This window comes from Brevundimonas sp. GW821-FHT10A07 (assembly GCF_059415785.1).
Genome location: NZ_JBWKNX010000007.1, coordinates 111,250 through 165,151 on the forward strand (window position 1 = coordinate 111,250; position 53,902 = coordinate 165,151).

59 protein-coding genes, 1 tRNA gene, 1 pseudogene and 1 riboswitch (2 of these 62 running past the window's edge) are annotated in these 53,902 nt (G+C 68.1%); of the genes and pseudogenes, 40 read left to right on the forward strand and 21 right to left on the reverse strand.

Features of this window, described 5'->3' with window-relative positions:
- On the reverse strand, positions 1–65 hold the beginning of the coding sequence (gene hslU, locus AC07NC_RS07690; protein WP_292150886.1) for an ATP-dependent protease ATPase subunit HslU. 1,237 nt of this gene lie to the left of the window's left edge; only the first 65 of its 1,302 coding nucleotides appear in the window; its start codon is at positions 63–65; the stop codon falls past the left edge of the window.
- A 607-nt stretch (positions 66–672) separates the two neighbouring features.
- Positions 673–1,146 carry a hypothetical protein gene (locus AC07NC_RS07695; RefSeq protein WP_494569140.1) on the reverse strand — a complete coding sequence of 158 codons (474 nt, stop codon included), beginning with the start codon at positions 1,144–1,146 and terminating at the stop codon, positions 673–675.
- Positions 1,147–1,476: 330 nt separating this feature from the next.
- Here AC07NC_RS07695 and AC07NC_RS07700 point away from each other — a divergent pair, with 330 nt between their 5' ends.
- Entirely contained in the window at positions 1,477–1,974 is a 498-nt protein-coding gene (locus tag AC07NC_RS07700) for a hypothetical protein (protein ID WP_494569141.1), read from the forward strand.
- A gap of 100 nt (positions 1,975–2,074) precedes the next feature.
- Here the strand turns inward: AC07NC_RS07700 and AC07NC_RS07705 are convergent, their stop codons facing one another.
- Positions 2,075–2,401, reverse strand: a complete 327-nt coding sequence (locus AC07NC_RS07705; RefSeq protein ID WP_494569142.1) for a hypothetical protein — start codon at positions 2,399–2,401, stop codon at positions 2,075–2,077.
- Positions 2,402–2,548: 147 nt separating this feature from the next.
- On the opposite strand from AC07NC_RS07705, the gene AC07NC_RS07710 reads away from it, so the two are divergent.
- Complete coding sequence (locus AC07NC_RS07710; RefSeq protein ID WP_494569143.1) at positions 2,549–2,860, forward strand: hypothetical protein; 312 nt, start codon at positions 2,549–2,551, stop codon at positions 2,858–2,860.
- A 251-nt stretch (positions 2,861–3,111) separates the two neighbouring features.
- Here the strand turns inward: AC07NC_RS07710 and ppa are convergent, their stop codons facing one another.
- Positions 3,112–3,672, reverse strand: a complete 561-nt coding sequence (gene ppa, locus AC07NC_RS07715; protein WP_154726613.1) for an inorganic diphosphatase — start codon at positions 3,670–3,672, stop codon at positions 3,112–3,114.
- Between the two features lie 127 nt (positions 3,673–3,799).
- Here ppa and AC07NC_RS07720 point away from each other — a divergent pair, with 127 nt between their 5' ends.
- On the forward strand, positions 3,800–4,483 hold the full coding sequence (locus AC07NC_RS07720) for a DUF599 domain-containing protein (RefSeq protein WP_008259721.1): 684 nt from the start codon (positions 3,800–3,802) through the stop codon (positions 4,481–4,483).
- A 266-nt stretch (positions 4,484–4,749) separates the two neighbouring features.
- Here the strand turns inward: AC07NC_RS07720 and AC07NC_RS07725 are convergent, their stop codons facing one another.
- Positions 4,750–5,574 (reverse strand): N-formylglutamate amidohydrolase, encoded by an 825-nt coding sequence (locus tag AC07NC_RS07725; RefSeq protein ID WP_494569144.1) that lies wholly within the window; start codon positions 5,572–5,574, stop codon positions 4,750–4,752.
- 114 nt (positions 5,575–5,688) lie between these two features.
- Here AC07NC_RS07725 and cpdR point away from each other — a divergent pair, with 114 nt between their 5' ends.
- Together cpdR and AC07NC_RS07735 are read left to right on the forward strand one after the other, a co-directional pair.
- The gene (gene cpdR / locus AC07NC_RS07730; protein WP_035310150.1) at positions 5,689–6,045 is read left to right on the forward strand and encodes a cell cycle two-component system response regulator CpdR; all 357 of its coding nucleotides are present in this window, start codon (positions 5,689–5,691) and stop codon (positions 6,043–6,045) included.
- Positions 6,046–6,183: 138 nt separating this feature from the next.
- Positions 6,184–6,258: transfer RNA gene (locus AC07NC_RS07735), tRNA-Val, on the forward strand.
- A gap of 38 nt (positions 6,259–6,296) precedes the next feature.
- On the opposite strand, the gene AC07NC_RS07740 is transcribed toward AC07NC_RS07735, so the two are convergent.
- Complete coding sequence (locus tag AC07NC_RS07740) at positions 6,297–7,274, reverse strand: NAD-dependent epimerase/dehydratase family protein (protein WP_494569145.1); 978 nt, start codon at positions 7,272–7,274, stop codon at positions 6,297–6,299.
- Between the two features lie 91 nt (positions 7,275–7,365).
- Here AC07NC_RS07740 and AC07NC_RS07745 point away from each other — a divergent pair, with 91 nt between their 5' ends.
- A complete protein-coding gene (locus AC07NC_RS07745; protein WP_494569146.1) occupies positions 7,366–8,271 on the forward strand; it encodes a LysR family transcriptional regulator in 906 nt (301 codons plus the stop codon).
- Here the strand turns inward: AC07NC_RS07745 and AC07NC_RS07750 are convergent, their stop codons facing one another.
- Positions 8,272–9,585 carry a sensor histidine kinase gene (locus tag AC07NC_RS07750; RefSeq protein WP_494569194.1) on the reverse strand — a complete coding sequence of 438 codons (1,314 nt, stop codon included), beginning with the start codon at positions 9,583–9,585 and terminating at the stop codon, positions 8,272–8,274.
- A 5-nt stretch (positions 9,586–9,590) separates the two neighbouring features.
- Positions 9,591–10,295, reverse strand: coding sequence for a response regulator (locus AC07NC_RS07755; protein WP_494569147.1), 705 nt, complete (start codon positions 10,293–10,295; stop codon positions 9,591–9,593).
- A 149-nt stretch (positions 10,296–10,444) separates the two neighbouring features.
- Between AC07NC_RS07755 and AC07NC_RS07760 the strand changes: the two genes are divergently transcribed.
- Together AC07NC_RS07760 and AC07NC_RS07765 are read left to right on the forward strand one after the other, a co-directional pair.
- Positions 10,445–10,882, forward strand: a complete 438-nt coding sequence (locus AC07NC_RS07760) for a hypothetical protein (RefSeq protein ID WP_494569148.1) — start codon at positions 10,445–10,447, stop codon at positions 10,880–10,882.
- A gap of 107 nt (positions 10,883–10,989) precedes the next feature.
- Entirely contained in the window at positions 10,990–11,436 is a 447-nt protein-coding gene (locus AC07NC_RS07765; protein WP_494569149.1) for an EF-hand domain-containing protein, read from the forward strand.
- 5 nt (positions 11,437–11,441) lie between these two features.
- Here AC07NC_RS07765 and AC07NC_RS07770 read toward each other — a convergent pair whose 3' ends face one another.
- The gene (locus AC07NC_RS07770; protein WP_494569150.1) at positions 11,442–12,221 is read right to left on the reverse strand and encodes a DUF1365 domain-containing protein; all 780 of its coding nucleotides are present in this window, start codon (positions 12,219–12,221) and stop codon (positions 11,442–11,444) included.
- Positions 12,218–13,573, reverse strand: a complete 1,356-nt coding sequence (locus AC07NC_RS07775; protein ID WP_494569151.1) for an NAD(P)/FAD-dependent oxidoreductase — start codon at positions 13,571–13,573, stop codon at positions 12,218–12,220. The genes AC07NC_RS07770 and AC07NC_RS07775 overlap by 4 nt, the downstream gene beginning before the upstream one ends.
- 65 nt (positions 13,574–13,638) lie before the next feature.
- Here AC07NC_RS07775 and AC07NC_RS07780 point away from each other — a divergent pair, with 65 nt between their 5' ends.
- On the forward strand, positions 13,639–14,277 hold the full coding sequence (locus AC07NC_RS07780; protein ID WP_494569152.1) for a sigma-70 family RNA polymerase sigma factor: 639 nt from the start codon (positions 13,639–13,641) through the stop codon (positions 14,275–14,277).
- On the forward strand, positions 14,274–14,912 hold the full coding sequence (chrR, locus tag AC07NC_RS07785; RefSeq protein WP_494569153.1) for a cadmium/peroxide/UV radiation responsive anti-sigma factor ChrR: 639 nt from the start codon (positions 14,274–14,276) through the stop codon (positions 14,910–14,912). Before AC07NC_RS07780 ends, chrR begins: the two co-directional genes overlap by 4 nt.
- A gap of 160 nt (positions 14,913–15,072) precedes the next feature.
- On the opposite strand, the gene AC07NC_RS07790 is transcribed toward chrR, so the two are convergent.
- The gene (locus AC07NC_RS07790) at positions 15,073–15,459 is read right to left on the reverse strand and encodes a hypothetical protein (protein WP_494569154.1); all 387 of its coding nucleotides are present in this window, start codon (positions 15,457–15,459) and stop codon (positions 15,073–15,075) included.
- 243 nt (positions 15,460–15,702) lie between these two features.
- Between AC07NC_RS07790 and AC07NC_RS07795 the strand changes: the two genes are divergently transcribed.
- The 5 genes from AC07NC_RS07795 (at position 15,703) to AC07NC_RS07815 (ending at position 19,873) form a co-directional block, all read left to right on the forward strand.
- Entirely contained in the window at positions 15,703–16,029 is a 327-nt protein-coding gene (locus tag AC07NC_RS07795) for a hypothetical protein (RefSeq protein ID WP_008259736.1), read from the forward strand.
- A 2-nt stretch (positions 16,030–16,031) separates the two neighbouring features.
- Complete coding sequence (locus AC07NC_RS07800) at positions 16,032–16,712, forward strand: response regulator transcription factor (protein WP_008263586.1); 681 nt, start codon at positions 16,032–16,034, stop codon at positions 16,710–16,712.
- 10 nt (positions 16,713–16,722) lie between these two features.
- Positions 16,723–18,168, forward strand: coding sequence for a sensor histidine kinase (locus AC07NC_RS07805; protein ID WP_494569155.1), 1,446 nt, complete (start codon positions 16,723–16,725; stop codon positions 18,166–18,168).
- A gap of 57 nt (positions 18,169–18,225) precedes the next feature.
- A complete protein-coding gene (locus AC07NC_RS07810) occupies positions 18,226–19,134 on the forward strand; it encodes a DUF1206 domain-containing protein (RefSeq protein ID WP_494569156.1) in 909 nt (302 codons plus the stop codon).
- A gap of 67 nt (positions 19,135–19,201) precedes the next feature.
- On the forward strand, positions 19,202–19,873 hold the full coding sequence (locus AC07NC_RS07815) for a DsbA family oxidoreductase (RefSeq protein ID WP_494569157.1): 672 nt from the start codon (positions 19,202–19,204) through the stop codon (positions 19,871–19,873).
- Positions 19,874–20,052: 179 nt separating this feature from the next.
- Here AC07NC_RS07815 and AC07NC_RS07820 read toward each other — a convergent pair whose 3' ends face one another.
- The 6 genes and pseudogenes from AC07NC_RS07820 to thiC all read right to left on the reverse strand — a co-directional run bounded on the left by AC07NC_RS07820 (position 20,053) and on the right by thiC (position 25,615).
- Positions 20,053–20,919, reverse strand: coding sequence for a hypothetical protein (locus AC07NC_RS07820; RefSeq protein WP_494569158.1), 867 nt, complete (start codon positions 20,917–20,919; stop codon positions 20,053–20,055).
- Between the two features lie 399 nt (positions 20,920–21,318).
- Positions 21,319–21,498, reverse strand: a complete 180-nt coding sequence (locus tag AC07NC_RS07825) for a hypothetical protein (protein ID WP_494569159.1) — start codon at positions 21,496–21,498, stop codon at positions 21,319–21,321.
- Between the two features lie 175 nt (positions 21,499–21,673).
- The gene (locus AC07NC_RS07830; protein ID WP_494569160.1) at positions 21,674–21,967 is read right to left on the reverse strand and encodes a hypothetical protein; all 294 of its coding nucleotides are present in this window, start codon (positions 21,965–21,967) and stop codon (positions 21,674–21,676) included.
- A gap of 128 nt (positions 21,968–22,095) precedes the next feature.
- Positions 22,096–22,617, reverse strand: a complete 522-nt coding sequence (locus tag AC07NC_RS07835; RefSeq protein ID WP_494569161.1) for a hypothetical protein — start codon at positions 22,615–22,617, stop codon at positions 22,096–22,098.
- Positions 22,610–23,485: pseudogene (locus AC07NC_RS07840) on the reverse strand (DUF4747 family protein). The gene AC07NC_RS07835 and the pseudogene AC07NC_RS07840 overlap by 8 nt, the downstream one beginning before the upstream one ends.
- A gap of 114 nt (positions 23,486–23,599) precedes the next feature.
- Positions 23,600–25,615: a phosphomethylpyrimidine synthase ThiC gene (gene thiC, locus AC07NC_RS07845; RefSeq protein WP_494569162.1), complete on the reverse strand. Its 2,016-nt coding sequence runs from the start codon at positions 25,613–25,615 to the stop codon at positions 23,600–23,602.
- Positions 25,616–25,672: 57 nt separating this feature from the next.
- Positions 25,673–25,782, reverse strand: a riboswitch (TPP riboswitch).
- 128 nt (positions 25,783–25,910) lie between these two features.
- On the opposite strand from thiC, the gene AC07NC_RS07850 reads away from it, so the two are divergent.
- From AC07NC_RS07850 to AC07NC_RS07860, 3 genes are all read left to right on the forward strand, one after another.
- Positions 25,911–26,846 carry a nucleoside hydrolase gene (locus AC07NC_RS07850; RefSeq protein ID WP_494569163.1) on the forward strand — a complete coding sequence of 312 codons (936 nt, stop codon included), beginning with the start codon at positions 25,911–25,913 and terminating at the stop codon, positions 26,844–26,846.
- The gene (locus AC07NC_RS07855; protein WP_494569164.1) at positions 26,843–27,694 is read left to right on the forward strand and encodes a ribokinase; all 852 of its coding nucleotides are present in this window, start codon (positions 26,843–26,845) and stop codon (positions 27,692–27,694) included. The genes AC07NC_RS07850 and AC07NC_RS07855 overlap by 4 nt, the downstream gene beginning before the upstream one ends.
- A 135-nt stretch (positions 27,695–27,829) precedes the next feature.
- Positions 27,830–31,183 carry an autotransporter domain-containing protein gene (locus AC07NC_RS07860; RefSeq protein WP_494569165.1) on the forward strand — a complete coding sequence of 1,118 codons (3,354 nt, stop codon included), beginning with the start codon at positions 27,830–27,832 and terminating at the stop codon, positions 31,181–31,183.
- 134 nt (positions 31,184–31,317) lie between these two features.
- Here AC07NC_RS07860 and AC07NC_RS07865 read toward each other — a convergent pair whose 3' ends face one another.
- Positions 31,318–32,460, reverse strand: coding sequence for a zinc-dependent alcohol dehydrogenase family protein (locus AC07NC_RS07865; protein ID WP_494569166.1), 1,143 nt, complete (start codon positions 32,458–32,460; stop codon positions 31,318–31,320).
- Between the two features lie 158 nt (positions 32,461–32,618).
- On the opposite strand from AC07NC_RS07865, the gene AC07NC_RS07870 reads away from it, so the two are divergent.
- From AC07NC_RS07870 to AC07NC_RS07885, 4 genes are all read left to right on the forward strand, one after another.
- The gene (locus AC07NC_RS07870) at positions 32,619–33,053 is read left to right on the forward strand and encodes an acyl-CoA thioesterase (RefSeq protein ID WP_494569167.1); all 435 of its coding nucleotides are present in this window, start codon (positions 32,619–32,621) and stop codon (positions 33,051–33,053) included.
- 434 nt (positions 33,054–33,487) lie between these two features.
- Positions 33,488–34,144: a HEPN domain-containing protein gene (locus AC07NC_RS07875; RefSeq protein WP_494569168.1), complete on the forward strand. Its 657-nt coding sequence runs from the start codon at positions 33,488–33,490 to the stop codon at positions 34,142–34,144.
- A 129-nt stretch (positions 34,145–34,273) separates the two neighbouring features.
- Positions 34,274–36,007, forward strand: coding sequence for a cellulase family glycosylhydrolase (locus AC07NC_RS07880; protein WP_494569169.1), 1,734 nt, complete (start codon positions 34,274–34,276; stop codon positions 36,005–36,007).
- A 100-nt stretch (positions 36,008–36,107) separates the two neighbouring features.
- Positions 36,108–37,115, forward strand: a complete 1,008-nt coding sequence (locus AC07NC_RS07885) for a sulfite exporter TauE/SafE family protein (RefSeq protein ID WP_494569170.1) — start codon at positions 36,108–36,110, stop codon at positions 37,113–37,115.
- Between the two features lie 68 nt (positions 37,116–37,183).
- On the opposite strand, the gene AC07NC_RS07890 is transcribed toward AC07NC_RS07885, so the two are convergent.
- Positions 37,184–37,381, reverse strand: coding sequence for a hypothetical protein (locus AC07NC_RS07890; protein WP_008260485.1), 198 nt, complete (start codon positions 37,379–37,381; stop codon positions 37,184–37,186).
- 148 nt (positions 37,382–37,529) lie between these two features.
- Here AC07NC_RS07890 and AC07NC_RS07895 point away from each other — a divergent pair, with 148 nt between their 5' ends.
- The 13 genes from AC07NC_RS07895 to tolA all read left to right on the forward strand — a co-directional run bounded on the left by AC07NC_RS07895 (position 37,530) and on the right by tolA (position 48,115).
- Positions 37,530–38,303, forward strand: a complete 774-nt coding sequence (locus AC07NC_RS07895) for a YebC/PmpR family DNA-binding transcriptional regulator (protein ID WP_008262780.1) — start codon at positions 37,530–37,532, stop codon at positions 38,301–38,303.
- A 154-nt stretch (positions 38,304–38,457) separates the two neighbouring features.
- The gene (locus AC07NC_RS07900; protein WP_372705358.1) at positions 38,458–39,801 is read left to right on the forward strand and encodes a hypothetical protein; all 1,344 of its coding nucleotides are present in this window, start codon (positions 38,458–38,460) and stop codon (positions 39,799–39,801) included.
- A 40-nt stretch (positions 39,802–39,841) separates the two neighbouring features.
- Positions 39,842–40,537, forward strand: a complete 696-nt coding sequence (locus tag AC07NC_RS07905; RefSeq protein WP_008259017.1) for an MgtC/SapB family protein — start codon at positions 39,842–39,844, stop codon at positions 40,535–40,537.
- Positions 40,538–40,583: 46 nt separating this feature from the next.
- Positions 40,584–41,102, forward strand: coding sequence for a crossover junction endodeoxyribonuclease RuvC (ruvC, locus tag AC07NC_RS07910; protein ID WP_008259243.1), 519 nt, complete (start codon positions 40,584–40,586; stop codon positions 41,100–41,102).
- The gene (ruvA, locus tag AC07NC_RS07915) at positions 41,099–41,716 is read left to right on the forward strand and encodes a Holliday junction branch migration protein RuvA (RefSeq protein WP_494569171.1); all 618 of its coding nucleotides are present in this window, start codon (positions 41,099–41,101) and stop codon (positions 41,714–41,716) included. The genes ruvC and ruvA overlap by 4 nt, the downstream gene beginning before the upstream one ends.
- Before the next feature lie 214 nt (positions 41,717–41,930).
- Positions 41,931–42,962, forward strand: a complete 1,032-nt coding sequence (gene ruvB, locus AC07NC_RS07920) for a Holliday junction branch migration DNA helicase RuvB (RefSeq protein WP_426025502.1) — start codon at positions 41,931–41,933, stop codon at positions 42,960–42,962.
- A gap of 212 nt (positions 42,963–43,174) precedes the next feature.
- On the forward strand, positions 43,175–44,641 hold the full coding sequence (locus tag AC07NC_RS07925) for an alpha/beta hydrolase (protein WP_494569172.1): 1,467 nt from the start codon (positions 43,175–43,177) through the stop codon (positions 44,639–44,641).
- Entirely contained in the window at positions 44,638–45,009 is a 372-nt protein-coding gene (locus AC07NC_RS07930) for a hypothetical protein (protein WP_494569173.1), read from the forward strand. Before AC07NC_RS07925 ends, AC07NC_RS07930 begins: the two co-directional genes overlap by 4 nt.
- Before the next feature lie 9 nt (positions 45,010–45,018).
- The gene (ybgC, locus tag AC07NC_RS07935; protein ID WP_494569174.1) at positions 45,019–45,477 is read left to right on the forward strand and encodes a tol-pal system-associated acyl-CoA thioesterase; all 459 of its coding nucleotides are present in this window, start codon (positions 45,019–45,021) and stop codon (positions 45,475–45,477) included.
- 27 nt (positions 45,478–45,504) lie between these two features.
- Entirely contained in the window at positions 45,505–45,930 is a 426-nt protein-coding gene (locus AC07NC_RS07940; protein WP_008262994.1) for a hypothetical protein, read from the forward strand.
- A 141-nt stretch (positions 45,931–46,071) separates the two neighbouring features.
- Complete coding sequence (gene tolQ / locus AC07NC_RS07945) at positions 46,072–46,824, forward strand: protein TolQ (RefSeq protein ID WP_008259719.1); 753 nt, start codon at positions 46,072–46,074, stop codon at positions 46,822–46,824.
- 3 nt (positions 46,825–46,827) lie between these two features.
- On the forward strand, positions 46,828–47,280 hold the full coding sequence (tolR, locus tag AC07NC_RS07950; RefSeq protein WP_008260741.1) for a protein TolR: 453 nt from the start codon (positions 46,828–46,830) through the stop codon (positions 47,278–47,280).
- A gap of 4 nt (positions 47,281–47,284) precedes the next feature.
- Positions 47,285–48,115, forward strand: coding sequence for a cell envelope integrity protein TolA (gene tolA, locus AC07NC_RS07955; RefSeq protein ID WP_494569175.1), 831 nt, complete (start codon positions 47,285–47,287; stop codon positions 48,113–48,115).
- Positions 48,116–48,118: 3 nt separating this feature from the next.
- Here the strand turns inward: tolA and AC07NC_RS07960 are convergent, their stop codons facing one another.
- Positions 48,119–48,556 (reverse strand): TA system VapC family ribonuclease toxin, encoded by a 438-nt coding sequence (locus AC07NC_RS07960; RefSeq protein ID WP_492072549.1) that lies wholly within the window; start codon positions 48,554–48,556, stop codon positions 48,119–48,121.
- Positions 48,553–48,780, reverse strand: coding sequence for a CopG family transcriptional regulator (locus AC07NC_RS07965; RefSeq protein WP_154726421.1), 228 nt, complete (start codon positions 48,778–48,780; stop codon positions 48,553–48,555). Before AC07NC_RS07965 ends, AC07NC_RS07960 begins: the two co-directional genes overlap by 4 nt.
- Before the next feature lie 142 nt (positions 48,781–48,922).
- Here AC07NC_RS07965 and tolB point away from each other — a divergent pair, with 142 nt between their 5' ends.
- The 5 genes from tolB to tilS all read left to right on the forward strand — a co-directional run.
- A complete protein-coding gene (tolB, locus tag AC07NC_RS07970; RefSeq protein ID WP_008264114.1) occupies positions 48,923–50,296 on the forward strand; it encodes a Tol-Pal system beta propeller repeat protein TolB in 1,374 nt (457 codons plus the stop codon).
- 116 nt (positions 50,297–50,412) lie between these two features.
- Positions 50,413–50,967 carry a peptidoglycan-associated lipoprotein Pal gene (gene pal, locus AC07NC_RS07975; protein WP_494569176.1) on the forward strand — a complete coding sequence of 185 codons (555 nt, stop codon included), beginning with the start codon at positions 50,413–50,415 and terminating at the stop codon, positions 50,965–50,967.
- Between the two features lie 109 nt (positions 50,968–51,076).
- A complete protein-coding gene (locus AC07NC_RS07980; protein ID WP_494569177.1) occupies positions 51,077–52,213 on the forward strand; it encodes a DUF3667 domain-containing protein in 1,137 nt (378 codons plus the stop codon).
- A gap of 43 nt (positions 52,214–52,256) precedes the next feature.
- On the forward strand, positions 52,257–53,105 hold the full coding sequence (locus AC07NC_RS07985; RefSeq protein ID WP_008260269.1) for a tetratricopeptide repeat protein: 849 nt from the start codon (positions 52,257–52,259) through the stop codon (positions 53,103–53,105).
- Positions 53,096–53,902 carry the 5' portion of a tRNA lysidine(34) synthetase TilS gene (tilS, locus tag AC07NC_RS07990; protein WP_494569178.1) on the forward strand. The gene runs 543 nt beyond the window's last position, so only the first 807 of its 1,350 coding nucleotides appear in the window; it begins with the start codon at positions 53,096–53,098; the stop codon falls past the right edge of the window. Before AC07NC_RS07985 ends, tilS begins: the two co-directional genes overlap by 10 nt.

The following is a 53,902-nucleotide window of genomic DNA, read 5'->3' on the forward strand; positions in this document are numbered from 1 at the left end:
TCGTCCTGGCCGACGATATAGCGATCCAGTTCGGAGACGATTTCGCGGGGGGAGAGGTCAGTCATGGGATGCAGATAGGGGGTCGGGAAGCCGAGCGGGAGGGGGCGGGGCCGACGGGGCGTTCCGGCGCGAGACCAGATTTCATCCCCCTTCGTCGATTGTCCCGGAGGCGGCGGAGGATTTCAGACTGTGCGGCGAAAAAACAGCGTCTGAATAGTATGAATTGTCTGAAATCGGGGCGGGGGAAATCGCACTACGCCCGCGAAAACCGTGCAGCGTGTACGATGGTGCAATGAACGGGCCTCCCTTTCGCTACCGACAGCCGGGAGTATAGACCCGCGGGAACGGCCGGGTGGTTGGGGGCTGAACTTTCAGTCAGGCGGTTGTTTTGCCGACAGCATATTTTCGGAATTAGGATGGCTGGCGTCTTCGCCGACGTGCGAGCACGGCGGAGGTCCGAAACGCCTCGTGCGCCTCTAGCCCCTGCGATTGGCTGGTGTCATTAAGGCAAAGGTCCGCATTGGGCAGACGTCGGCCAAAGGCGTCATGCCCGGAAGCCGACATCGGCGCCGAGAGCGGAATATCGTCTTTCAGACAGGTCGGGCGTGACCGGTCCCGGCGCTTGCCGGGCCTTTTCCGCCGGATGCCGATCCGCTTCCCGCCGAATGGTGATTATCCCGCCGTCCGCGTGCAGCGGCGCTGATGAGCGATGCCCTTGAGAAAGCCGCGGCGGACCAGGCCTGCACGGATCGCCGCCTGAACCTCCCGGTCATGGGCCGCAGCGCCCGACAGACGACGCACCCAGCTCCTTAGCGGGATGAAATCCGTGGCGGTGTCGCGAACCATGTCGAGGGCGGCATTGGCGGCCTGGTCGCCCGTGCCGGTCGCCGGCGTCGGCTGATCGACATCCGGGCCGAGGGCCTCGTCCAAGGCGTCGATCTGGGCGACGACGGCCGAGCAACGCTGAAGGCCCGCCGTCGCATAGGGGGTGCGGCGCGCGGTGATCAGAACCTCTGGCACCTCCTGTCGCCGCAGGTTGAGATCGTCCAGTGGAGCCGTCGCCGCCTGGCCCACGCCCTCGCCAAAAGTCTTTCCGCCCTGGGACGCTTGATCCCGGTTCAGCTCGACGCCCGATAGGCCAGGCATGGAGGCGCAGGCCCCAAGGCCGGACAGGCCCAAGGCCAGTATTGGCAGGACGACGAGGGGACAGGCGATTTTCAAAGGACCATTCCAAGCGTGACTATAGAAGACACAGCGTTCTGATTGCAGGACAGTTCCGGCGGCCGCCTTGATCAGGCGCAAACCAGGCCTGTCGAATGGCCGTGGGGGGGGGGGCGGTTCCCGATGTCTGCCTCGGGTCGGACCACGACATCGACACCAGCCCGGAAAACGGACGTCGGGCCCACAGCCCAAAAGCGGACGCACCGAACTGCCGCTAGGGGTGGGAAGCGGACCCCGGATATGCTCTGTAAAGTCATGGCCGACTGGACCGAAATCTATCGCTCGCTAATGGGCCAGACGATTGCCGGTATCGTATGGATGCCAATCACATCCGACACCCCACAACTCGCCGAAGAACTACAACCGGCAGCTTTCTCGTTCTCCGGGGCAGCGCATGTGCGCTTTGAAAGCCAAGCGTTTGTCAGGTTGTCATGGCAGCAGAGGGGTGACCGGTTTGTCCTCGCGACGGAAGATGCGGCAAGATGGGTTCCGCACGCGCTGGACCGGCTTCAGGCGCAGGGTGACCTCTGGTTCGCACTGATAGGTTCTGTCCTGACAGCGGTGGAACTGTTTACCGTTCCCGACGACCCCGACCGCCAAGTCGTCGCTGCGAAGCATACGACCTCAACCGGCTCGTTCTGGATCGGCGTAGGCGGCGCGGACTTCGTCGGTGACCACGACGACCTTTGGGTTGGCGTCGATTGCGATCCGCCGAACCGCGCTGATCTCGTCAGCTTGGGCGTGGTGTCATGAACGTCTGACACGGGTCGATTTCGGCCCTGGCTTCCGCTGCGGGATGCGGACGCTGCCGCCATGCACGACACCAGACGGTGCGATCATCGGCGAGGGGTGGTTAGCGGACCTTGGGATCGGCTTCCGCAGTGATCCACTCGCCAAGCCTATCAACATAGAACTGTCCGCGCGGCTCGACCGAACGAAGGATCGTGTCCATCATTCCTGCCTCGCGTCCCGGCGGGCTGTCGGTGTTCAAAACGGCGAGGATGAAGCCTGACAGGCGATGCATGAACTCGCTCGACGCATAGAGGCTTTTCGTGTCGTTTGGATCATCAAGGTGGGCTGACCTGACATGGATCGTTTCCATGTGGATCAGCCGCGCCAGAACCCTCGCCCGACTGTCAGCCGGTAGGGCAGCGAAAGACGTGTAAAGGTCGGCAGTCATATGGCGACGCTAACCCGTCAGCCGATAGTCCGCTACGGGTCGATTGCGGTCATGGTCTTCTACGCCGAAAGCGGACGTTGGCCTCCAAGCCAGAAAGCGGTCGCGGTCGATGTCAGCTAGGGGTGGGAAGCGGACGTCGGCTAGACTATGCTGCGGCTCATGAAAATGCTCGGCCAGTGGCGGGACGTCGAGGGTAACGAGGCGATCGCTCTTCAGGCAGAACTGAAGCGGGAGCTGTCTCCGGACCATGAACTTTATGGGCTGGACCTCGTGCCGTGGCAGATCGCGCGGCCCGACAAGGACGTTGCGTTCACTTTATCGGACGGCAGAGTCGCGCTCGTGCACCTTACTTTTAATTGCGAGACCGGCCCAAAGTGGCCGTTCTTCAAGATATTTGCGTCGAAGGCCGAGGCCCTGCCACGTCTTGTCCTTCTCGCCGAGGGCGGAGCCTACGAATAGCAAGGCCGCTTCCCTAAAAGTCCGCAATGGGTCGGTTTGCGAAATCGACGGCAGGCCGGAAAGCAGACTTTGGCGCGCGCCCGTCTCCTTCGGGCGGGAGGAGATCGCCCATGGGCCTGGCCTAAGCGAGCGCGAGGGCAGGGGTTCTGGGCGTCGCAGAGGCGCCGGTCTTGCGGTCGCGCCCCCTCCGTCACGGCGCGGAAGACGCGCCGCGCCACCTCCCCCGGAGGGGGAGGAGACGAGAGCCTGGATCAGGCGGCCTTGCCGGCCTTCTTGGCGGCCAGCTTGTCCTGGTGGGCCTGCATGCCCTTGGCGATCATTTCGGCGGCCTCGCCGGCGTCGCCCCAGCCCTTGACCGTGACCGACTTGCCCTTCTCCAGATCCTTGTAGTGGGTGAAGAAGTGTTCGATCTGCTCGATCAGGATGGCCGGCAGCTGACGATAGCTGGCGACGTCGGTGTAATAGGGGTTCAGCTTGTCGACCGGCACGGCCAGGATCTTCTCGTCGCCGCCGGCCTCGTCCACCATCATCAGCACGCCGATGGGGCGCGAGCGGATGACGCAGCCGGGCACGACCGGCGTCGGGTTCAGCACGATCACGTCGCAGGGGTCGCCGTCGTCCGACAGGGTGTGCGGGATGAAGCCGTAGTTGCCGGGATAGTACATGGCGGTGTGCAGGAAGCGATCGACGAACAGGGCGCCGGATTCCTTGTCCATCTCGTATTTCACCGGCAGCCCGCCCTGCGGGATTTCGATGACGACGTTGACGTCCCAGGGAGCGTTCGGGCCGACCGGAATAGCGTCGAGGTTCATGGCGGGGTCTTTGCTGCGTCTGCGAAATTCTGTGAGGCGCGCGTGATAGGACGCGCGCGCGGCCTCGGCAAGCGCGACTTGAGTCGGCGGACTTGCGCCACAGCGGCGACTGGGCTCAATTCGCGCGATGACCTGGGTTGATTGGGCCGCGCTGGCGCTCTTCTTCATCTGCTGGCTCGGCTATGCGCCGATCCTGAAGTTCATCGGCCGCCACGGCGGTTCGCTGAACGACGACATGAGCCATGTCCGCCGGGTCTGGATGGCGTCGATGACCCACCGCGAGATCCGCCTGGTCGACAGTCAACTGATGGGCCATTCGATCAACTCGGCCTCCTTCTTCGCCTCGACCAATCTGCTGCTGATCGCGGCGGTGGGGGGCATCCTGTTCGGGGGCGAGAGCAAGCTGGAAGGCTTCGCCGCCGTCGGAGCGGACAATGTGCCGACCAGGATCCTGGAGGCCAAGCTGGCCCTGGTGCTGATCTGCTTGGCGCGCGGCTTCCTGGATTTCATCTGGGCCCTGCGCCAGATGAACTACACCCTGGCCCTGATCGGCTCGGCGCCAGAGATCAACAAGGAGATCGACCGCAAGGCGTTCGGCGAGGCGGCGGCCGAACTGCTGAATCCCGCGCTCAGTTCGTTCAGCCAGGGGGTCCGGGGCTATTATTTCGCCCTGGCGGCGGCGGCCTGGCTGTTCGGCCCTCTGTGGCTGGCCCTGGGCGTGGCCTCGTCCTTCGGCCTGCTGATCTATCGCCAGGAGGCGTCGCCCGCCGCCCGCGCCATCCGAAATGCGCGGCGCCTGCTGGGTGAATGACGGTTATTTTGCAGGTGCGACAGGGGACGTCCTCTCCTGCCCCAGTGCGTCGAATTGGGGCGAAAGCGCCGTAATTGCGTAACATGCCGTGACCCGAAAACCGCGCGCAGCGCTTGACCGATTGTGCATCGCAACCTAGATTGACCTTCGACGCCTCCGGGCGTCTTGCCCTTCCTGGGCGTTTCCTCCCTATAGACTTTTATGCCGCGCCTCCGGGCGCGGCTTTTTTTTCGTCCCGCGCCGATCCGGGGTCAGGGGGGCCGGGGTCAGGCCGCCCCGTCGTCCGCGCACAGGGCGGCGATGACGCGGTTCAGCGCCTTGCGGGTCGCGGCGTGGGCCGCGTTGGGCGTCTGGGTCGCCTCGTCCAGATACAGTTTGCGGCTCAGTTCGATCTGGATCGCCTCATAGCCGTCCGCCGGCCGGCCCCAGACCTGGGTGGACCAGCCGCCGGCGTAGGGATGGTTCAGCGCCACCCGCCAGCCCAGCCCCTCGAACAGGTCGCGCAGTCGCCGGGTCAGTCGCGCCTGGCACGACGACCCGTGCCGGTCCCCCAGCACCACCTCCGCCCCTACCGCCCGCGTCGGCATCGAATGCCAGTCGATCAGCACGGCCCGGCCCCGTCGCGCCCGCGTGCGTTCCATCAGTTCGGCCAGGGCCGCATGATAGGGGGCGTGGGCGGTCCGGATGCGCGCCTGGGCCTCCGCCAGCGACAGACGTCGGTCGTACAGGGCCAGGCCGTCGCCCGACAGCCGGGGGATGACGCCATATCCGGCCCGGGTCTTGGCCCCGACCGGCCCGTCCGCATCGACGATCAGGTCCGGATCCAGTTCGCCGGGGTCGCGGTTCAGGTCCAGATAGGCCCGGCCGAACCGCCCCTCGATCAGGGGCGCGCCATGGGCCGGCCCTTCACGCACGAGGGCGCCGACCAGGGCGTCCTCGGCGCTTTTCAGGCTGGCGCGGGCCAGTCCGGCGACGGCCCCCATGTCGTCGGGATAGGTCTCGCCCGAGTGAGGCGAGGCGAAGACCAGGGCCGTTTCCGGGGCCGCGGCGGGCGGCAGGCTGATCGCGAAACTGGCCCCGTCCGTGGTCATGATCCCCGCATAACGGGTTTCGCTGTGGAAGGAAGACGTTCGACCGGTGAATTTCATCGCCGGTTTACGCTTGTCGGCCTAGGTTGCGTCCCTGATTAAACGGGCATTTCTCGAATGGCGCGCATCCTTTTGGCCGAAGACGACAGTTCGCTTCGCGGTTTCCTCACCCGGGCGCTCGAACGGGCGGGACATCATGTCGTCGACTGCGAGAACGGCGACGACGCCATCGACGCCCTGGAACACGGCCCCTACGATCTGCTGCTGACCGACATCGTCATGCCCGGCGCCGACGGGATCGAGGTGGCCCGCGTCGCCGCCGCCCGTCAGCCGGGCCTGCGCATCATGTTCATCACCGGCTTCGCCGCCGTCGCCCTGACCGCCGCCCAGGCCTCGCCCCAGGCCAAGGTCCTGTCCAAGCCGGTCCATCTGCGCGATCTGGTCAGCGAAGTCGAACGGATGGTCGCGGCCTGACGCTGGACCTGAGCGACGCGTTTAACGTCGTTCTCCCAAAAATCGTAATCTGGCCGTGAAATCGGCTTGATGCCGCCAGGCCGGGCCGCTATACGACCGCTCTTCCCGCCCCGGGGCGATTTCCCGGGGCCCTACGGCGGATGCGTAGCTCAGCGGGAGAGCACCTCGTTGACATCGAGGGGGTCACAGGTTCAATCCCTGTCGCGTCCACCATTCTCCCTTCTACAGTCAGTCTTCTTCGCCCGTCGCCTCTACGGGCGCCTGTCCGCACGGGCCGGCTCCAGGCTGCCGATACCCGCCAGGGTGGCCCGCACGGCCTCGTCGAGCGGGGTGCGCGGTTCGGGGCCGATCAGGGCCTCCAGCCGGGCGTTGGTCAGGCGGACCGGGCGTTTCCACAGATAGGCCATCTCCATCAGTTCGCGCATCAGCGGCACGAAGGGCGCGGCCAGACGCATCACCAGCCAGGGCATGGGCTTGATCGGCAGTTTGGGCTCGCCCAGGACGCGGCGGATGGCGCCGGTCATCCGGGTTCCGTCGGCGTCCCACTGGCCCTCCATGTGGAAGCGGGCGAAAGCCTCCAGGTCGTTGCGTTCGACCAGGCGGACCATCACCTCCGCCACGTCCGGCAGATAGGCCCACTGGTGCCCGACGCCCGGCTGGCCCGGATAGGTGATCGCGGTCGGCCGTTCGCCGGCCTTGACCAGACCCTGGCTGAACCAGTTGTTGGCCGCTTCAGGCCCGAAGAAGTCGCCGGCGCGGACGATCAGCACCTTGGCCCGGCCGCGATCGGCGGCCGCCTTCAGGCGACGTTCCATCTCGAACCGGATGCGGCCCTTGCGGGTCCTGGCGTTCTGGGGCGCATCCTCGGCTATGTCGGGGAAGGCGTCAGGGCCGTAGTTATAGACCGTGCCGGGCAGCAGGATGCGCGCGCCGTTCCGTTCGGCCGCCGCGATGGTGTTGTCCAGCATCGGCAGGACCAGGGTGTTCCAGTTGCGATAGCCGGGCGGATTGACCGCATGGACGATCAGGGACACGCCCTCGGCCGCCGCCGCGACGTCCGCCGCCGACATGGCGTCGCCCCTGATCCAGGCGATCCGCGCGTCGCCGCGCACGCCCTCGGGTCGGCGATGCAGGGCGCGCACCGACCATCCCGCCTTCAGCAGCCGCGCGGCCACCGCCCCGCCCGCGCCGCCCGTGGCGCCCAGAACCAGGGCTGATTTCGTCGTCATGTCGCGCTCCATCCGTTTGATGAAGCCTGTATCGACCGAACGCCGGATCAACGGAATTGTCGAAATATCTGCACCTGCTATACGAAAATCAATGAACAGTGAGCCGAGCTGGGATCTGTATCGCACCTTCCACGCCGTGCTGCGCGAGGGGTCGCTGTCCGGCGCGGCGCGGCGTCTGGACATGAGCCAGCCCAGCATCGCCCGCCATATCGACGCCCTGGAGACGGCCCTGGGCGCCAAGCTGTTCCTGCGCACGCCCCGGGGCCTGTCCCCCACGGACGCAGCGCTGGAGCTGAAGCCCCTGGCCGAGCGGCTGGCCGCGACCTCGGCCGCCCTGCGCCGCACCGCCGAGGGTGGGGGCGGAGGCGGCGCCCTCTCCGGCACGGTGCGGATCAGCGCCAGCGAGGTGGTGGCGGTCGAACATCTGCCGCCCATACTGGCCCGGATGCGTCAGGCCCATCCGGGACTGGCGCTGGAGCTGTCGCCGTCCAACGCCCTGGACGACCTGTTGCAGCGCAAGGCCGATGTGGCCGTTCGCATGGTCCGGCCCGAGCAGCAGGCCCTGGTTTCGCGCCATGTCGGCGCCCTGGTCATCGGCCTGCACGCCCATCGCGACTATCTGGCGCGACGCGGGACGCCCCGGACCCTGGCCGATCTGAAGGATCACGACCTGATCGGCTATGATGTCGAAACCCCCGCGATCCGGGCTGCGGTCCAGCAGTATCCGGCCCTGAGCCGCGACGCCTTCGCCCTGAGGGTGGACAGCGACGTGGCCCAGCTGGCGGCCATCCGAGCCGGGTTCGGCATCGGCATCTGCCAGACCGTCGTCGCGGCGCGCCAGCCGGATCTGGTCCGCGTCCTGCCCGACGCCTTTCATATGGCGCTGGAGACCTGGATCGTCATGCACGAGGATCTGCGCGGAAACGCCCGCTGCCGCGCCGTTTTCGACGCCCTGGTCGAAGGCCTGTCGGGGATCGTCGGATCCTCGGCGCGGTAGTCAGTCGGTCCTGAACAGAATCACGGCGGTCAGGCCGCCGCCGGGCGTGGTCTCCAGGCGGACGCTCGCGCCCATCTGCTGAGCCAGGGAACGGGCGATCGCCAGGCCCAGACCGGAACCGCCGGTTTCGCGGCTGCGCGACGCCTCGCCTCGCGCAAAGGGTTCGAAGGCCTGGGCCTCGAACGCCGGCGACAGGCCGGGACCGTGATCGACGACCGTCAGCCGCCAGCGGTCGTCGTCGCGTTCGAAGCCGACCTCGGCCGAACCGGCGTAGGTCACGGCGTTCTCGATCAGGTTCTCGAGAATCCGGCGCAGGCCGCCCGAGTCGGCCTGGACCCGTCCCGCCTCCAGCCGTCCCAGGGTCACCGCCTGGCCCAGGGCGGCGCGTTCCCGCACCAGTTCCGTCATCAGTTCGGCGACATCGACGGGGGCAAGGACAGCGGGTCTTTCCTCGCCGCGCGCGACCAGCAGCACATCCTCGATCAAGGTGGCCATCAGGGCCACGTCCCGGTCCGCCCGCGCCCGCTGGTCCGGGTCTTCGATCAGGGCGACCCGCAGCCGAAGCCGGGTCATCAGGGTCTTCAGGTCGTGCGCCGCAGCGGCCAGCATCCGCATGCGTTCGCCTACCAGGGCCTTGATGCGGGCGCGCATGCGGTTGAAGGCCGAGGCCACGCGGCGCGCCTCGGCATGGCCGGTCTCGTCCATCGGCGGGGCGGCGAGATCGCGGGCGAAACGGTCGGAAGCGTCGGCGATGGCCTGGAGGTCGCGGGTCGCCCGATGCACCATCCGCCACACGAGAAAGGCGGCCGTCAGCCCGACCAGCAGGCTGAACACCAGGGCGGCCATGGCCATGCTGCGGCGACGTTGCCACAGGCCCGGAGCGACCACCAGCCTCTGGCCGTCCGCCAGCGCGACCGACGCCGCATAGACGGCGGTCTGTCGTCGTTGGGCTTGAGGGCGGAAGCGGCGGCGTTCCTCGGGAACCAGCAGGCGGACGTCGCGCCCCGCCAGCGCCGCGCCATAGCTGCGCAACAGCGCGGGCAGGGGGCCGCCGTGCACGCGATAGCCGGCCGGAACCCCGTCGGCGATAAAGAAGCGGGTGTCGTCGCCGTTCAGGGCCACCAGCAGGTCGTCCCGCTCTTGCGACGGCGTGCGGTCCAGGGCGGCGGCTGCGGCGGCGATCCGCACCGGCACAGGCAGGCGCCATTCGTCCTGATCGCCGCGCTGGAACCTCAGCAGGCCCAGGACGCTGACCGCCTGCAGCGCCACCACGACCAGGACCAGCGTCAGCGTCAGGCGGTTGGCGAGGCCCATGCGTCTCACGATTGGACCTCGACGTCTGCGGTGAACAGATAGCCGGCGTTGCGCACCGTGCGGATCAGCCGGGGTTCGCGGGGATGGTCGCCCAGCTTGCGGCGCAGGCGCGAGACCTGGATGTCGATGGAGCGGTCGAAGACGTCGGCCTGGCGGCCCTTCAGCACGTCCATGATGTCGTCGCGAGACAGGACCTGCTGCGGACGCCTGACGAAGGCGGCCAGCAGGTCGAACTCCCCGCCGGTCAGCTCCACCGCCTGGTCATCCGCATCGGTCAGGGCGCGGGAGGCGAGGTCCAGGCGCCAGCCGCCAAAGGCGAGACGGCGGGCCGGCGGCCGGGGTTCGGCCTGGTCGCGGCGACGCAGCAGGGCCTTGATGCGGGCGACCAGCTCGCGCGGCACGAACGGCTTGGCGACATAGTCGTCGGCCCCGACCTCCAGCCCCACGATCCGGTCCATGGGTTCGCCTCGCGCCGAGGCGATCAGCACCGGGACGGCGCCCTGGATCCGACGGCAGACCGACAGGCCGTCCTCGCCCGGCATCATCAGGTCCAGCACCACCAGGTCCGGCCGTTGGACCGCCCAGGCCCGCCAAAAGGCCGCGGCGTCGGGGAAAGCCGTGCAGTCCAGCCCCTCGCGCGCCAGCAGGGCGCAGACCAGGTCGCGGATTTCGGGGTCGTCCTCGACCAGATGGATCAAAGCCGTCGTCATGGGCCAAGCTTTGGCGCAACCGCCTCCGCCCCGCCAGTAGCGGATACACGCTGTTACGCACGGGCGCCGGGGTGACACACCCCGGACGGGCCGATCTGTCAGTCTGCAGTCGTTCGGAACAGGCCGGACCTCGCACAAGGAGCCTGCCCATGAGCTCCCGTCGTCCCTTCGCAGCCGCCGCCTCGACGGGCCTGCTGGTGTCGCCGGCCTCGTCGCTGCGGCCGACAGCGCCATGCGCGGCGTGGATATCTACCGCAGCCCCGGCTCGGCCTCGGTCTTCCGCTATGGATCGGTGGACGGCCAGGGCTGGTCCAGCGCCCGCGCCAGGACCACGGTGGACACCGGGAACGGCTACGCCACGACGGTCGTCCGCACCGGTCCGGCCGGGAACGCTCCAGACCCGCGCCGCCTCGATCGTCCACGGCGATGACAGCTACAGCCGGTCGTCCAGCCTTCAGACCTCGAACGGCTACGGCTATGAACGCCAGATCGACGCCTATCGCGACGACGACGGCGTCACCGTGAACCGCACCGTCACCGCGAACAACGGCGCCACGCGCAGTTCGACAGTCACCCGCCCCTACTGACCCCCTTTCCCGGTTCGGGCGGAGCGCCTCACCCCCGGCTCCGCCCGTCGCCCCGGCCGCATCCCCCCAACCGTGCGGCCGGGGCCCCTTTTCCGATCGAGAGCCCGATGAAAAGCCTTGTTCTGTCCGTCCTGTCCGCCGCGGCGATCGCCGTCGTCGCCACGGCCGCGCCCGCCCAGACCCCGACCGGCGCCGGTCGCGCCCTGTTCCAGCAGGCGGACGTCAATAATGACGGGCGCCTGTCGCGGGTCGAGTTCGACGCTGCGCGCGAGGGCCGGTTCGCCCGGGCCGACGCCGATCGCGACGGCCGTCTGACGATGTCCGAACTGCGCGCCCTGCGCCCGGACGGCGCCCCCGCTCCGCAGCGACGCCCCAGCCGCGAGCAGATTCAGAAGCTGCGCGCCATTGACCGCAACAATGACCGCGCCGTCGATCTGAACGAGTTCCGCGCCCTGAACGGCGAGCGGTTCGCCGCCGCCGACCGCAACCGCGACGGTTTCATCACCCGCGACGAAATCGCTGATCTGGCGCGCGCCATGACCCTGGGGGGCTGAGGCCCCTAACCCCTGTGTCGGAGGTCCAGCACGTCGGGGGGCGGCGCGGGCTTGCGGGTCAGGGGCACGCGCTTCAGCCAGAGTTTCAGCGCCTCCCAATGGATGGCGGCCACGACCTTCAGCGTCAGCAGGGGCATGGCCAGGGCGGCGGCGATCAGGGCGCGGTCGGACATCGGCCGACGCGCGCCGCTCATGCTGGTGGCGATCAGCAGGCCCTCGCTGTCCGAGCCGTTGATGACCAGGCCCAGGGTGTCGCCCGGCGTCTGACCCTGGAAGTCATAGGTCATGCCCATGGCCATGAAGGGCGAGACATACAGGCGCTTGTCGGTCTGTTGCCGGAACCGGCCGGCCTGGGCGTCGGCCGCCAGGACGGGCAGGACATAGGACCGCCGCTCGCCGAAGGTGCTGGTGACCTCATAGACCATGGCGGCCAGCCGCCCGTCTTCATGATGGCAGTAGTAGAGGCTGATCGGGTTGAAGACGAAGCCGAGGACGCGCGGCATGGTCAGAAGACGGATCGCGCCCTGACCGACATCCACCCCGACCTCGGCCAGCCGCGTCTCGATCTGGGCCCGCAGCGGACGGTCCGAGCCGTCGCCGTGGTCCCGGTCGTGGAAGGACAGCAGGTTGAACCGGTTGCGTGAAAAGGTCTTCAGCCGGCCGTGCAAGGCGTCGATCTCGGCCAGGTCCAGCATCAGCCAGAAGACGCGGTAGTTCAGTCGGTGCGGCGTCGGCCGCAGACGGGCGTGAAACACCTTGCCGACATAGAGGGCCGAGCCTGTCACGCCGCCGGTTCCATCTGGACCGGGGGTGAGGACAGATGGATGCGGCCGCTCTCGTTCTCGACGGTCCAGGGACGACGCACCCCGCCCAGTTGTTCGGCCACCGCCAGACCGGACTGAAGCCCGTCCTCATGGAAGCCTGCCCCGAAATGGGCGCCGCAGAACCAGACGCCGCCCTGGCCCTGCAGGCTCCACAGCGACTTCTGCGCCTTGATGGCGGCGGGGTCGAAGATCGGGTGCTCGTACACTTCGCTGCGCAACAGGGTTCCGGCGGCCGGTGGGCGCGGCGGGTTCAGGGTGACGAACAGGTCCTGGCCCGGCAGGCCCTGGAGCCTGTTCATCCAGTAGGTGACGCACAGGCCGCCGTCCGCGCCGATATAGTTCCACGAGGCCCAGGCCCGCCGGCGCCGGGGCATCAGGCCTGCGTCGGTGTGCAGGATGGTCAGGTTGCGGCTGTAGCGGAAGGCGCCCAGCAGATCGCGCTCCTGCGCCGTGGGCTCCGCCAGCATGGCCAGGGCCTGGTCGGCGTGGGCGCCGATGACGACATGGTCGAACCGCTCCCGGGCGCCGGTGGTGTCATGAACCACGACGCCGCCGTCGATGCGCTGGACCTGGTCCACCCCGCGCCGGAGCCGGACTGCGTCGCCCTTTCGCCCGGCCCCGACCTGACGGGCCAGTTCCTCGACATAGGCCCGGCTGCCGCCGACGACGGTGCGCCACAGGGGCCGGCCGACCAGTTTCAGCAGGCCGTGGTTGCCGCAGAAGCGCAGGAAGGATTCCGCCGGATAATCCATCAGCGTATGGGCCGGCGACGACCAGATGGCGGCGGCCATCGGCAGCAGATGGTCGTCGCGGAAGGCCTCGCTGAAGCCCTCGCGCTTCAGATACTGGCCCAGGGTCACGTCGCTGTCGCCCAGGGCGGCCATGCCGCCGGGGGCCGAGCGATAGAAGCGCAGGATCTCCTTCAGCATCGACCAGAAGCGCGGGCGGAACAGGTTGCGGCGCTGGGCGAACAGGGCGGGGGCCGCATATTCGAACCGGCCCTGATCCAGGGAGACGGCGAAGGACATGTCGGTGGCCCGCGTCTCGAGCCCCAGATGGGCGAACAGGGCGATCAGGTTCGGATAGGTGGCGTCGTTGAAGACGATGAAGCCGGTGTCCACCGCCGTCTCGCCGGTCGGGGCGCGGACATCGACGGTGTTGGAATGGCCCCCCAGGCGGTCGTCGCGTTCGTAGATCGTCACATCGTGGCGCTTCGACAGCAGCCAGGCGCTGGACAGGGCGGCGATCCCCGAGCCCACGACGGCGATCCGCAGGCGCGGACCGGTCTCGCTGGGAGGGGACGACAAGGGCATAAAGACTCCGAACGACGGGCGACAGGTGGCGAAGATACGCGCCCAGTACGCGGCCGGATCACGAAATGATCCAGACTTTCGTCAGAACCGTACTAGGTTCCATGTATGGACAGGTTTCAACCTATCAGCGGATTCGGCCACCCGTGACGGCTGTGGGCGGCGAGCATGACCGGCTGATCGAGGCGGTGGCGTTACGGCGCGACCGCGAGGCTTTCGCGCGCCTGTTCGAACATTTCGCGCCGCGTCTGAAGGCCTATCTGATGAAGGCCGGGGCGCCTGCGGGGGCGGCCGAGGACTTCGCCCAGGACGCCATGCTGACCGTGTGGCGCAAGGCGGAACTGTTCGACAGCTCCAAGGCCCGGGCCGCGACCTGGATCTTCACCATCGCCCGCAACCGGCGCCTGGACGTGCTGCGCCAGGACGCGCGGCGCACCCCGATGCCCGAGATCGAACTGTCGCAGGAAGAGCCGGAACGGCCGGACCAGGTCGTGCTGATGGCCGAGGATGCGGCGCGGCTGAAGACGGCCATGGCGCGGCTGACGGCGGATCAGATCGAGGTCCTTCGTCTGGCCTTCTTCCAGGACAATCCCCATTCCGAAATCGCCCGGCGGCTGGACCTGCCGCTGGGCACAGTGAAATCCCGAATACGCAAGGCCATGATCAAACTGCGCACCCTGTTGGACGACGCCGGAGGCGAGGCATGACCGGCGGTCACAACCCCTCCGAAGAACGGCTTCTGGCCTATGCGGCCGGCACCCTCAGCCCGCCCGAGGCCGTGGTGGTCGCCGCCCATCTGGCGATGCGGCCGCAGAACGACGCCTGGGTCCGCACGCTTCAGTCCGTGGGCGGCGAGTTGCTGGACGATCTGGAGCCCGAGCCGATGCCGGACGACGCCCTGGCGCGCGTCCTGGCGCGGGCCGAGGCCGACGCCGGACAGGTTCTGGCCTCCACGCCGTTGAACGATATGGTCGGCCTGCCTGAGCCCCTGCGCCGGTACGCGCTGGGACCGTGGCGATGGCTGGGACCAGGCATGCGCGCCCGCGACGTCCATGCGCCGCGCGACGGCGACTGCCGCGTCATCCTGCTGGAAATCGGGCCGGGCCGCGAGACGCCGCGCCATACCCATGGCGGGATCGAACTGACCTGCGTCATCCACGGCGCCTACGCCACCGAAACCGCCCGGTTCGACGTCGGCGACTTCGAGGAGGCGGACGGCGAGGTGCTGCACCAACCGCGCGTGGTCTCGCCCGATCCCTGCCTGTGCGTGGTGGCCCTGGACGGTCAGATCGAGTTGGACGGCTGGCTGGGCAAGCTGATGCAGCCGTTCATCAAGCTGTAGGCGAGACCAAGCCTGACCGTCATTCAAACCTCGTCACAAGGACGAATGACGACCTTTGGCGGCGGCTGTTGTGAAGCGGAGGGGAAGCCCTGCGGGTCGTCCCAAAGAGAGAGCGCGGCCCCTTCGGACCGCGCTCCCATGGAAATTACCGAGACGGCGTTCAGCCGCGACGGTGGTTCCAATCGTGGCGCTCGTTGCGAATCTGGGCCGAGAGACGGTTGAAGCGACGGTCCAGGTCGGTGCGTTCCCAGGCGGTCAGGCCGCCGCGACGATAGTGGGCCTCAAGCCGCAGCAGGCCGTTGAACTCGCCCCGCAGACGGGTGGCCTCGCGGCGGCTGAGCTGGCCGGAACGGACGCCCTGGTCGATGCGGCGGTCCAGATTGGCCTGGCGGGCGTTGATCGACGACCAGTGTCCGTAGCCCGCATGATGGACAGGCGGTCGGGCGTGATGGGACGGGCCATAGGACTGGGCGGCGGCGGGCAGGGCGGCCGAGGCGGCGGCGGCGGCGAGGATGAGGGCGGGCAGGAAGACTTTCTTGTTCAGCATCGGATCGTTCCTTCTGGTGCGGGGCGCCCCGGCGGGGGCTGCGATGTCCCCAGAAAGCCATCTCCAGCCTGAGCCCGATCTGAACGCCGCGTTTCAGTCACCGTTCATCTTTTCGGCGCAGGAAGACCCGTTCGCGCGATCTCTGTTATAGATGCGACGGACGTGCGGCTTTTCGGCCGTATCGCCCGTTTCCAAACACCCCGTTCAGCGGCTGTTCAGAGCCGGCCCCGTAGAAGCGACTTCATGAACCGCACCCGCGCCCTCCTGATCGCCGCCCTGATGGCCCTGGTCCCCGCGACCCAGGCCCTGGCGCAGTCGCGCGACCAGGACCGAGAGCGTCCGCAACAGGATCAGCGTCGCGACGCCCCCTCGCGCGATCGACCCTCGGCCGATGGGCCGCGCGCCGATCTGGGGGCTGTGGTGCGTCGGGTCGGGGCCGGTCGCGACGGGCGGATGCTGGGCGTCAGCCCGCGCGGCGACACGGTGGTGGTGCGCTGGGAATATCCCGGCGGGCGGGTCGCTGATATTCGCGTGGACGCCCGCTCGGGCCGCGTGGTGGGAGAAGACTGAAGATGCGTGTCCTGCTGGTTGAAGACGACGCCGACCTGTCGCGTCAGCTGAAGGGCGCCCTGGCCGACGCCGGATATGCGGTGGACCACGCCGCCGACGGCGAAGAGGCCTGGTTCCTGGGCGACACCGAACCCTATGACGTGATCGTGCTGGACCTGGGCCTGCCCAAGATCGACGGGGTCTCCGTGCTGGAGCGCTGGCGGCGCGAGGGCAAGGCGACGCCGGTCCTGATCCTGACCGCGCGCGGCGCCTGGTCGGACAAGGTGTCGGGCTTCGACGCCGGGGCCGACGACTATCTGACCAAACCCTTCCATACCGAAGAACTGCTGGCGCGGCTGCGCGCCCTGCTGCGGCGCTCGGCCGGCATCGCTTCGGCCACCCTGTCGTGCGGCGGCCTGCGTCTGGATCCGCGCGCGGCCCGGGCCAATGTCAACGGCGAGCCCCTGCGCCTGACCTCGCTGGAGTACCGGCTGCTGCACTATATGATGATGCACCAGGGCCGGGTCATCAGCCGCACGGAGCTGGTCGAACATCTGTACGATCAGGATTTCGATCGGGATTCCAACACCATCGAGGTCTTCATCGGCCGGCTGCGCAAGAAGATCGGATCCGACCGGATCGAGACCGTGCGCGGCCTGGGCTATCGCCTGGCGCCCCTGACGGGCGAGTCCGAGGCGGCGTGATCACGCCGCAATGACCGAAGCGGGGGCTGGGGCGCGGCGGACGCCGCCCGGCGGCTGGGGCCGCTGGTTCGGGCGGCCGGGCAGGTCGCTGACGCGGCGGCTGATCTGGCTGGCCGCCGGCTGGATTCTGCTGGCCCTGGTGGCGACCGGCTTCGTCCTGACCAACCAGTTCCAGGAATCGGCCCTGCGCCGCCTGGGAAACGTGCTGAGCGAGACCACCGACGAACTGGTGGTGCGCACGGTGACGGCGAGCGGCAAGGTTCTGACGCCCCAGATCATGGACGCCCCCACCCTGCGGGTGTTTTCGGGCAAGTACTGGATGACGGCCGAGCCGACCCTGGCCGGAGGCCTGCGGATCATCACCCGCTCGGACTCGCTGTACGGCGAGGACCTGACGGTGCCGGCGGACCTGCCGGGTCGGCTGGACGACGCCTACGGCCAGACCATCACCTATAACGCCACAGGTCCTGCGGGCGAGCCGCTACGGGTGGCGGCCAGCATGAAGTCCCTGCCGGGACGGACCACGCCGGTGGTCTTCTTCGCGGCCATCGACCGGTCCAACGTCGACGTGGACACCCGGCAGTTCGCCACCCTGACCTGGGTCGCCCTGCTGATCCTGGGCTTCATCCTGGTGTCGGCGGTCTTCATTCAGGTTCAGGTCGGCTTGCGGCCCCTGTATGATCTGCGCAACGAGATCGCGGCCGTGCGCCACGGCCAGGCGGCGCGGATCGAACGGTCCTATCCGCTGGAGATCCAGCCCCTGGCCGAACAGGTCAACCGGCTGCTGGCCCATAACCAGGAGGTGGTCGAGCGCCAGCGGACCCATGTCGGCAACCTGGCCCATGCGCTGAAGACCCCGATCTCGGTCATGCTGGCCGAGGCCGGGACCGCCGAGGGCGCCCTGCCCGAACTGGTGCGGCGCCAGACCCGGGTGATGCAGGGCCAGGTCGACCACCATCTGCGCCGCGCCCGCGCCGCCGCCCGCGCCGCCCACGGCCTGGGCGAGACCACGCCGGTGCCCGAGGTGCTGGACGAGCTGGCGGTCATGATCGAACAGGTCTTCCGCGACAAGGGCTCCGAGATCGACTGGCGCGCGCCCGACGACCTGGCCTTCCTGGGCGAGCGGCAGGACCTGCAGGAGATCCTGGGCAATCTGATCGAGAACGCGGCCAAGTTCAGCACCCGCCGCGTCCGCGTCTCGGCCGGGGAGAACGGCCTGGGCCAGATGGTGGTGGTGGTCGAGGACGACGGCCCCGGCCTGCCCGCCGACCAGCGCGAGACGGTGATGAAGCGCGGCGCCCGGCTGGACGAGAGCGCGCCCGGCTCGGGCCTGGGCCTGTCGATCGTCGAGGACCTGACGCGCGCCTACGGCGGGCGGCTGACCCTGGGCGACAGCGACATGGGCGGGCTGAAGGTCGTGCTGGAGCTGCCGGCGGCTCACGCCGCGCGCGCCTGAGCGCGGGAGCCATCGGCGGGCGGGGGCGTTGAACCGCTCCGCCGCGCTGGAGCCGCCATGTTCGCCCGTCTTCGTCACGCCGCCGCCGCCCTGGGCGAGGCCGTCCGCAGCCGTATCCCCGCCACGCGCCGCATCCCCAAGCTGACGACCCTGATCGAGGGGGCGGCGCGGGTCGGCTATGGGGCCCGGGGCTTCGTCTATCTGTCGGCGGGGGCGCTGACCCTGCTGGCGGCGACCGACAGGATCGGCGACGCGGTGGGCGCGGGCGGGGCGGCGGGGTGGCTGGCGGAGCAGCCGTTCGGGCGGGTCTGGCTGGTGCTGCTGGGGCTGGGCCTGTGGGCCTTCGTCGGCTGGCGCGTGCTGCAGGCCCTGTTCGACGCCGACCATGAGGGAACCGACCTGAAGGGCTGGGCCACGCGGGCGGGTCAGGCGGCCAGCGGCCTGTTCTACGGCCTGCTGGCGGCGGGGGTGTTCGAGTATCTGGACGAGGCGGGGGAGGCGACCAGCCAGGCGGCGGAACGGGCCGAGAGCGTCGCCGAGAACCAGGAGAAGGCGGCCTGGATCCTGGACCTGCCGTTCGGCGGCCTGCTGCTGATCGCGGCGGGGCTGGTGGTGCTGGGCGTCGGGATCGGCAACATCGTCAGGGCCTTCCGGGACGACTTCGACGCGGCCCTGGCCTGTCCCGAGGCGGTGCGCAGGCCGGCGACGGCCCTGGCGCGGGCGGGCTATGGCGCGCGGGGCTTCGCCTATCTGCCGCTGGGGACCTTCGTGGTCCTGGCGGGGCTGCACGCGCGGTCGGGCGAGGTGACGACGACGGCGGCGGCGCTGGACGCGCTGGAGGCCCAGCCCGGCGGGTCGTGGGTGCTGGGGCTGACGGCGGCGGGGCTGATGGCCTTCGGCGCCTTCGCCTTCGTGGAGGCGCGCTGGCGCAGGATCCGGCCGCCCCGGGACCTGACGCTGGGCTGAGGCCTTGGCGTCGCGCGGGGCCTTCCCATATGCTCCGCAACACATCCTGTTCCAGAAGGCCCTCGCCATGACCCAAGCCGTGCCGATGAAGACCCTGAAGATCGACTTCGTTTCCGACGTGGTCTGCCCCTGGTGCGTCGTGGGCCTGGGCGGGCTGGAGACGGCGCTGGACGCCCTCAAGGGCGAGGGGATCGGCGCCGATATTGCGTTTCAGCCCTTCGAACTGAACCCCCAGATCGCGCCCGAGGGCGAGAACATCGTCGAACACATCGGCCGCAAATACGGCGCCAGCCCGGAACAGTCGGCCGCCAACCGCGCCATGATCCGCGACCGCGCCGCCGAGGTCGGCTTCGACATGCGCATGACCGACGACAGCCGCATCTGGAACACCTTCGACGCCCACCGCCTGCTGCACTGGGCGCACGAGACCGCGCCCGAGAAGCAGAAGGCGCTGAAACAGGCCCTGTTCACGGCCCACTTCACCGACAACCGCAACCTGACCGACGCCGGCGTCCTGACCAGCGCCGCCGAGGCCGCCGGGCTGGACCGGGCCGAGGCGGGCGAGGTCCTGGCCTCGGGCCGCTACGCCCAGGCCGTGCGCGGGGCCGAGGACCTGTGGCGGTCGCGCGGCATCAGCTCGGTCCCGGCCGTGGTGGTCGAGGGCAAATATCTGATCAGCGGCGGCCAGCCGGCCCAGGTGTTCGAAGAGGCGCTGAGGAAGATCGCCTCGGAGGTGTGAGCCTCACCTCTCCATCGGCGCAGGCCGATGGGGAGGACAGGCGGCGCGTGCGCCGCCAGGAGGGGGCGACCGGGTGTGCGACAGGAATATGGGGCGTCCCGACGACCGAGTCGCCCCCTCCTGGTCGCTGACGCGACCTGTCCTCCCCATTCGCCTTCGCGAATGGGGAGGTGATGATGTCACGGCGGCCCGGTTTCAGACTCTCCCTGCGAAAAAACACCGTCTGAATCGTCTAATTCGTCTGAAATCCCGGTCGGCTCCAGGTCGTCCAGCGCGTCGATCCGGGCCATCAGGGCGTCGCGGCCGGCGTAGTCGCCGGGCTTCAGGGCGGCGGCTTCCTGGGCGATGACGCAGATCTGCTGGGCGAGGGCTTCGGCGCGCGCGGCGAGGTCGGGTTCCTTCGGGGCGGGCGGCGGCGCTTCCGGCGGCGCTTCCGGCGTGGGGGGCGCAGGCGGCGGGGCCGGCGACACGTCCCGGGCCAGGGCCGTCAGCCCCAGGTGCAGGCGCATCCAGCGCGCCGCCTCGACGGCGCGGCCGGCCTCCAGCGCGCGGTTCAGCCGCATCCGGGCCAGGTCCGCCATCCGGCCATAGTCGGCCGGGCCGTCCGCCGCCGCCTCGTCCGGGTCCAGCGGATCATAGGGGGGATCGACCTGGTCCATGCGCCGCCACCCCTTGTCCCGGGCGCGCAGGCGGAAGGTGCTGACCCCCATGCCGTAGCGGGCGCTGACCGTCTCGGCCGTGTCGCCGGCCAGATAGTCGTCGCGCGCCGCCGCCCAGGCCTGGTCCGAGGCCCGGCGATAGCCGCCGCCCCGGTCATAGGGATCGCGCACGGGCCGCCCGTCATACAGCGGCCGCGTGTCGTGCGACGCCTCATCCTGCGACGCCTCGTCCTGGGACGCCCCATCCCACGACGGCCGGCGCGGCGGATCGACGAAGTCCTCGTTGGTCAGGCGCCGGTCGAAATAGCCGCCCCCGCCGTCGCTCTCGCCATAGCCCCCGCTGTCGCCCTCGTCCCCATAGGGCCGGCGTCCCTCGATCCCATCCATACGCCCCTCCCGGGCCGATCCGCCCCTGAACGGGACCGGGGGATTATACGGCGGCGGGAAACCGTGCTGGGTTGATTGGCGCGCGAGCCGGAAAAGCTGAATATATTCAGAGGTCGGAACGACGGAATTAGGAGCGCTGAGGGGTGATCCCGCTTTTGCCGCCCCCGGCCGCCTCCCTTCCTTTCGTCATCCTCCGGGCCGCGCAGCGGAACCGGGGGACCCTTCGTCATCCTCTGGCCAAGCGAAGCTTGGACCAGGGGAGGCGCCGAAGGCGAAATGCGTCCGCCGCGCGATGTTAGACGCCCGCATCCGCGACAGGGTCCTGCTCGCGCAGGCCGCTGGGTCCCCCGGTCTGCGCCGCGAAGACGCGGCTTGCCGGAGGATGACGAAAGGGGAGGATTAGGCCCGCTTCTTCCGGGGCGCGGCCGGAACGTCGGCGGCGGTGACCAGATGCCCCTTCCAGCCGGGCGGCGGCAGGAACTTGCCGGACTGCTCCTCGCGCGTGCCGTGCTTGGCGATCCAGGCAGCGTTCTGGAGCGCTCTTTCGATCAGTTCAGGATAGTTGAGGATGCTGAACATCGGCGCAGCATAGCGGAAATCTCACTGTGCGTCCCTCTCCCGTTGGGAGAGGGAGACCGCGTCCGGGTTCACGAACCGAAACGCCTCCGCCCGCTGACGCAGGAAGCGGTTGATGAACGTGGTCTTGCCTGCCCCGTTCGGTCCGGCGAGGAGGACGAGAGTGGGCATGGGGTCGTCAGACAGCGGGTTTGACGTCGAACACGAAGTAGGTATTGGCGCCGTTGATCGGGCCGTGAAGATAGACACGGCGCACGTGAAAAGTCGTCTCGAAGGTCGCTGCGCCGAGGGCCCCGCAAACTTGAGGGAGGGTGCCAGTCAAGCCGAGTTTGGAGGCCACGTCGCCGGCGCGAATGATCACTAAAGGCTCGGACTTTTGCCGGGCCGGGGCGATATATGTGTCGAAGGCATATTGTCTGACGCGGTCTGCATCTGCCACCGTCTCCATATTCGTCTCCATATTCGTCTCCATATTCGTCTCCATAGCGGTGATTGAATTTGCCAACTGCCCCCGCCCGCTGCCGCAGGAAGCGGCTTATGAAAGTGGTCTTCCCGACGCCGTATCGGTCCGGCGAGGAGAATGACGGTGGGCACAGTGAGTTAACCGGCGTTGGCTTCGATCTCCAGTATCTTGAAGATCGATAGAACGGCAGCAATAACCAAAACTATTCCGTAAGCTAGAAGAAACATTCCTGCAAATCCTGTCGTCATATTTACAACATGTGAAATAATTGGATTTATAGACGGAAATGGTTTGCTTGAATAAATAAGCGCGGAGATCACAGAGACAATTTGAATTATAACGGCATGAGATATCGAGCTTGCCAATATTAGAAGTGGTGAGCGACCGCCGAGTTTTTCTGAAGGTGCTCGAAGTGCATTTCTCGTTTTTTCATCCAGAACGGCGAAAAAAAGAGCATACGCTGCAACCGAAAATCCGGCGAGTTGTGGCAGTATGTCTTTCGACATGTCTGGCCATTTCTCGTCTAATACAAATCTCCAGCAAAGAGCCGAGACTGTAAGGCTTATCCAGAAGTAAGCGGATTTTATTAGTGATTCAAATCCGCCATAGCTTCGGTACAGCGTCTTGATGTTCGGTATGAAGCCCGTTGTTTTACTCACGAACTTCCCGCCTTTTCATACGAATTCTGTCCATCAATCGGTTTGCCAGTTTGTAGAAAACTGCCTGAGCGGATGTGTCTGCACCGAATTTTGAGCCTTCGGTTAGAGGGGTTTCGGTGGTGCCAATTTTTGTCAAGATGCGATTCTGAACAGCTTTGGCTTCAACCTCGCCATTCTCGGCACCGATCATGGCCAACTTTCTTGTCCGTTCGTTGGGTTCCAAGTCCTTCTTGGGCAGAGACTTTATGCGTTCCTCGTACTCGCCGCCATTTTGCTCCCGAAGACGTTCCTCAATAACCTTAGCTAAATCCTCGCCGATATCGTCGCTATTAGGCGGGCGAATGACAACCGTCAGCTCCTTGAGGTGTGGGAGGTTTAGTATTCGTTCGATTTCCCCATAGTCTTTAATAACATCGACTTCGACGATACCAAATCTAGAAATTAGTAATCGATCTGTTGCAGTAGATCGCAAGAACTTTTCGAACGCTCGCGCGCTTAGTCCCTTAGAATCTGCATATATTTCAAATACAATGACGTGCTCTTTTGGTTATACCACGAAGTAAAACTGAGACAGATTGGGTCTCAAGTTCTGAGGTATCGCAATTTCGCCGACCATGTCGGGCGTTGCAGTGTCGAAAGACTCTAAATCAAACCAGTCCCCGTCGACTTCTATCTCGGTGAACTTCGCGATAATCCCCCGGCCTGCTTCCGGGTCGAAAGATTTGATCGCTAGGAATGTGTCCCCCCGGACGCGGACGCTCTTTCTTGTTCTAAAAATACTCTCGATGAGTGCAGTGTAGTTCCGGTCCATATGTTCCGGAATCCGAACATTAACCGCTGCTACCTCGACTTTGCGATCTCTTGCCAACCTGTGCTCTCCCCCGAGCTTTGCAACTACGGGGGGCAGACTGCCCTACCGCGCACGCCAAAGAAAGACCTCAGAGCAAGGTGGAACATATAGGGAACATTTATGCTTGTCTAGTCACACCTTCACCTCCACCACCCCGCCCCCGGCCCTGAACTTCGCGCTCATCTCCGCCATCCCGGCCTCCGCCTCCGCCAAGCTCGCCCCCGCATCATTCTGCGCCATCGCATCGCGGCGGATGTCCTGGCTGATCTTCATGCTGCAGAATTTCGGGCCGCACATGGAGCAGAAGTGGGCGGTCTTGTGGGCTTCCTTGGGCAGGGTGGCGTCGTGGTATTTGCGGGCGGTTTCGGGGTCTAGGCCCAGGTTGAACTGGTCCTCCCAGCGGAACTCGAACCGGGCGCGGCTCAGGGCGTCGTCGTGCAGCCGGGCGGCGGGGTGGCCCTTGGCCAGGTCGGCGGCGTGGGCGGCGATCTTGTAGGTGATGACGCCGTCCTTGACGTCCTGACGATCCGGCAGGCCCAGATGCTCCTTGGGCGTGACGTAGCAGAGCATGGCCGTGCCGAACCAGCCGATCATGGCCGCCCCGATGGCGCTGGTGATGTGGTCATAGCCGGGGGCGATGTCGGTGGTCAGCGGGCCAAGCGTATAGAAGGGCGCCTCGTGGCAGTGTTTCAGCTGCTCATCCATATTGGCCTTGATCTTGTGCATCGGCACATGGCCGGGGCCTTCGATCATGACCTGGCAGCCCTTGGCCCAGGCGATCTTGGTCAGTTCGCCCAGGGTCCGCAGCTCGGCGAACTGGGCCTCGTCATTGGCGTCGGCGATCGAGCCGGGGCGCAGACCGTCGCCCAGGCTGAAGCTGACGTCATAGGCCCGCATGATGTCGCAGATGTCCTCGAAATGCTCGTAGAGGAAGCTCTCCTTGTGGTGGGCCAGGCACCATTTGGCCATGATGGAGCCGCCGCGCGAGACGATGCCGGTGACGCGTTTCGCCGTCATCGGCACGAAGGGCAGGCGCACCCCGGCGTGGATGGTGAAATAGTCGACGCCCTGTTCCGCCTGTTCGATCAGGGTGTCGCGGAACACCTCCCACGTCAGGTCCTCGGCTATGCCGTTCACCTTCTCCAGCGCCTGATAGATGGGGACGGTGCCGATGGGGACGGACGAGTTGCGGATGATCCAGTCGCGGATGTTGTGGATGTTGCGGCCGGTCGACAGGTCCATGACATTGTCCGCGCCCCAGCGGGTGGCCCAGACCAGTTTGTCCACCTCGTCGTCCACCGACGACAGGACGGCGCTGTTGCCGATGTTGGCGTTGATCTTCACCAGGAAGTTGCGGCCGATGATCATCGGCTCGACCTCGGGGTGGTTGATGTTGTGCGGGATGATGGCGCGGCCGCGGGCGATCTCGGAGCGGACGAACTCGGGGGTGACGAAGTCGGGGATGCTGGCGCCGAAGGATTCGCCGTCGCGCTCCAGTGGCGAGTGGCGAGTGGCGAGTGGCGAGGAGGAAGAGGGGAGGGGGACGGTCGAACCGTCCGCCAGGGTGATCGTCTGGGCGGTTTCGCTCGCCACGCGCCACTTGCCACTCGCCACTTCCCTGCGCAGGTTCTCCCGGATGGCGACATATTCCATCTCGGGCGTGATGATGCCGGCCTGGGCGTATTCATACTGCGTCACCGGGCGGCCCTCGACGCCCTTGAAGACGCGGTGGTGCGAGGTGTCGAAGCGGGGGGCCAGGTTCTTGCCGCTGGCGTGGCCGTTGTCCTCGGGCTTGACCTCGCGCGGGTTCAGGACCGGGGCGATGTCGCCGCGATCCAGTTGCCACGACGACTTCACGGGCGGCAGGCCGCGCTTGATGTCGATGGTCACGGTCGGGTCGGTGTAGGGGCCGGAGCTGTCATAGATGGTCACCGGCGGCTCATTGGCCGACGGATGGACGGCGACCTCGCGGAAGGGGACGCGGATGTCGGGGTAGAGCTCGCCGGCGACATAGACCTTGCGCGATCCGGCGCGTTCGCCGGTGGGGATGGCGCCGGTCTCCTTCATCACCTGCTCGCGGGCGTCCTTGAGGGCGAGCTCGACGTTCGGCTCTTCAGGCAGGACGGGCGGGGTGACTTGGATGTTCATGGCGGCCTCAAACGGTTTGAGGTCCGCCGACGTCGGGCGCGAGGGTCCTGTAACGGGGACCGGAAAGCGTACTCATCCCTTCGCCGGCATGACCCGGATCAGGTTCGACGGGTCAGAGGAGAAACCTCTATCTCAGCCGCTCGATTGCGACCCCCCGGAGAACGAGGCTCAGGGTGACGCCGGGGGAGGCGGACGTCAAGCGGGCGCAAGCGTGGCTGGAAAAGGCGTCGGATTCGCGTGGGATAAGCGGTGAAACGGACTTGCCCGCCGGCGTCCGGAGCGTCAAACGAGGGATGTGTCTATCCAATCCCTGATCATCGATTGCGACCCCGGCGTGGATGACGCCGTGGCGCTGTTCCTGGCCTTTGCGGCGGCCGAGCCGACGCTGCTGGCCGTCACCACCGTGGGCGGCAACGTCCCCGCCCACCTGACCCAGCGCAACGCCCGGATGGTGCGCCAGATCGCCGGCCGTGAAGACGTGCCGGTGTTCGGCGGCGCCGAACGGCCGCTGAAACGACCCCCGGCGGGCGCGGGCGACTTCCACGGGCCCGAGGGGCTGGGCGACCTGGAGCCCTTCGCGCCGATCGGCATCATCGGCGACGGACCCGCCGCCAACGCCATCGTCGACCTGGTGATGAAACGCCCGGCCGGATCGGTCGCCGTCGCCGTCCTGGGGCCGATGACCAACCTGGCCCTGGCGATGAAGCGCGAACGGCGGCTGGCCGAGCATCTGGGGCCGGTCGTGGTCATGGGCGGGGCGCGGTCGGAGGGCGGCAACATCACCGCCTCGGCCGAGTTCAACATCTGGGCCGACCCGGATGCGGCGGCGGTGGTGTTCGGCTCGGGCTGCGAGGTGATCGCCTTCGGCCTGGACGCGACCCATCAGGTGCGGGCCACCGAGGCCCGGATCCGCGCCGTCGAGACGATCCGCACCGACCCGGCGCGCACCGTCGCCGCCCTGCTGCGCTTCTCGCAGCGGACCGAACGGCAGGTCGTGGGATCCGACGCCCCGCCCCTGCACGACCCCTGTCCCATCGCCTGGCTGATGAAGCCGGACCTGTTCACCCTGAAACCCTGCCGGATCGAGGTCGAGACGGGCTCGGACCTGACGCGCGGCCATACGGCGGTGGAGTTCCGCGTCGATCCCGCCACGGCGCGGCACCGCTGGGCGGTGGCGGCGGACGGGCAGGGGGTGTTCGACCTGCTGACCGAGACCCTGAAGGCCAGATGATGCGGATCACCGTCGTCGGCTCGATCAACCTGGACCTGGTCGCGACGGCGCCCCGGCTGCCGGCGCCGGGCGAGACGGTGACGGGGGCCAGTCTGGCCCGCTATCCGGGCGGCAAGGGCGCCAACCAGGCCTACGCCGCCGAGAAACTGGGCGCCGAGGTCAGCCTGATCGGCCGAGTCGGAAACGACTCCCTGGCCGGCGAGGCCCTGGCCCTGATGTCGGACCTGGGCGTCGATCTGGCCGGGGTCGAGACGGATGTGGCGGCCCCGACGGGCGTCGCCCTGATCGCCGTCGATCCGACGGGCGAGAACCAGATCGTGGTGGCGGCCGGCGCCAATCATATGGTCACGCCGGAGCAGTTGCCGCAGCGGATCGAGGGCGCCCTGATCGTCCAGCTGGAGCTGCCGGTCGAGACGGTCGAGGCGGCGGTGGGCCGAGCCACAGGCTTCGTCTGCGCCAATCTGGCCCCCGCCCAGCCGGTGTCGGAAATGCTGCTGCGCCGCGCCGACCTGATCGTCGTCAACGAGACCGAGGCCGCCTTCTATGGCGACGGCCTGCACCGCGGCGGCGGCCGGGTGGTGGTCACCAAGGGCGCCAGGGGCGCGGCGATGTATCAGCGCGGCGTCGAAATGGCCTGGGCGACCCCGCCGACCGTCGAGGCGGTCGACGCCACCGGCGCCGGCGACGCCTTCGTCGCCGCCATCACCGTGGCCCTGCTGGAAGGCATGGAGCCGACGCAGGCCCTGCGCTTCGCCTGTGCGGCGGGGGCCTTTGCGGCGACGCGGCCCGGCGCCCAGCCGTCGGCGCCGGAGCGGCATGAGGTCGAGGCGCTGCTGGCGGGTCAGTAGCCTCGTCGCGCCCAAGCTGTACTGTACTGGGTGTAACGTTATTGACACAAATCGGTCCAAGTCGGTCTGTGGCCTATTGCAGTCGGTAAATAATACGGCACGGTGGCTCCCAGGATTTTGAGGGGAGTGCACGGCATGATTGAACGTAACGGGACGGGTCGTCGTCGCTGGCTGGCGACGGCGTCGGTGATCGGGCTGATCGCGGCGGCGGGGACGGCGGCGGCGGAGGTGCCCAATGACAACTTCAGCCCGAACGCGCCGCCGGTCCTGGCCGACCCCGATGCGATCAACGGCATCGGCAACATCATCGTCGACACCGGCGGCGGCTCGGTGGGGGTCTGCACCGGCAGCCTGATCAATCCGCGCACGGTGCTGTTCGCGGCCCACTGCGTCAACGACCTCCCCGACGTCGCCTACGGATCCCAGGGCCTCGGGAGGCCGATCAGCATCGGGTTCAAGGGCGACGCCTTCGACGGCATCCTGAACTGGATCACCAGCGGCGACTACGCCACCAGCTATATCGACCAGCACTACAATATGAGCCGGGTCTTCTATGATCCCCGCTCGCTGGAGGACGCCCAGGGCGGCGGCTTCTATGAGGGCGATGTCGCCATCGGCGTGCTGGATTCGCCGGCCAAGGGCGTGCCGACCTGGGCCATGTTGTTCTCGCCCCTGACCGGCGACGAGGACCGGCACGTGATCACCGGCGGATACGGCCGCAGCGGGACGGGGTCCCTGGGTTCGGTTCAGGGGATCGACTTCCGCCGTCGGGCCGCCGAGAACATGATCGGCGCCCTGGCGTCGCTGGACGACATCGACCTGTTCCTGTTCGGCGACGGCGCCCAGGGCGGGCTGAGCCAGAACCTCTATATGGTCGATTTCGACGATCCGGCCGGGACCGCGACCTTCGACTTCAACATCTTCGGCGACGACGTCGCGCTGGAGAACGAAGGCATGACGGCGGGGGGCGACTCGGGCGGTCCCCTGATCCTGGATCGCGCCTTCGATACGCCGGTGGTCGTCGGCGTCCTGTCGCTGGGATCGCGCTATTTCAACGGCCAGGGATCGGCCAGCTACGGCACGACGGCGGGCTATCAGCCCCTGTATCTGTTCACCGACTGGATCGTCGCCAACAACCCCTACAAGTATGTGACCACGACCGGCGGCGACGGCGACTGGTTTGATCCGACCCACTGGGTCCAGATGATGGATCCGAACTACAAGATCATCGACGCCAACGGCAATCTGGTCACGGGCCTGCCCGACACGCCGGCCGAGGGCGTGGACTCGCGCGGCGGCGAATGGGGCAGCATCTGCTTCTTCGGCGATTGCGTCGATGCGGGGGAACTGGCCGACTACAACCATGACCGCGAGGACGGCTTGAGCGGGGGCGCTCAGCCGGTCAAGGCCGAGGTGACCGGCGGCCGCACGATCGTCGATATGAGCGGGATCGTCGCGGGCGGGGCCGGCGGGGCGGCCGGCAGTTCGCGCGGCGAGACCGCCTCCGGACTGGCGGTGCGGCACGAAGCCTCGGCGGTGGGCACTGCGCCGGGCGCGACCCTGCCGTTCGAGATCGTTCCGGGCGGACCGGGTTCGACGAATTTCGTGCCGTTCAACGTCCAGGGCGATGTGCTGGCCGGCGAGAAGCCGCTGTTCTACGACGTCAACCTGATGTCGGCGGGAACGACGACGCTGAACGCCCGCGCCGTCATCGACCGGTTGACCATCGGGACCAGCGGGGCGGTGCTGGACATCGGCGCGGACGGCCTGTTGTTCGCCCAGAACGACGTCGGCGTCTGGGCCGGGCAGCTGAACGTGGACGGCGCGCTGCTGACCTTTGAAATGCTGCTGGCGGGCGGGGTTCTGAGCGGTTCGGGCGTAGTCGACTCCACGGTCCTGACCTCGGCCATGGGTTCGATCGCCCCGGGCGGGCAGGGCGAGATCGGCGAACTGACCCTGTTAAGCGATCTGGTGTTGGCGTCGGGCTCGCGCCTGTTCATCGACATCGGCGGTGATCAATCCGACCGTCTGACGGTTCTGGCCGACGGTTTCGAGGGCACGGCCGGCGTGGCCTCGCTGGGCGGGCTGCTGGGGCTCAACTTCGTCAGCGCGCCGAAGTTCGGCCAGACCTATACGGTGCTGACGGCCCAGGGCGGGCTGGATGGCGAATTCGACGCCGTCACCGACATCTCGGGCGTGCTGTATCCGGTGCTGGACTACACCACGACCAGCGTGGAGGTGGAGATCGAGGCGGGGTCCTATCTGGACTTCATCAACCCGAACTCGCGCGCCCAACGCACCGTCGGCGGGATGCTGGATGCGGCGCGGGCCACGGATTATGCGGCCTTGGGCGACATCTACGCCCAGACAGACCTGCTGGAAGGCGAGGCCCTGGAGGTCGGGCTGGAGAGCCTGTCGCCCTTCGCCGCCCACTCCGGCGTGACCCTGCTGTCGGCCCAGACCGAGGCTCTGCGCGGCGTGGTGGACGGACGGATCGCGCGGGATCGCTCGGGCGGGGCGAGCGAAGGCCTGACCCTGATCGGGTCGGGCGTGGAGGTCGCGTCGCTGGATCCGGCGGCGACGGCCGCAGCGGCCGGCATGGCGACCCGCCAGGCCCAGGAACGGGCGCGCTGGGGCGGATGGAAACAGGGGGTTTCGGCCTATTTCGGCGCCGGCGCCATCGAGGGCGAGGCGGGCCAGTTGCGCGGAACCCTGGCCGACAGCCGCAGCGACGATCAGAGCGCCTGGTATGTCGTCGGCGGCCTGGAACGGACCATCGACGCCCTGACCGTGGGGGCCCGCCTGGCCTATGCCGAGGGCGAGTCTGACTTCGCCGAGGGGATCAGCACGGCCGACAGCCGTCAGGTTCAGGCGACCCTCTATGGGGCGGTGGACCTGGCGTACGGCGCCTATCTGGGGGCCAAGATCGGTTATGGCGCGGCGGATCTGGACACCGAACGGGCCTTCGCCATCGGCGGCGCCAGTTTCCGCGCCGACGGGGAGACGGACGGCAAGGTGGTGAGCGGCGGGGCCGAACTGGGCTTCAACCTGACGCGCGGCGGGCTGAAGCTGCAGCCGAACATCGGGCTGAACGCCTATTCGGTCGATCTGGACGCCTATCAGGAGACGGGCGGGGTCGCGGCCCTGAGCGTCGCCGACCAGTCGTTCGATTCGCTGCAGCACCATATCGGCCTGCGGGTCGGCGGCGAGACAAGTCGCGGCCGCTGGAGCATCAAGCCGGCGCTGGACGTGCGCTGGGTGCATGAGCTGGCGGGCGACAACCGCAATGTCGAGGCCGCCTTCGTCGCGGCCGACGGCTTCGGCGGGGTCTTCGCCGGCGCCAGCAATGACAGTGAATGGGCCGAGATCGGCGGTTCGGTCGCCATCGAGGGCGACCGGTTCGGCGTGACGCTGAAGGCCGCCTCGATGGTCGATCGCGAGGATCTGGACTACCAGACCTACAACGCCACGGTGACGATGAAGTTCTGATCCACCGGGTCGGGACGTGGAGACGGCGGCCCCGGCGGGGTCGCCGTTTTTTTATGATACGCCGGCCCGCGCCCGGCTTCGCGACGGTCGGCAGGGTCGGGTCTGGGGGCGCCGCCAGTCACAGGGCGTGATGGTCAGGGCCTGACCACCAGCCGCACCACCTCGCCGGCGTGCAGGCGGTCGAAGCCGGCGTTGATGTCGTCGAGCGGGATGACGCCGCTCATCAGCCGATCCACCGGCAGGCGGCCCTGGCGGTAGAGGGCGACGTAGCGGGGGATGTCGCGGCTGGGGACACAGGTTCCGATATAGGAGCCCTTCAGGGTGCGCTCCTCGCCCACCAGGGAGACGATGTTGACGGCCAGGGCCGCCTCGGGCGGGGGCAGGCCGGCGGTGACGGTGGTCCCGCCGCGCCGGGTCATCTTCCAGGCGGTGTCGAGGGCGCGGGCCGAGCCGGCCATTTCGAAGGCGAAGTCGGCGCCGCCGTTCGTCAGGGCGCGGACCTGATCCACCGCATCGGGATCGGCGCCGTTGACGGTCTGGACCAAGCCTGAAGTGGCGCCGAGGGTGCGGGCCAGGGCCAGCTTGTCCTCCGACAGATCGACGGCGACGACGGGGGAGGCGCCGGAGGCGAGGGCGCCCAGGACGCTGGACAGGCCGACGCCGCCCAGGCCGATGACGACGACGCTCTGGCCCGCCTTGACCCCTGCGGTGTTCACCACGGCGCCGACGCCGGTCAGGACGGCGCAACCGAACAGGGCCGCCTCCTCGAACGACAGGGCCGGGTCGATCTTGACCAGGGAGCGACGCGAGACGACGGCGCGTTCGGCGAAGGCGGAGCAGCCGAGGTGGTGGTTGACCGGTTCGCCCTCGCGGAAGAGGCGGCGGGCGCCGGACAGCAGTTCGCCCTTGCCGTTGGCGGCGGCGCCCGGCTCGCACAGGGCGGGACGGCCGCCGGCGCATGGGTCGCAATGGCCGCAGGACGGCATGAAGACCATGACGACGTGGTCGCCGATGCTGAGGTCCGTGACGCCGTCGCCCAGGGCCTCGACCACGCCTGCGGCCTCATGCCCCAGGGCCATGGGCAGGGGGCGGGGACGGTCGCCGTTGATGACGCTGAGGTCCGAGTGGCACAGGCCGGCGGCCCTGATCGCGACCAGAACCTCGCCGGGACCGGGCGGGTCCAGCGTGACCGTCTCGATGGAGAGGGGGCGGCTGTCGCGGTAGGGGGGCGCGGCGCCCATGGCGGACAGGACGGCGGCGCGGGTGGTGATGCTCATGGTCACGCTCTTTCTTGCGCTACCGCCGCCGACGCGGTCGTCGGCTGGTTGAGCGCCTTGTGATCTGTCCCCTATCGATAGGCGCTTGACGCAACGGCGTCCAAGCCCGAGCCTCGCATCGAGAGCGACGCCGAATGTCGCCCAGGAGGAAGACCGCAATGCCGAAGACGGAACTGGGCCCCTTGGCCGAACGCGCGACCTACAAGGCGTTTCACATGGTCTCGACGCGCTGGGCCGACAACGACCAGTACGGCCATATCAACAACGCCAAATTCTACGAGTTCGTGGACTCGGCGGTGAACGCCCATCTGATGATCGCCAACGCCCTGGACGAGTCCATCGGCCTGGTGGTGGACAGCGGCTGCCAATACACCTCGGCGCTCAAATTCCCCGATGTGATCGAGGTCGGGATCAAGGTGGACCGGATCGGCTCCTCCAGCGTCAGCTATGGCTTCGCCGTGTTCAAGCGCAGCGCCGACGTGCCGGCCGCCGTCGGCCATTTCGTCCACGTCTATGTCGACGCCGAGACGCGCCGGCCCAAGCCCCTGCCGGCCAAGCTGAGGGCGGTGGTGGAGAATCTGAAGGCGGGGTGAGGGAAGGGCGGCGTCCTGGGGCGGGCGCGGCTTTCGGCGCAAGTGTCGATGACCGCCTTCGACCCGTTGCAGACGTTGGCTGGAGGGTGGAAATGTAGCCGGACGTGCCTGTTGCTGACTTTATGGAATATCAAGCTCGCCGTACATCAGGACGTGGCCTCATTCCCGGCCGAGGCAATGCTGACCACCCGAAGGTTTCTATGGTCAACGGCGCGAGCGCGAAAACGAGGCCTGTAATGCCGGACAGATCAACCGTTCAAATCCTTAGCGATGGGCCTCCCTTAGCAGACTCCGATGCAATGGGGCGACGCGTTCTGGAGCAGGCATTCGATCTCTGGATCAACCCAGAATTGGCGCGCCGGAAGGCGTCGGGTGTTTTACCTGAAGACTTCGCACTGTGGGGTGCGCAGCGCATTCAGCCCCCAGAGGGGGCAGTGACCATCCGGATAAACGACGAGATACGAGGAGTAGCATCAATCAAAGCCCGGCGAGCAGTTGAGAAGGGAGACGGCATTGTCCTAGGAGATTTGGAGGGTCTCGAAGACTTTGATCTGCCATCAGACGAGCTGGACAACGGTCATTGGACAGTCCTGTGGACCGGAGAGCGGTGGTTCACGAGCTTCAACTTCATGACTCAGCGAAATCGCTGCCTACTGTTGCTCGATAAGGCAGATCACTTCCTGGCAGCATCCCGTCGAGCCGAGGCGGAAGGCCATGCTGCGGTTTCCGTTGATACGCTATTCAGCGCGTGTGAGCTGGCTTCCAAAGCGCACTTGGTCTCATCCCATACACTTCCGATGGGCACTAAGACCCATGGTCCTATTCACTCAGGGCTCAACATAGGCCGACGCTTGGGGAATATAGAAAGCGCTTTTGTGGACATCTTCAATAAGATGAACCGACTTAGGGGCCCGTATAGATACGACGATCAACAGTCCGAGAGCATGCCTATCGGAGTCGAAGATTTCGACATCGTTGAAACGGTTATCGCGACCGAGCGAGAGAGGCTCCGGTCGAGATTAAGCGACGACATAGCCGGAAGTGAGAATGGGCTCCCGGACGCCCAGCCCAATCTAGCGGGGGGCGCCTAGGGCCGGGAGGCCAACGTCCGCTTCCTACCCCTCAGACACTCCCGGCGTCTCCTTAAGGCGGCATCGCTCACCCTAGCTATCGCGCGCTCCCTGTGAGAACGTTCCCAAAAAGGAGCGTGGAGGAACGCCATGAAGACGGGATGGATCGCGGCCCTGGCTGCGACGGCGATGCTATGCGCGCCTTATGCGGCCCAGGCCCAGACAGGCGGCTTCCTGCGGGCGGAGGGGACGCGGATCGTCGATGAGGCGGGCGAGCCGGTCATTCTGCGCGGCATGGGGCTGGGCGGCTGGGTGCTGCAGGAAGGCTATATGCTGCAGCTGGGCGCCCTGGGTCCGCAGCATGTGATCCGGGCGCGGATCGCTGACCTGATCGGCGAGGAGAAGACGGAAGGCTTCTACGCCGCCTGGCGCGCCAACCACACGACCAAGGCCGACATCGACGCCATGGGGCGGTGGGGCTTCAACTCGGTGCGGCTGCCGATGCACTATGACCGGCTGACCCTGGCGGCGGATCAGGAGCCGGTCGCGGGGCGCGACACCTGGAAGGAAGAGGGCTTCGCCGAGATCGACGCCCTGCTGGCCTGGGTCAAGGCCAACGGGATGTATCTGATCCTGGACCTGCACGCCGCGCCGGGCGGGCAGGGGAGCGACCTGGCCATCTCGGACCGGGATCCGTCGAAACCGTCGCTGTGGGACAGCGCCGAGAACCGTCGCAAGACCGCGGCCCTGTGGCGGCGGCTGGCCGAACGCTACGCCGACGAGCCGGCCATCGGCGCCTATGACCTGATCAACGAACCCAACTGGGACTTCGAGAAGCCCGGCGGCGGCCATGGCTGCGAGGAGACGACCAACGCCCCGCTGCGGTCGCTGATGGTCGAGATCACGGCGGCGATCCGCGAGGTCGATCCGCGGCACATGATCGTCATCGAGGGCAATTGCTGGGGCAACAACTATCGCGGCGTCACGCCCCTGTGGGACGAGAACACCGTGATCAGCTTCCACAAATACTGGAATGCGACCGACAGGGCCTCGATCGCCGATATCCTGCGGCTGAGGGACGAGACCAACGCGCCGGTTTGGCTGGGCGAATCCGGCGAGAATTCCAATACCTGGTTCACCGAAACCATCGCCCTGGTCGAGGACGAGGGGATCGGCTGGGCCTTCTGGCCGCTGAAGAAGATCGGCTTCAACCAGCCGCTGGAGATCACGCCGAACTCCGGCTGGCCCAGGCTGGTCGCCTATCTGACGGGCAAGGGGCCGCGGCCGTCGGCGCAGGAGGCGCAAGAGACGCTGATGCGGCTGGCGACCCACGACATCCGGTTCGAGAACAATGTCGAACACCGCGACGTGGTCGACGCCATGCTGCGCCAGCCCCGTTCGGACGCGGCGGTTCCGTATACGGCGCATCGGATCGGCACGGCGGTCGCGACGCTCCGGGCGGCCGACTATGACCTGGGTCGGTCGGGCGTGGCGTGGAAGGACGTCTATGACGCCGACACCGACGGGCCGGGCGAGCGGATCCCCTGGTGGAACACCGGACGGACCTGGCGCAACGACGGCGTGGACATCGGTCTGGACGGCGGCGAGCCCGTGGTGGTCGAGTTCGAGACCGGGGAGTGGCTGCGCTATACGGTGACGGCGCAAGCGGCGGGCGACCGGCGGGTGACGGTGGTCGGCGCGGGCGGCCGGGTGTCGGTTTCGCTGAACGGCGGGGCGGCGGCGGCGGTCGATCTGCCCACGGACGACGGATGGCGCGAGGGGCGGGCGGTGGAATTGCCCTTCATGGCGGGGACCAACACCCTGATCCTGAAAGCCGAGGACTGCGGCGCCTGTCGCGTGAAGGAAATCCAGGTCGGGGGCTGAGCTCGGCGCCCAGGGCGTCGAAGATGGGCTTGGCTCCAACATCCGAATTGCGCAGAAGCGGCGGTATGGTAGCGTTCACAAGGTGAAGAGGCGGGGGTCCATGTTCTTCGATAGCCGCATCTTCCGGCGATGGTATGTCGGCATGATGGTGGTGTGGGTCGCCCTGTTCGCGACGTTCAACAGCATCCCGTTCCTGGTCGAGCACTGGTATTACCCGGCCATCATGGTGCTGGGCGCCTTTGTGGCGGGCCTGACGCCTGAGGGCGGCGGCGCCGTGGCCTTCCCCGTGCTCAGCGTGTTTCTCGACATCGATCGGGGGATGGCGCGCGACTTCAGCCTGATGATCCAGAGCGTGGGCATGACCAGCGCGAGCATCTGGATCCTGTCCCGCAAACAGAACCGTCTCGCCTCCTACGCCCCGGTTCTCTGGTTCGTCCCGGTCGCCTTCCTGGGCTTCGTGTTCGGGATGAACGTGATGCAGGGCATTCCGGTCTATATCATCCAGGCCCTGTTTCTCAGCCTGATCATGACCTTCGCCCTGGCCTATATCGCCAGCAAACACCGGGGGCACCGGGACAGGCTGCCGAACACGGGCCGCCTCGACAAACTGATGCTGGCCGCGATTCTCTTTGCGGGCGGGGTCTGCGCCAGCCTGTTCGGCACGGGCGCCGACATCGTCCTGTACACCCTCCTGGTCACCCGTTTCCGGATGGATGAGAAGATCGCCACGCACCAGAGCATCATGGTGATGGCGGCCATCAGCGTCCTGGGCTTCGGCTATCGCGCCTTCTGGGATCAGGGGATCACGGACTATCAGGTTCGGACGTGGCTGTGCGCCTATCCGGTCGTTCTCCTCATGGCCCCGCTTGGAAGCTATGTGCTCAGCAAGCTCAAGATCGACTGGATGCTGCGCGGGATTGTGGCCCTCAACATCTTCCAGATGGTCTATTTCAACCTCAAGGCTCCGACGCCCGAAAAGATCGCCTGCTCGCTCGGCTTTTCCGCCGTCCTGTTCGCCGTGTTCTGGCTCACGCTCGCCCACATGGCCCGCTCGAGACCGCAGGGCTTTGGCGAGGCGGCGACAACGCCGGTTGAGCCGGCGGAATGAGCGAGGGGCGGATGCGACCCGCCCCAGTCCGCCTCCGCCCGTCGCCAGGGCGGAGGTGTTGACGGCCCTCAGTCGTCCAGCCGACCGGTCAGGAACAGCACGCCGACGGCGGTCAGGGCGCCCAGGGTGAAGGCGGTGATGATGGATCCGGCGGCCACGGCGGTGGAGACGGTGACGGGGCGGGTCTCGTACCATTCGACGATGTCGGCCTCGTGCAGGTCGTCGTCGGCGCGGCCCTCGGCCTCATAGATGTCGGCGGTGTTCATCGGGGGCTCCATAGCAGCGTCAGGGATCAATACGCCCAAACGGCCGAGGTTCCACCCCCCGACGCTCATCACGCCCGTACATCGTGACAGCCCGCCGCGCATCGGCTAGGAGGCGCGGCTCAGGTTTCAGACTCTCGAAGACGATCCCATGGCCGGCCACTCGAAATTCAAGAACATCATGCACCGCAAGGGGCGCGCCGACGCGGTGCGTTCCAAGCTGTTCTCCAAACTGTCGCGCGACATCACGGTGGCGGCCAAGTCGGGTCTGCCTGACCCGGCGGCCAATCCGCGCCTGCGTCTGGCCGTCAACAACGCCAAGGCCGAAAGCCTGCCCAAGGACGTGATCCAGCGGGCCATCAACAAGGCCTCGGGCGGCGACGTCGATACGATGGAAGAGGTCCGCTACGAAGGCCGGGGCCCCGGCGGCGTCGGCATCATCGTCGAGGCCCTGACCGACAACCGCAACCGCGCGGCGTCGAACATCGGCGCGGCCTTCAAGAAGAACGGCGGCGCGCTGAGCGAGATGAACTCGGTCGCCTTCATGTGGGATAAGGTCGGCCAGATCATCTACAAGGCCGAGGCCGGGACCGAGGACGAGGTCATGGAAGCCGCCATCGAGGCCGGCGCCCAGGACGTCGAGAGCGATCTGGTCAAGCCCGACATCTACGAGGACGCGCCGGGCCACACCATCTGGACCGCCTTCGAGGACCTGAACGAAGTCGCCGAGGCCATGTCCAAGGTGCTGGGCGACCCCAAGTCGACCGCCATCGTCTGGAAGCCCCAGTCGGAGGTGACGGTGACGGGCGAGGCCGTCGGCACCCTGTTCAAGCTGCTGGACGCGCTGGACGCCGAGGACGATGTGCAGAACGTCTATTCGAACGAGGACATCTCGGACGAGGATGCGGCCAAGTACGCCGGATAATACGTACACGCGCTGATCGACGAACGGAGGTCTCGACACGTTCGTAACCCGCGATTAACCTCTGGTCATAGGACGGTGAGCGGTTCGATTCGCCTCTGGAGGCAGGGATCGAGGTCGCCCACCGCGATGCGGGCATACGACGCGGGGCGCGACCATGAGACTGACCAGAATCGATCGCGTGCTGTCACGCGGCAAGCCTGAACAGGCCAAGGACGAAGCGGCCGCGCTCGGGCGGTCCGAGCAGGACGTCGCAGGTCTGATCGGCGAGCGGTTCGAGACCATCCAGGACAGTCTGGATCAGCTGTCGGAGATGGCGCAGCGGTTCGGCACCTTCGAGACTCTTCTGGGACAACTGCGGGACCCGCTGGAAGCCGAGTTCCGCTCGCGCCGCGACAACCACGTCGAACTGGTCAATCTGCGCAACGCCAACAGCGCGGCGACGAAACAGGTCGGCCTGCTGACCGCCGAGGTCCGCAAGCTGTCCGACGCCCTGGCCGAGTCCGAGGCCAAGGCCGACGACCTGGCGGCGCGCGGCGGCGAGACCACGGTCAATCTGCAGGAGGCCCGGGTCGAACTGGGCCGGCTGCGCAACGAACTGGCCCAGGCGGCGACGCGGCTGGAAGGTCTTGAGACGGTCGAGCGCGCCTCCGCCCAGCGCATCCGCGAGCTGGAGCAGGATCAGGAATCGCTGCGCAACCAGTTGAAACAGGCCGAGGTCGCCCGGTCGGAGTCCGACACCACGCGTGGTCAGGTCCAGCGCGATCTGGCCCTGGTGCTGGAAGAGAACACCGCCCTGCGCCGTCGCGTGGACGAGGTCGGGACCGAGGTGGCGGGTCTGGCCCGCGCCGCGGCCGCCGGCGAAGGCCAGCTGGCCACCGAACGCGCCCGCGCCGCCTCCGAACAGGCCGAGGCCGCCCGTTCGATCCGTTCGTTGGAAAGCCAGGTCGAATCGGCCCGCGCCGAGATCGCCGCCCTGACCGCCCGACTGGACACCGCCACGGCGCGCGCCAACGGGCTGGAGGTGCTGAACAGCGAACAGGCCTCGCGCCTGAACGAACTGCAGACCGGCGGCCACGCCGTCGAACGGCGCGCTGACACGCTGCAGGTCGCCCTGGACCGGGCGGTCGAGCGGGTGCGCGCGCTGGAAACCGAAACCGAGGACGCGCGTCAGCGTCAGGCGGCCATGGAGGTCGCCCGCGTCGCCGCCGTCGACCGCGCCGAGGCCCTGACCAAGGCGGCCATGGCCCACGACAAGGCCATCGCCCGCGCCGAGGAGCGGATGGTGAAGCTGCAGTCCAAGCTGGCCGCCGCCCAGGACGAGCACGAGGCCCGGGTCCAGACCCTGAGCCAGCAGATCAGCGCCCTGCGCGAAGACCTGGAAAGCGCCCGCGCCGAGGGGGCCATGTCGGCCGCCGCCCTGGACGCCGCCCGTCGCGGCCGTGGCGGCCGGGCGACCATCGCGGACGCCGCCGCCCAACTGCAGGCCATCGTCGGCTGACGACGGGGAACATTCGCCCGACCCCGGCGGTTGATCGGGCATGGTCGCGGACGTTCTCATCGATGCAGTTCCGCCCGTCCTGGGCGCCGTCGTCGCCGGCGGGGTCATCGGGCTGGAGCGCGAATGGCGCGGCCGGGCGGCCGGATTCAGAACCCATATCCTGGTCAGCCTGGCCTCGGCCCTGCTGATGCTGGCGGCCCTGTCCCAGGCGGACTGGGCGTTTCGCGCCCTGCCGAACGAGACCATCACCACCGACCCGACCCGGATGGCGCACGGGGTGCTGACGGGGATCGGCTTCCTGTGCGCCGGCGTGATCTTCCGCACCGGCTTTTCCGTTCACGGCCTGACCACGGCGGCGTCGCTGTGGATCACCTCGGCCATCGGCCTGTTGTTCGGCGTGGGCCTGTACGGACTGGGGGCGCTGGGCACGGTGGTGACGGCGGCGATCCTGGGCGGGCTGAGGTTGATCGACCAGCGCCTGCCGGGGCGGACCGTGATCGACGCCGTCGTCTGCTGGGAGCGGCGCGAGCCCTCGCCCGAGGCCGCGGTCCAGGCGGCCTTGCGGACGACGGACGCCGACGTGCGCCCCGGACGGTTCGAAATGACGGAGGACGGACGGGCGCGACGCACCTGGCGGCTGAAGGCGGCGAGCGAGACGGACCTGCAACGTCTGGCGGAGCAGCTGGGCGCCGTACCGGGCGTGACCGGCTATCGCCTGGATCCGCGCGACGATTGAAACCGTTCATTGCCCGATAACCCTCTTTGCGGCATGAGGGGAACGGATGGCGAACGAACCTGTCAGAATCATCGGGCTGGATCCCGGTCTGCGACGCACCGGCTGGGGGGTGATCGTCTCGGACGGCGCGCGTCTGCGGTGGGTGGCGCACGGGGTGGTGGCCCCGCCTGAGGCTGCGCCCTTTTCCGAGCGCCTGCTGTTCCTGTTCGAGGCCCTGGGGACCATCTGCGCCGACCACGGCTGCGAGGAGGCGGCGGTGGAAGAGGTGTTCGTCAATGTGAACCCGTCCTCGACCCTGAAGCTGGGTCATGCGCGGGCGGCGGTGATGCTGGCCCCGGCCAAGCTGGGCCTCGCGGTCGCGGAATATTCGCCCAATCTGATCAAGAAGGCCGTGGTCGGGGCGGGCCATGCGGACAAGAGCCAGATCGCCTTCATGATCAAGCGACTGTTGCCGACGGCGGGGGACGTCAAGGCGGACGCCGCCGACGCCCTGGCCGTGGCGGTCACCCATGCGCAACTGAGGAAACGGTCCTTGCTGGAAGCCATGCACCGGGGGGCGGCGTGATCGGGCGTCTGAGAGGCGTGCTGGCCGAGGTCGGGGAGGCGGACTGCCTGATCGACTGCGCCGGGGTCGGCTATGTCGTGTCGTGCGGGGCGCGGACCCTGGGACGGCTGCCGGCGCCGGGCGACGAGGCCACGATCCATGTCCATTCGCAGTGGAGCGAGGACGCGGGGCCGCGCCTGTATGGATTTCTGACGCGGGACGAACGGCGGGCCTTCACCACTCTGTTGGCCATCCAGGGCGTGGGACCGAAGGCGGCGCTGGCGGTCCTGGATGTGCTGCCGCCGGGCGAACTGGCGGGCGCGGTGGCGCGCGAGGACAAGGCGGCGGTGGCGCGGGCCAATGGGGTGGGCCCCAAGCTGGCGCTGCGGATCGTCACCGAGCTGAAGGGCAAGCCGCTGGGCGACGTCAGTTTCGCGCCGACGGCGCCGGGCGTTCATGTCGAGATCGCGCCGCCCCCGCCGTCCCTGACCGGCGAGGCCGTCTCGGCCCTGCTGGGGCTGGGCGTGGCCGAGGTCAATGCGCGGCGGGCGGTGGATCAGGCCCTGATCCGGCTGGGCGACGAGGCGGAACTGCCGGCGGTGATCCGGGCGGCCCTGCAGGAGTTGGGGCGGTGATTTTGGAGTGGCGAGTGGCTGCCGAGTGGCAGGTGGGGGCTGAGTGGCGAGTGACGAGTGGCGAGTGGCGAGTGAATAGTGAGCGCAGGGGTGAGCGATCCTGTGTGAACCTGGACCGGTCGTCGCTCACTTCTTGCTCACTAGCACTTCTCACTCCTCGCCACTCGCCACTCGTCACTCGCCACTCAGCCCCCACTCGCCACTGCGATCAACCATGACCCGCATCATCTCTCCAGAAGCCGAAACGGGCGAAGCCTTCGACCGCGCCCTGCGGCCGCAGACCCTGTCCGAGTTCGTCGGCCAGTCCCAGGCCAAGGGCAATCTGAAGGTTTTCATCGACGCCGCCCGCGGCCGGTCAGAAGCGCTGGACCATGTGCTGCTGTTCGGCCCGCCGGGACTGGGCAAGACGACTTTGGCGCAGATCGTGGCGCGCGAGCTGGGGGTGGGGTTCCGGGCCACATCCGGCCCGATCCTGGCCAAGGCGGGGGATCTGGCGGCGATCCTGACCAATCTGGAGCCGCGCGACGTCCTGTTCATCGACGAGATCCACCGGCTGAGCCCGAACGTCGAGGAGATCCTGTATCCGGCCATGGAGGATCATGTGCTGGACCTGATCATCGGCGAGGGGCCGTCGGCGCGTTCGGTGCGGATCGACCTGGCGCCCTTCACCCTGGTCGGGGCGACGACGCGGGCGGGGCTGCTGGCCACGCCGCTGCGGGACCGGTTCGGCATCCCTCTGCGGCTGGAGTTCTACACGCCCGACGAACTGACGGCCGTGGTGCGGGGCACGGCGCGCAAGATGGGCGCGGCCATCGACGAGGCCGGGGCGCGCGAGATCGCGTCGCGGGCGCGGGGCACGCCCCGGATCGCCGGGCGGTTGCTGCGTCGGGTGCGCGACTTCGCCTCGGCGGACGGCGCCGAGACCATCTCGAAACTGGTCGCGGCCAAGGCCCTGGCCCGGCTGGAGGTGGACGAGGCCGGGCTGGACAGTCTGGACCGGCGGTTCCTGAAGGCCCTGATCGAAAACTACGGCGGCGGGCCGGTGGGAATGGACACCCTGGCCGCGGCCATCGCCGAGGCGCGCGACGCGGTCGAGGACGTGATCGAACCCTATCTGCTGCAGCAGGGCTTCATCATGCGCACCCCGCGCGGCCGCATGGCCTGCGCCAAGGCCTATGCACACCTGGGGCTGAGCGCCCCGCCGCCGCCCGCCGCCGGGCCGGTCCCGGGCGACCTGTTTGAATGAAGTTCGCGTTCGACCCGGGCAAGGATGCGAGCAATCATTCGCGCCTTCGCCGAAGAGGGTGAGGATTGGCGCGAGCGGATGGCCGATGCGCTGACGGAAGCGGCGCGCAAGAAGCGGGCCGCCTGATCGGGGCCTGATCGCCGCCGATCTCCAATAGGCGGTTGCCAAGCGGGGCGGGCGGAGGTTTGCTGTCGCCGAACCGGAGCCGTCACATGATCCTGCGCACCCTGGCCGTCCTTGCGGTCGTCTCCGGCCTGACGGCCCTGGCCCCGCCTGTGAAGGCCGCAGCGCCCGTATTCACGGATACGGCCTGTCCGGCGGACTGGCCGACGGACGTGCGCGAGACGCGGTGCGGAACCCTGACGGTGGACGAGGCGCGCGACGGCTCGACCGACCGGCGTATCGGGGTGGCGGTGGTGATCCTCAAGGCCAGCACGCCCTACAAGGACGCCTCGGGCCAGGCCCTGCCGCCCATGGTGATGTTCCACGGCGGACCCGGCGGGGCGCTGACATCGGGGGCGGGAAACATCCTGCGCGCCCTGTCGCGGCGTCCGGACCTGATGGCGGTCGATCAGGACGTGATCCTGTTCGACCAGCGCGGGGGCGGCGAGAGCGATCCGTCGATGGACTGTCCCGGCGTCGAACTGACCGACGCGGGGCCGCCGTCCGATGCGGATCGCGACGGGCTGATCGCCTGTCTGAAATCCTATCAGGCCAAGGGGGTCGATCTGCGCTGGTACAACGCCGCCGCCATCGCCGACGACGTGCGCGAAATGACCCAGGCGCTGGGGCTGACGAAGATCGACCTGTGGGGCGGCTCCTATGGGCCGCGCATCGAGGCCGCCGTCATCACCCACCAGCCCCAGATCGTGCGCGCTGCGGTGATGGACAGCCCCTGGCCGCCCGAAGGCAACTGGGCCGTGGGGACGCCGGAACAGGTTTCGACGGCGGTGCGGCTGGTCCTGGCCAAGTGCGCCGTCCAGGCCGACTGCGCCGCGCGGCATCCGGACCTTCAGGCGCGGTTCGAGGCTGAGGCGCGGCGTTGGCTGGCGGGACCGGTGACGGGCGAGGACGGCCAGACCTTTACGGTCGACGACCTGTCGGCCTTCCTGATGGACACGACCTACAGCGGCCGGGGCGTGCGGCGTCTGCCCGCCGATCTGGAGAAGATCATCGCCGGCGACCTGACGCCGGTGGCCGAGATCGCCGAGGACCGCACCTATTATTTCGAAGGCCAGCACATGGCGCACCTGTGCAAGGAGGAGCTGCCGTTCGAATCCAGGGTGCGGCTGGCGGCGGGCGCGGCTGGAGACCCCGTGGCGCAGGTGCTGGTCCCGTCGCTGTCGCGCCTGTTCGACGTCTGCGCGGCCGTGGACGTGGGGGCGGCCGATCCGGTGGAGAACCTGCCGGTCAAGACCGACATCCCGACCCTGTTCGTCGCCGCAGAGATCGATCCGGGCTGCCCGCCGGCCCTGACCCAGGCGGCGGCCCAGGGCTATGCGAACAGCCAGGTGGTGATCGTCACCAATGCGACCCATGGCGTCATCAACGCCAGCGCCTGCACCCGCCGCATGGCGCGCGACTTCCTGCGCGATCCGTCCGCGCCGGTGGATCGCACCTGCCTGCCGGCGGCGAATACGCCGCTGGATTTCATTGAGGACGACGCCCCGGCCGGATGATGCGACGCCGAATCCAGAACCACGAGACCTGGTTTGTTGTTGCCGCGGCGGTCGCCCTGATCGCCGCCGCCGTGGGCGTGTGGGCCATGACGCACGGGACGCGGGTCGCGCCGCCGGAAGCGCCGATCCACCGGGCTGAACGCCAGATCCGCCAGCAGCTGGGGGCGGGGGCCGAATTGCGCTATTCCGAGATCGGCCAGAGGCGGGCGGTGTGCGGCTATGTGGGGCGGACGCGGGGCGGGCAGGCGGTGGGTTTCGTGTCCCTGACCAGCCGCATCCTGTTCAGCGACGATCCGCTGCCGACCGAGTTCCGCGACATGCGCGATCGCTACTGTCCCGGCTTCCTGACCCGGCCGCCGACGCGCTAGACTGGGCGCATGACCGATCTTCCCACCGCCGGCCGTTTCGAAGGGCGCGCCCACCTGCTGCCGGTACGCGTCTATTACGAGGATACGGATTTCACCGGCCTAGTCTATCATGCCAACTATGTCCGCTATTTCGAGCGGGGGCGGTCGGATTTTCTGCGGGCCGTCGGCGTGGGCCATTCGGTCCTTCTGGAGGAGGCCGAGCCGCTGGCCTTCGTCGTGTCCGAGCTGAACATCAAATACCTGAAGCCGGCGCGGATCGACGACGCCCTGGTGGTGCGGACCCTGTACGAGGCGGTGAAGGGCGCGCGGCTGATCATCCGCCAGACGGTGGAGCGGGCGGGCGAGGTGCTGTGCCGGGCGGATGTGACGGCGGTCTGCATCCATCTGGACGGACGGCCGCGCCGGCCCACCAGGGCGCTGGTCGAAAAGGTCACGCCCTGGCTGGCAAGCGCCGGCGACGGCGACTAGAAACAGACGAACCGGGGAGGGTCGAACATGCAGAACCAGGGAATCACCGCCAGCGCCGTGATCGTGTCCTTTCTGCTGCTGGTCCTGGTGGTCGGCGGGGGACTGGTCGGCTGTCCCTATTACAAGGTCTGGGAACGCAAGATGGCGGGCCAGGCCGAGCTTCAGTACCAGCAGGGCGCGCGCCAGGCCCTGATCGCCCAGGCGGCGGCCGAGGACGAGGCCGCCATCAAGCGGGCCGAGGCGGCGACGCGCCGGGTGCTGGGCTGGACCGATGCGGCCAAGCGCGGCTGCGAGGCCCTGGGCCGCCCCGGCGACCGGGCCTGCGAGGAACAGCTGGTGCGCGACGCGGCCACCTATTCCATCGCCAAGGAAGGCCATGAGGGCGTGATCATCAGCGTCGGCGCCCCCGTCTCGGTGGCGGTCGATCCGACGCGCAGGACGACGACCGAGTAGGCTTTTATGACGCGCCTGTCAGATGACGCGCGTGCTCGGGAAGGCTAGAAGCCGCCCTCGCCACACAATGGTCACGCCCGCTCGGTCGAAGAGGGTGTCGCCAATCTCCAATCCGCAGCCGACCCCGCCCGGAGCGCCTGAATGACTACGCCCGTCGACGCCTCGATGATGAATCCCGTCGAACTGTTCCTGACCGCCGACTGGGTGGTGAAGACGGTGATGATCGGCCTGGCGGCGGCGTCGCTGTGGTCCTGGACCATCATCATCGACAAGGCCTTCCGTTTCACCGCCCTGAACAGGCAGGCGGACGAGTTCGAAAAGGCGGTTCAGTCGGGGCGTTCGCTGGAAGACGTGGCGACCCAGGCCGGGCCCGCGCCGGAACACGCCCTGCCGCGCATGCTGGTGATCGCCCTGTCCGACTGGCGCGAGGCGCGTCAGCGCGGGGCGCTGAACGACCATCAGGGCGACCTGCTGATGACCCGGATCGACCGGGCGCTGAACAGCCTGATCTCGCGCGAGAGCCAACGCATCGAGAACGGCCTGGGCGTGCTGTCGGTCGTGGCGACGGCCTCGCCCTTCATCGGCCTGTTCGGCACGGTCTGGGGCATCATGAACGCCTTCGGTCGCATCGCGGCGGCGGGCAACACCAATCTGACGACGGTGGCGCCGGCCATCGCCGAGGCCCTGTTCGCCACGGCCATCGGCCTGGCGGCGGCCATCCCGGCCTATATCGCCTACAACAAGTTCTCGATCGACGCGGGCAAGTTCGCGGGACGGCTGGACGCCTTCGCCGACGACCTGCAGGCGGCGGTGGCGCGGCGTCTGGGCAGTTCAGCGACGCCGCCGGCCCCGACCGCGCCGTCGTCGGGCGTCAATCTGAACCGGAGCGTCTGAGCCATGGCCCTGGGCGGCGGTGCGAGCGGCGGCGGGCGTCGGGGACGGCGGGGGCGCAGAGGCCCCCTGACCGAAATCAACGTCACGCCCCTGGTGGACGTGATGCTGGTGCTGCTGATCATCTTCATGATCTCGGCGCCGCTTCTGACCGTGGGCGTCCCTGTGGAGCTGCCCAAGACCGAGGCCAGCGCGGTCGAGACGGACAACGAGCCCCTGTCGGTCAGCATCGACCAGCAGGGCGCCATCTTCATCGCCGACAGCGAGACGTCGTTCGACGATCTCGCCGTGCGTCTGCTGACCGAGGCCGGCGGATCGGACAAGGCGTCGGAGCGGCCGGTGTTCGTGCGCGCCGACGGCCGGGCGCCCTATCAGGCGGTGGCGCGGGTGATGGCGCGACTGTCGGCCTCGGGCTTCACCAAGCTGAACCTGATCACCGACACGGCGCCGGAGGCCTGATCGCTTGCGTCGGCCCAGCCCAGCCATTCTGGGATCCATCGCCCTGCACGCGGGTGTGGTCGCGCTCGCCTTCGTTTCGTTTTCGCACAAGGCGGACGAGCCCAAGCCGCTGGTGAACTCGGTGCCGGTGACCATCGTGTCGGAGACGGTGATCGCGGCGGCGCCGGCCGATAATCCGCAGCCGGAACCCTCGCCCGACGATGCGGCGACCGCCCCGGTCAGCGCGCCGGAAGAGCCGACGCCGCCCGCTCCGCAACCGACGCCCCCGCCGCCGACCCCGACGCCTGCGCCGCCGCGTCCGACGCCGCGCCCGACCCCGACTCCGCCGCGGCCCACGCCGCCCCGTCCGTCGCCGCCGACGCCCGAGAAGGCGCGCCCGACCCCGCCGCGACCGACCCCGCCGACGCCGGCCCGGCCCGCGCCGAAACGCAATGAGCCCAGTCTGGACCTGGACGCCCTGGCGGGACCGACGCGGCCGAACAATAATCGCGGCCGTCCGGCGACGGGTCAGCAGGGCGCAGGGACGGCGTCCCAGGCGACCGGGCCGCAGGTGACGGCCATCTTCAATCAGGTCTATCCGAACTGGGTCCTGCCTTGCGACATCCCCGGCGCCGACCAGCTGCGGATCCAGGTGGAGCTGACCCTGTCGGCCGACGGGCGGATCACGCGCGGGCCGTCGCTGATCAATCCGCAGTCGTCGTCGGTCTATCGCGCCGCCGCCGACGGCGCCCTGCGCGCCCTGCGCCAGACGGCTCCGTTCGACGTGCCCCAGGGCTTCCCCGGCGGGGCCTATCGCCCGACGTTCAACACCGAGCGGGCCTGCCGCAACCGGTGAAGGTCAGGCGTCGGTGACCAGGTGAAGGGCCGCTCGCCCGTCCCTGACCGCGTCCGGTGACAGGCGGCGATCCAGCGTCGCCAGCCGACCGCCGTTCGAGACGGCCAGAGCCAGCAGATAGGCGTCGGTGATCTGTTCGGGCGTCGTCAGGGCCGATGGATCGAACAACCGGTCGTCAGCCAGGCTGATGGCGTCCGGCCAGAAGACGTGACCCGCCATGTCCCGCAACAGTTCGAGAATCCGAACGACCTCGGACGGAGGCCCGACCGGATTGCGATAGCGACTGTTGCCGACAATCCGGACCAGGCCGTTCTCGGTTATCGGACAGGTGGCCCATGACCCGGCGGCCTCGCGCTGAAACCAACCGTTCGCCGTATCGTGAAAGACGTGACGCGGATCGACGAGGGCGATCAGCACATTGACGTCCAGCAGATAGGTCAAGGCAGTTCGTCGCGGAGCGCGTTGACGTCCTCTAGCGTGACCATTGGTCCCGGTCGATCTGGCAGAAGAGGAACGCCATTGCGAAAGCGGACGGTCGTCTCCCGCTTTTGCAGCGCCTGTCGCGCGAGCTCGGACACGACTTCGCCAATCGTGCGGTCTTGATGGACCGCGATAGCTCGTGCGGCGTTCAGCACGTCGTCGTCAATGGCGAGGGTGGTGCGCATGGGTGGAAGATAGGGCATCACGCATCACGCATCAATGTGATTAAGCCGTCCTGAAAGTCGCCCCATTCGGCTTGAAGCTGGCGGATGTCACACGACCCGGCGATAAGGGGCGGCGATCCTTCGAGACTTACGGGAGCATTCCATGCGTCTGAACCTTCTTCTGGCCTCGGCCGCCGTCGTGGCCATGAGCGTGTCCTCGGCCCAGGCCCAGGGCCAGACCGCTCCGGCGCAGGCGGGCCAGCCGGTCGAGGTCGAGATCGATCAAGGCGTGCTGAAACCCCTACAGATCGCCATCGTGCCCTTCACCGGCGATCATGGGGCGGATATTTCCAATGTGGTCAGCGGCAATCTGCGGCGGTCGGGCTTCTTCGAGCCGCTGAACCCCGCCGGCTTCATCGAGACCGGCCTGACCCTGGCCAATGCGCCCAACTTCCCGCAGTGGACCCAGATCGGGGCGCAGGCGGTGCTGTACGGCGGGGTGACGCCGCGCGGCGACGGCCGGCTGGACGTCGGCTTCCGCCTGTATGACCCGTATCGTCAGTGCCAGCTGGTCAGCTATCAGTTCACCGCCACCCAGGAGCAGTGGCGCCGGATCGCGCACAAGATTTCGGACGTCATCTATCAGCGGATGACCGGCGAGACCGGCTTCTTCGATTCCCGGGTCGTCTTCGTCTCGGAAGAGGGGACGCAGTTGAACCGGATCAACCGCCTGACCATCGCCGACCAGGACGGGTTCAATCCCACCTATCTGACCCAGGGCGACGAGATCATCATGTCGCCGCGCTTCTCGACCTCGCAGCCGGACGAGATCACCTATGTGGCGCTGGGCAAGGACTATAGCCGGATCTATCTGCGGAACCTGACCACGGGCCGCACCGAAAGCCTGGGCGAGTTCGACGGCCAGGTGCTGGCGCCGCGGTTCTCGAACGACGGCAACAAGATCGCCTTCTCGATCATCCGCGGCGGCAATACCGACATCTATGTGATGGACCTGCGCAGCCGGCAGCTGTCGCGCCTGACGTCGGATCCCGGCATCGACACCTCGCCGTCGTTCAGCCCGGACGGCAGCCAGATCGTGTTCAACTCGGACCGTTCGGGCCAGGCGCGGCTGTATGTGATGCGGGCCGACGGCTCGGGCCAGCGGCCGATCTCGCGCGGCGGCGGAACCTATACGGCGCCGGCCTGGAGCCCGACGGGCAATCTGATCGCCTTCACCAAGAGCGGCGGCGGCCGGTTCTCGACCGGGGTGATGAACGCTGACGGTTCGGGCGAACGCATCCTGTCGTCCAGCTATTTCGAGGAAGGCCCGAACTGGGCCCCCAACGGCCGCTATGTGATGTTCGCGCGCCAGACGCGGGGCGGGGACACGCGGCTGTGGACCGTGGACCTGTCGGGGCGGGTTGTGGCCCAGGCGGGCTATAACGGCCGCGGCACCGACCCGGCCTGGTCGCCCCTGCTGGACACGCCGCCGTCGAACCTGGGCTATGGCCAGGGGGCCGACAGCTGCCCGAGCTGAGCCCGTTCGGCTCAACAGTGTGTTATTCCGTCTGGCGCTCGAAATCGGGCCCGGGCAAACTGTATGGCCAAGCTTTAGGCCTCCGTCCTAATTTCAAAGTGTCAGGAGACGACCCCATGAAGACTTCACGTATCATCACCCTGGCCATGGTCGGCTGCGCCGTCGCCGCCATGGCCGCCTGCGCCCGCAAGCCGGTCGAAGGCGTCGTGCCCGCCGCTCCGGATACCGCGCCGACCGGCCCGGCCTATCCGACCGCCCCGACCGGTCCGGTGACGGGCGGCAACATGGGCGCCGCCGCCCCCGGCACGGAACAGGACTTCGTCGTCAACGTCGGCGACCGCATCTATTTCGACCTGGATTCCTATGACGTCCGTTCGGAAGCCATGCCGCGCCTGGACGCCCAGGCCCAGTGGCTGCAGCGCTATCCGCAGGTGACCGTCCGCATCGAAGGCAACGCCGACGAACGCGGCACCCGCGAATACAACCTGGCCCTGGGCGCCCGCCGCGCCGAGGCCGTGCGCACCTATCTGATCAATCGCGGCGTGCCGGCCGGCCGCATCGACACCATCAGCTACGGCAAGGAGCGTCCGATCGCCGAGGGGTCCAGCGAGGACAGCTGGGCGCGCAACCGCAACGCCCACACCGCCATCGTCTCGGGCGCCCCGCGCTGAGACGACTGACCGGACGAGACGGATGGAGGCGTCGGCCAAGGCCGGCGCCTCTTTCTTTTTGCCTGCCGGGTGATCAAGGTGGCGGCGGATTCGATCGGGGGATTGGCGTTTGGATATCGAAGGGGCCGGTGGCGCGATCACCGGGGGATTGATCGCGGGGGCGGTCGAGAAGCCGACAGGGCATGCGGGCGAGGCGGGACATGGCGTCTGTTCCGACTGCGGCGCGGCGACCAGCGGGAATTTCTGCGCCAACTGCGGCCAGGCGACCCATGTGCACCGCACCCTGCTGCACCTGGGCGAGGAGCTGTTGCACGGGGTCATGCATTTCGACGCCCGCGTCTGGCGCACCCTGCCGCTGCTGGCCTTCAATCCCGGCCGGCTGACGCGGGAATGGGTGGAGGGCCGGCGGACCCGCTATGTGTCGCCGCTGGCGATCTTCCTGTTCACCCTGTTCGTCATGTTCTTCGCGCTGAGCTTCATGCCCCAGCCGTCGGCGCCCGTGGTGCTGGCCGGCGACATTCAGGAGCAGCGTCAGGAACTGCTCGAGGCGGAGCGCGGTCTGGCCGAGGCCCGCGCCGAAGCCGCCAGCGACCCCTCGGGCATGGCCGACATGGGGATCAAGGCCGGCGAGGCCCTGGTGGCGCAGAAGCGAGCGGCGCTGGCGCGACTGGAAACCGAGCAGAGCCAGGGGCGGGCCGACGGGCTCAAGCCGGGCAGCTGGCAGGCCAGCATCAAGGACATCGCCTCGGGCGACGATGTGTCGGGCGGCACGACCAAGCTGAAGGTCATGGGCCACGAGGCCGACAAGGATGATCACGGGTTCGGGGCTACAGTCTTGAAAAAGCTACAGAACCCGGACCTGGCCCTCTACAAGCTGCAGCAGACGATGTACAAGTTCGCCTTCCTGCTGGTGCCGTTCTCGATCCCGTTCCTGGCCTTGCTGTTCCTGTGGCGACGCGGCTTCACCCTGTATGATCATGGGGTGTTCGTGCTGTATTCGCTGACCTTCATGGCCCTGCTGTTGATGGTCATCGTCCTGGCCAGAACGATAAACGGCCCGCTGGGGGGACTGGTCACCGCCATCGGCGTGGCCGCCATCCCCGTCCATGTGTTCGCCCAGCTGAAGGGGGCGTACAGTCTGTCGATCTTTTCGGCCCTGTGGCGGACGGTCCTGCTGCTGTTCTTCTGCAACATCGTGATCGGCCTGTTCATCATGGCCATCGTCTATCTGGGGCTGGGGCACTGACCCTGCCTTGCGGCGGCCCCAAATCAGTGGAACCTAGCGACCCATGACCTTCAAGCTCTCCTTCATGCGCAGCCGCGCCTTCGCCGCCACGGCCGTCGGCCTGGTCCTGATCGCCGGGGGCGCCGTCGCCCAGCAGGCGGCGCCGAACATCATGCAGCCGATCGAATGGGACAAGCGCCGGCTGGAACAACTGGATCGCAATGTCCGTCGGCTGGAGCGCGCCCTGACCCAACGCAACGCCGCCGGCGAGCCGGTGCTGGTCGAGCCCGACCCGGAGGTCGTCACCCTGCAGGGCCAGTTCGGCCTGATGAACCAGCGTCTTGAGGACCTGGAAGCCACGGTGCGCCGCATCAACGGCGACAACGAGCGGCTGACCTTCCAGCTGGACGAGGCCCAGCGCGACACCGCCGCCCTGCGCGCCCGGCTGCTGGACGCCGAGGCCCGGATCGAGAAGCTGGAGACGGCGGCCGAGCTGAACGCCCCCATCGAAGCCCATTCCCCGACCGGCGACGCGGCCCAGGATCTGGCCGCGGCGGTGCAGCTGATGAGCAGCGACCGGGCGCGCGGCGCGCGGGCGCTGGAGACCGTGGTCGCCGCCTGGCCCGACACGCCCCAGGCGCGCGAGGCCAACTCCCGTCTGGGCGACATCCGCGCCTCGTCGAACGACAAGGCCGGCGCCGTGCCCTTCTACGCCGCCGCCCTGAAGGACTGGCCGCGCATCGGCTGGGCCGCCGATACGACGCTGAAACTGGCCGACGCCCTGTTCGCCACCAACCGCAAGACCCAGGGCTGCGCGGCCCTGGGCGAGTTCACGCGCCGCTATGCGCCCGCCGCCTCGGACACGCTGAAGGCCCGCGCGACCCAGATGAAGACCGCCAACGGGTGCAGCTGAGGCCCGGGATCGACGGAACCGATACGGGCCTTGTCGCTCGGGTCTTTGCGCGGCTGGATCGGCGGCTGAGTTCTGACGCCCCCCAGCCGGTCGCCCTGGCCCTGTCGGGCGGGGGGGATTCCATCGCCCTGTTGAGACTGGCCGCGGCCTGGGCCAGGGCGCGGGGGCGGCCGCTGACGGCCTTGAGCGTCGATCACCGACTGAACCCGGCCAGCGCCGACTGGACCCGGTTTGCGGGCGAGGCGGCGCGGGCGGCGGGCGCGGACTGGCGCGGACTGGTCTGGGGCGGGGACAAGCCCGCGACCGGACTGACGGCGGCGGCGCGGGCGGCGCGTCATCGGCTGATCGCCGAGGCGGCGCGGGCGGCCGGGGCGCGGGTCGTGCTGTTCGCCCATACGGCCGACGACATCGCCGAGGCGGATCTGATGCGGGCCGAGGGCTCGACCCTGGGGCGGGTGCGCGAATGGTCGCCGTCGCCGGTCTGGCCCGAGGGGCGGGGCCTGATGCTGTTGCGGCCCCTGCTGGATGAACGCCGCGAGACCTTGCGGGCCTGGCTGGCCGGGCAGGGGGCGGACTGGATCGAGGATCCGGCCAACGCCGACCCCCGCTTCGGCCGCAGCCGCGCGCGGCGGGCGCTGGCGGGGACGGTTCCGGACGGGGCGGCGGCGGGGCGGGACCGCCCGTCGTCCGAAGGGATCACGGCGAACCACGACGGGACGGTGCGGATCGCGCGCGACGTGCGGGCCAGGGGGCTGGCGGCGGCCCTGGTCTGTGTCGGCGGCGGGGCGACGCCGCCG

Bases quoted from the DNA above. Each gene is read 5' to 3' on its own strand.
- ppa (WP_154726613.1), bottom strand. From the start codon at position 3,672: ATGAACCTCGACGCTATTCCGGTCGGCCCGAACGCTCCCTGGGACGTC.
- cpdR (WP_035310150.1), top strand. From the start codon at position 5,689: ATGGCGCGCATCCTTTTGGCCGAAGACGACAGTTCGCTTCGCGGTTTC.
- tolB (WP_008264114.1), top strand. From the start codon at position 48,923: ATGCGTCTGAACCTTCTTCTGGCCTCGGCCGCCGTCGTGGCCATGAGC.
- AC07NC_RS07780 (WP_494569152.1), top strand. From the start codon at position 13,639: ATGATCCAGACTTTCGTCAGAACCGTACTAGGTTCCATGTATGGACAG.
- AC07NC_RS07930 (WP_494569173.1), top strand. From the start codon at position 44,638: ATGATGCGACGCCGAATCCAGAACCACGAGACCTGGTTTGTTGTTGCC.
- AC07NC_RS07805 (WP_494569155.1), top strand. From the start codon at position 16,723: ATGACCGAAGCGGGGGCTGGGGCGCGGCGGACGCCGCCCGGCGGCTGG.
- AC07NC_RS07890 (WP_008260485.1), bottom strand. From the start codon at position 37,381: ATGAACACCGCCGACATCTATGAGGCCGAGGGCCGCGCCGACGACGAC.
- AC07NC_RS07720 (WP_008259721.1), top strand. From the start codon at position 3,800: ATGACCTGGGTTGATTGGGCCGCGCTGGCGCTCTTCTTCATCTGCTGG.
- AC07NC_RS07775 (WP_494569151.1), bottom strand. From the start codon at position 13,573: ATGCCCTTGTCGTCCCCTCCCAGCGAGACCGGTCCGCGCCTGCGGATC.
- AC07NC_RS07745 (WP_494569146.1), top strand. From the start codon at position 7,366: ATGAACAGTGAGCCGAGCTGGGATCTGTATCGCACCTTCCACGCCGTG.
- AC07NC_RS07700 (WP_494569141.1), top strand. From the start codon at position 1,477: ATGGCCGACTGGACCGAAATCTATCGCTCGCTAATGGGCCAGACGATT.
- AC07NC_RS07740 (WP_494569145.1), bottom strand. From the start codon at position 7,274: ATGACGACGAAATCAGCCCTGGTTCTGGGCGCCACGGGCGGCGCGGGC.
- AC07NC_RS07895 (WP_008262780.1), top strand. From the start codon at position 37,530: ATGGCCGGCCACTCGAAATTCAAGAACATCATGCACCGCAAGGGGCGC.
- chrR (WP_494569153.1), top strand. From the start codon at position 14,274: ATGACCGGCGGTCACAACCCCTCCGAAGAACGGCTTCTGGCCTATGCG.
- AC07NC_RS07705 (WP_494569142.1), bottom strand. From the start codon at position 2,401: ATGACTGCCGACCTTTACACGTCTTTCGCTGCCCTACCGGCTGACAGT.
- AC07NC_RS07865 (WP_494569166.1), bottom strand. From the start codon at position 32,460: ATGAGCATCACCACCCGCGCCGCCGTCCTGTCCGCCATGGGCGCCGCG.
- AC07NC_RS07710 (WP_494569143.1), top strand. From the start codon at position 2,549: ATGCTGCGGCTCATGAAAATGCTCGGCCAGTGGCGGGACGTCGAGGGT.
- AC07NC_RS07885 (WP_494569170.1), top strand. From the start codon at position 36,108: ATGTTCTTCGATAGCCGCATCTTCCGGCGATGGTATGTCGGCATGATG.
- AC07NC_RS07905 (WP_008259017.1), top strand. From the start codon at position 39,842: ATGGTCGCGGACGTTCTCATCGATGCAGTTCCGCCCGTCCTGGGCGCC.
- ybgC (WP_494569174.1), top strand. From the start codon at position 45,019: ATGACCGATCTTCCCACCGCCGGCCGTTTCGAAGGGCGCGCCCACCTG.
- AC07NC_RS07750 (WP_494569194.1), bottom strand. From the start codon at position 9,585: ATGGGCCTCGCCAACCGCCTGACGCTGACGCTGGTCCTGGTCGTGGTG.
- pal (WP_494569176.1), top strand. From the start codon at position 50,413: ATGAAGACTTCACGTATCATCACCCTGGCCATGGTCGGCTGCGCCGTC.
- AC07NC_RS07800 (WP_008263586.1), top strand. From the start codon at position 16,032: ATGCGTGTCCTGCTGGTTGAAGACGACGCCGACCTGTCGCGTCAGCTG.
- AC07NC_RS07725 (WP_494569144.1), bottom strand. From the start codon at position 5,574: ATGACCACGGACGGGGCCAGTTTCGCGATCAGCCTGCCGCCCGCCGCG.
- AC07NC_RS07985 (WP_008260269.1), top strand. From the start codon at position 52,257: ATGACCTTCAAGCTCTCCTTCATGCGCAGCCGCGCCTTCGCCGCCACG.
- AC07NC_RS07880 (WP_494569169.1), top strand. From the start codon at position 34,274: ATGAAGACGGGATGGATCGCGGCCCTGGCTGCGACGGCGATGCTATGC.
- AC07NC_RS07870 (WP_494569167.1), top strand. From the start codon at position 32,619: ATGCCGAAGACGGAACTGGGCCCCTTGGCCGAACGCGCGACCTACAAG.
- AC07NC_RS07755 (WP_494569147.1), bottom strand. From the start codon at position 10,295: ATGACGACGGCTTTGATCCATCTGGTCGAGGACGACCCCGAAATCCGC.
- ruvB (WP_426025502.1), top strand. From the start codon at position 41,931: ATGACCCGCATCATCTCTCCAGAAGCCGAAACGGGCGAAGCCTTCGAC.
- AC07NC_RS07790 (WP_494569154.1), bottom strand. From the start codon at position 15,459: ATGCTGAACAAGAAAGTCTTCCTGCCCGCCCTCATCCTCGCCGCCGCC.
- AC07NC_RS07795 (WP_008259736.1), top strand. From the start codon at position 15,703: ATGAACCGCACCCGCGCCCTCCTGATCGCCGCCCTGATGGCCCTGGTC.
- AC07NC_RS07760 (WP_494569148.1), top strand. From the start codon at position 10,445: ATGAGCTCCCGTCGTCCCTTCGCAGCCGCCGCCTCGACGGGCCTGCTG.
- AC07NC_RS07925 (WP_494569172.1), top strand. From the start codon at position 43,175: ATGATCCTGCGCACCCTGGCCGTCCTTGCGGTCGTCTCCGGCCTGACG.
- ruvC (WP_008259243.1), top strand. From the start codon at position 40,584: ATGGCGAACGAACCTGTCAGAATCATCGGGCTGGATCCCGGTCTGCGA.
- AC07NC_RS07825 (WP_494569159.1), bottom strand. From the start codon at position 21,498: ATGTTCAGCATCCTCAACTATCCTGAACTGATCGAAAGAGCGCTCCAG.
- AC07NC_RS07860 (WP_494569165.1), top strand. From the start codon at position 27,830: ATGATTGAACGTAACGGGACGGGTCGTCGTCGCTGGCTGGCGACGGCG.
- tolQ (WP_008259719.1), top strand. From the start codon at position 46,072: ATGACTACGCCCGTCGACGCCTCGATGATGAATCCCGTCGAACTGTTC.
- thiC (WP_494569162.1), bottom strand. From the start codon at position 25,615: ATGAACATCCAAGTCACCCCGCCCGTCCTGCCTGAAGAGCCGAACGTC.
- AC07NC_RS07815 (WP_494569157.1), top strand. From the start codon at position 19,202: ATGACCCAAGCCGTGCCGATGAAGACCCTGAAGATCGACTTCGTTTCC.
- AC07NC_RS07855 (WP_494569164.1), top strand. From the start codon at position 26,843: ATGATGCGGATCACCGTCGTCGGCTCGATCAACCTGGACCTGGTCGCG.
- tolR (WP_008260741.1), top strand. From the start codon at position 46,828: ATGGCCCTGGGCGGCGGTGCGAGCGGCGGCGGGCGTCGGGGACGGCGG.
- AC07NC_RS07765 (WP_494569149.1), top strand. From the start codon at position 10,990: ATGAAAAGCCTTGTTCTGTCCGTCCTGTCCGCCGCGGCGATCGCCGTC.
- AC07NC_RS07900 (WP_372705358.1), top strand. From the start codon at position 38,458: ATGAGACTGACCAGAATCGATCGCGTGCTGTCACGCGGCAAGCCTGAA.
- AC07NC_RS07940 (WP_008262994.1), top strand. From the start codon at position 45,505: ATGCAGAACCAGGGAATCACCGCCAGCGCCGTGATCGTGTCCTTTCTG.
- AC07NC_RS07810 (WP_494569156.1), top strand. From the start codon at position 18,226: ATGTTCGCCCGTCTTCGTCACGCCGCCGCCGCCCTGGGCGAGGCCGTC.
- AC07NC_RS07820 (WP_494569158.1), bottom strand. From the start codon at position 20,919: ATGGATGGGATCGAGGGACGCCGGCCCTATGGGGACGAGGGCGACAGC.
- AC07NC_RS07830 (WP_494569160.1), bottom strand. From the start codon at position 21,967: ATGGAGACGAATATGGAGACGAATATGGAGACGGTGGCAGATGCAGAC.
- AC07NC_RS07695 (WP_494569140.1), bottom strand. From the start codon at position 1,146: ATGCCTGGCCTATCGGGCGTCGAGCTGAACCGGGATCAAGCGTCCCAG.
- AC07NC_RS07965 (WP_154726421.1), bottom strand. From the start codon at position 48,780: ATGCGCACCACCCTCGCCATTGACGACGACGTGCTGAACGCCGCACGA.